The sequence below is a fragment of the Desulfosporosinus nitroreducens genome (assembly GCF_023897015.1).
Taxonomy (GTDB): domain Bacteria; phylum Bacillota; class Desulfitobacteriia; order Desulfitobacteriales; family Desulfitobacteriaceae; genus Desulfosporosinus; species Desulfosporosinus nitroreducens.
In genome coordinates this window covers 1-57,671 of record NZ_JAMHFY010000026.1, presented here as the reverse complement: position 1 = coordinate 57,671, position 57,671 = coordinate 1, and the positions used below count along the sequence as shown (strand labels likewise).

At 42.2% G+C, this 57,671-nt stretch carries 54 protein-coding genes; 9 read left to right on the top strand and 45 right to left on the bottom strand.

All coding sequences use genetic code 11. From position 1 onward, the window contains the following. The first annotated feature begins 345 nt into the window (after positions 1-345). A complete protein-coding gene (locus M8E35_RS21330; RefSeq protein ID WP_252472267.1) occupies positions 346-822 on the top strand; it encodes a YsnF/AvaK domain-containing protein in 477 nt (158 codons plus the stop codon). A gap of 63 nt (positions 823-885) precedes the next feature. Beyond that, the gene (locus tag M8E35_RS21325) at positions 886-1,323 is read left to right on the top strand and encodes a YsnF/AvaK domain-containing protein (RefSeq protein ID WP_252472266.1); all 438 of its coding nucleotides are present in this window, start codon (positions 886-888) and stop codon (positions 1,321-1,323) included. Positions 1,324-1,473: 150 nt separating this feature from the next. Here M8E35_RS21325 and M8E35_RS21320 read toward each other — a convergent pair whose 3' ends face one another. The 4 genes from M8E35_RS21320 to M8E35_RS21305 form a co-directional block, all read right to left on the bottom strand. Beyond that, positions 1,474-2,412: a DMT family transporter gene (locus tag M8E35_RS21320; RefSeq protein WP_252472265.1), complete on the bottom strand. Its 939-nt coding sequence runs from the start codon at positions 2,410-2,412 to the stop codon at positions 1,474-1,476. An 81-nt stretch (positions 2,413-2,493) separates the two neighbouring features. Further along, positions 2,494-3,291, bottom strand: a complete 798-nt coding sequence (locus M8E35_RS21315) for an AraC family transcriptional regulator (protein ID WP_252472263.1) — start codon at positions 3,289-3,291, stop codon at positions 2,494-2,496. A gap of 406 nt (positions 3,292-3,697) precedes the next feature. Beyond that, positions 3,698-5,050 (bottom strand): APC family permease, encoded by a 1,353-nt coding sequence (locus tag M8E35_RS21310; RefSeq protein ID WP_252472261.1) that lies wholly within the window; start codon positions 5,048-5,050, stop codon positions 3,698-3,700. 293 nt (positions 5,051-5,343) lie between these two features. After that, complete coding sequence (locus M8E35_RS21305; protein ID WP_252472259.1) at positions 5,344-6,162, bottom strand: TIM barrel protein; 819 nt, start codon at positions 6,160-6,162, stop codon at positions 5,344-5,346. 302 nt (positions 6,163-6,464) lie between these two features. Between M8E35_RS21305 and M8E35_RS21300 the strand changes: the two genes are divergently transcribed. Continuing rightward, the gene (locus M8E35_RS21300) at positions 6,465-6,680 is read left to right on the top strand and encodes a helix-turn-helix transcriptional regulator (RefSeq protein WP_073033139.1); all 216 of its coding nucleotides are present in this window, start codon (positions 6,465-6,467) and stop codon (positions 6,678-6,680) included. Next, positions 6,667-7,125 carry a hypothetical protein gene (locus M8E35_RS21295; protein ID WP_252472257.1) on the top strand — a complete coding sequence of 153 codons (459 nt, stop codon included), beginning with the start codon at positions 6,667-6,669 and terminating at the stop codon, positions 7,123-7,125. Before M8E35_RS21300 ends, M8E35_RS21295 begins: the two co-directional genes overlap by 14 nt. 256 nt (positions 7,126-7,381) lie before the next feature. Here M8E35_RS21295 and glmS read toward each other — a convergent pair whose 3' ends face one another. From glmS to M8E35_RS21255, 8 genes are all read right to left on the bottom strand, one after another. Then, positions 7,382-9,205 (bottom strand): glutamine--fructose-6-phosphate transaminase (isomerizing), encoded by a 1,824-nt coding sequence (gene glmS / locus M8E35_RS21290; protein ID WP_252472255.1) that lies wholly within the window; start codon positions 9,203-9,205, stop codon positions 7,382-7,384. A 634-nt stretch (positions 9,206-9,839) separates the two neighbouring features. Continuing rightward, entirely contained in the window at positions 9,840-11,177 is a 1,338-nt protein-coding gene (glmM, locus tag M8E35_RS21285; protein ID WP_252472253.1) for a phosphoglucosamine mutase, read from the bottom strand. Positions 11,178-11,276: 99 nt separating this feature from the next. Next, positions 11,277-12,878 (bottom strand): NAD(P)/FAD-dependent oxidoreductase, encoded by a 1,602-nt coding sequence (locus tag M8E35_RS21280; RefSeq protein WP_252472283.1) that lies wholly within the window; start codon positions 12,876-12,878, stop codon positions 11,277-11,279. Positions 12,879-12,966: 88 nt separating this feature from the next. After that, a complete protein-coding gene (locus tag M8E35_RS21275; RefSeq protein ID WP_252472251.1) occupies positions 12,967-14,208 on the bottom strand; it encodes a CdaR family protein in 1,242 nt (413 codons plus the stop codon). A gap of 2 nt (positions 14,209-14,210) precedes the next feature. Further along, positions 14,211-15,023, bottom strand: coding sequence for a diadenylate cyclase CdaA (gene cdaA / locus M8E35_RS21270; RefSeq protein ID WP_073033147.1), 813 nt, complete (start codon positions 15,021-15,023; stop codon positions 14,211-14,213). Between the two features lie 105 nt (positions 15,024-15,128). Then, complete coding sequence (locus M8E35_RS21265; protein WP_252472249.1) at positions 15,129-16,154, bottom strand: DUF1786 domain-containing protein; 1,026 nt, start codon at positions 16,152-16,154, stop codon at positions 15,129-15,131. Between the two features lie 79 nt (positions 16,155-16,233). Continuing rightward, complete coding sequence (locus M8E35_RS21260) at positions 16,234-17,382, bottom strand: DUF362 domain-containing protein (protein WP_252472247.1); 1,149 nt, start codon at positions 17,380-17,382, stop codon at positions 16,234-16,236. After that, positions 17,383-18,114, bottom strand: coding sequence for a PIG-L deacetylase family protein (locus M8E35_RS21255; protein ID WP_252472236.1), 732 nt, complete (start codon positions 18,112-18,114; stop codon positions 17,383-17,385). It abuts the gene before it with no gap. 250 nt (positions 18,115-18,364) lie between these two features. Between M8E35_RS21255 and M8E35_RS21250 the strand changes: the two genes are divergently transcribed. Beyond that, positions 18,365-19,141 (top strand): CAP domain-containing protein, encoded by a 777-nt coding sequence (locus M8E35_RS21250; protein ID WP_252472234.1) that lies wholly within the window; start codon positions 18,365-18,367, stop codon positions 19,139-19,141. 131 nt (positions 19,142-19,272) lie between these two features. Here M8E35_RS21250 and M8E35_RS21245 read toward each other — a convergent pair whose 3' ends face one another. The 7 genes from M8E35_RS21245 to M8E35_RS21215 form a co-directional block, all read right to left on the bottom strand. Next, complete coding sequence (locus M8E35_RS21245; RefSeq protein ID WP_252472232.1) at positions 19,273-19,503, bottom strand: aspartyl-phosphate phosphatase Spo0E family protein; 231 nt, start codon at positions 19,501-19,503, stop codon at positions 19,273-19,275. 268 nt (positions 19,504-19,771) lie between these two features. Beyond that, the gene (locus tag M8E35_RS21240; protein ID WP_252472230.1) at positions 19,772-20,113 is read right to left on the bottom strand and encodes a hypothetical protein; all 342 of its coding nucleotides are present in this window, start codon (positions 20,111-20,113) and stop codon (positions 19,772-19,774) included. 73 nt (positions 20,114-20,186) lie between these two features. Further along, a complete protein-coding gene (locus M8E35_RS21235) occupies positions 20,187-23,462 on the bottom strand; it encodes a PAS domain S-box protein (protein WP_252472228.1) in 3,276 nt (1,091 codons plus the stop codon). Between the two features lie 205 nt (positions 23,463-23,667). Then, positions 23,668-24,537: a YncE family protein gene (locus M8E35_RS21230; protein ID WP_252472227.1), complete on the bottom strand. Its 870-nt coding sequence runs from the start codon at positions 24,535-24,537 to the stop codon at positions 23,668-23,670. Positions 24,538-24,856: 319 nt separating this feature from the next. Continuing rightward, the gene (locus M8E35_RS21225) at positions 24,857-25,561 is read right to left on the bottom strand and encodes a glycosyltransferase (RefSeq protein ID WP_252472225.1); all 705 of its coding nucleotides are present in this window, start codon (positions 25,559-25,561) and stop codon (positions 24,857-24,859) included. 180 nt (positions 25,562-25,741) lie between these two features. Continuing rightward, a complete protein-coding gene (locus tag M8E35_RS21220) occupies positions 25,742-26,668 on the bottom strand; it encodes an NAD-dependent epimerase/dehydratase family protein (RefSeq protein ID WP_252472223.1) in 927 nt (308 codons plus the stop codon). A gap of 78 nt (positions 26,669-26,746) precedes the next feature. After that, on the bottom strand, positions 26,747-27,811 hold the full coding sequence (locus M8E35_RS21215; protein WP_252472221.1) for an NAD-binding protein: 1,065 nt from the start codon (positions 27,809-27,811) through the stop codon (positions 26,747-26,749). Positions 27,812-27,996: 185 nt separating this feature from the next. On the opposite strand from M8E35_RS21215, the gene M8E35_RS21210 reads away from it, so the two are divergent. Next, on the top strand, positions 27,997-28,992 hold the full coding sequence (locus M8E35_RS21210) for a glycosyltransferase family 4 protein (RefSeq protein ID WP_252472219.1): 996 nt from the start codon (positions 27,997-27,999) through the stop codon (positions 28,990-28,992). 76 nt (positions 28,993-29,068) lie between these two features. Here M8E35_RS21210 and M8E35_RS21205 read toward each other — a convergent pair whose 3' ends face one another. Then, positions 29,069-29,644 carry a class I SAM-dependent methyltransferase gene (locus tag M8E35_RS21205; RefSeq protein WP_252472217.1) on the bottom strand — a complete coding sequence of 192 codons (576 nt, stop codon included), beginning with the start codon at positions 29,642-29,644 and terminating at the stop codon, positions 29,069-29,071. Between the two features lie 136 nt (positions 29,645-29,780). Here M8E35_RS21205 and M8E35_RS21200 point away from each other — a divergent pair, with 136 nt between their 5' ends. From M8E35_RS21200 to hepT, 3 genes are all read left to right on the top strand, one after another. After that, positions 29,781-30,770, top strand: coding sequence for a glycosyltransferase family 4 protein (locus tag M8E35_RS21200; RefSeq protein ID WP_252472215.1), 990 nt, complete (start codon positions 29,781-29,783; stop codon positions 30,768-30,770). Between the two features lie 191 nt (positions 30,771-30,961). Next, positions 30,962-31,372: a type VII toxin-antitoxin system MntA family adenylyltransferase antitoxin gene (mntA, locus tag M8E35_RS21195; RefSeq protein ID WP_252472213.1), complete on the top strand. Its 411-nt coding sequence runs from the start codon at positions 30,962-30,964 to the stop codon at positions 31,370-31,372. Next, complete coding sequence (gene hepT, locus M8E35_RS21190) at positions 31,362-31,769, top strand: type VII toxin-antitoxin system HepT family RNase toxin (RefSeq protein ID WP_252472211.1); 408 nt, start codon at positions 31,362-31,364, stop codon at positions 31,767-31,769. Before mntA ends, hepT begins: the two co-directional genes overlap by 11 nt. A gap of 11 nt (positions 31,770-31,780) precedes the next feature. Here hepT and M8E35_RS21185 read toward each other — a convergent pair whose 3' ends face one another. The 25 genes from M8E35_RS21185 to M8E35_RS21065 form a co-directional block, all read right to left on the bottom strand. Continuing rightward, entirely contained in the window at positions 31,781-31,957 is a 177-nt protein-coding gene (locus M8E35_RS21185; protein ID WP_252472281.1) for an N-acetylneuraminate synthase family protein, read from the bottom strand. 155 nt (positions 31,958-32,112) lie between these two features. Continuing rightward, on the bottom strand, positions 32,113-33,354 hold the full coding sequence (locus tag M8E35_RS21180) for a glycosyltransferase family 2 protein (protein ID WP_252472209.1): 1,242 nt from the start codon (positions 33,352-33,354) through the stop codon (positions 32,113-32,115). Next, the gene (gene rfbH / locus M8E35_RS21175) at positions 33,351-34,679 is read right to left on the bottom strand and encodes a lipopolysaccharide biosynthesis protein RfbH (RefSeq protein WP_252472207.1); all 1,329 of its coding nucleotides are present in this window, start codon (positions 34,677-34,679) and stop codon (positions 33,351-33,353) included. The genes M8E35_RS21180 and rfbH overlap by 4 nt, the downstream gene beginning before the upstream one ends. A gap of 17 nt (positions 34,680-34,696) precedes the next feature. Next, entirely contained in the window at positions 34,697-35,806 is a 1,110-nt protein-coding gene (locus M8E35_RS21170; RefSeq protein WP_252472205.1) for a DegT/DnrJ/EryC1/StrS family aminotransferase, read from the bottom strand. Beyond that, entirely contained in the window at positions 35,803-36,963 is a 1,161-nt protein-coding gene (locus M8E35_RS21165) for a pyridoxal phosphate-dependent aminotransferase (RefSeq protein ID WP_252472203.1), read from the bottom strand. The genes M8E35_RS21170 and M8E35_RS21165 overlap by 4 nt, the downstream gene beginning before the upstream one ends. Then, positions 36,960-37,640, bottom strand: coding sequence for a GNAT family N-acetyltransferase (locus tag M8E35_RS21160; protein ID WP_252472201.1), 681 nt, complete (start codon positions 37,638-37,640; stop codon positions 36,960-36,962). Before M8E35_RS21160 ends, M8E35_RS21165 begins: the two co-directional genes overlap by 4 nt. A 2-nt stretch (positions 37,641-37,642) precedes the next feature. Beyond that, positions 37,643-39,388, bottom strand: a complete 1,746-nt coding sequence (locus M8E35_RS21155) for a thiamine pyrophosphate-binding protein (protein ID WP_252472199.1) — start codon at positions 39,386-39,388, stop codon at positions 37,643-37,645. Beyond that, on the bottom strand, positions 39,385-40,452 hold the full coding sequence (gene rfbG / locus M8E35_RS21150; RefSeq protein WP_289710961.1) for a CDP-glucose 4,6-dehydratase: 1,068 nt from the start codon (positions 40,450-40,452) through the stop codon (positions 39,385-39,387). The genes M8E35_RS21155 and rfbG overlap by 4 nt, the downstream gene beginning before the upstream one ends. A gap of 63 nt (positions 40,453-40,515) precedes the next feature. Further along, positions 40,516-41,286 carry a glucose-1-phosphate cytidylyltransferase gene (gene rfbF, locus M8E35_RS21145; RefSeq protein ID WP_252472197.1) on the bottom strand — a complete coding sequence of 257 codons (771 nt, stop codon included), beginning with the start codon at positions 41,284-41,286 and terminating at the stop codon, positions 40,516-40,518. A 333-nt stretch (positions 41,287-41,619) separates the two neighbouring features. Next, positions 41,620-42,669 carry a pseudaminic acid synthase gene (pseI, locus tag M8E35_RS21140; protein ID WP_252472186.1) on the bottom strand — a complete coding sequence of 350 codons (1,050 nt, stop codon included), beginning with the start codon at positions 42,667-42,669 and terminating at the stop codon, positions 41,620-41,622. A gap of 64 nt (positions 42,670-42,733) precedes the next feature. Beyond that, a complete protein-coding gene (pseH, locus tag M8E35_RS21135; RefSeq protein ID WP_252472184.1) occupies positions 42,734-43,285 on the bottom strand; it encodes a UDP-4-amino-4,6-dideoxy-N-acetyl-beta-L-altrosamine N-acetyltransferase in 552 nt (183 codons plus the stop codon). A 59-nt stretch (positions 43,286-43,344) separates the two neighbouring features. After that, positions 43,345-44,454: a UDP-2,4-diacetamido-2,4,6-trideoxy-beta-L-altropyranose hydrolase gene (gene pseG / locus M8E35_RS21130; RefSeq protein WP_252472182.1), complete on the bottom strand. Its 1,110-nt coding sequence runs from the start codon at positions 44,452-44,454 to the stop codon at positions 43,345-43,347. Positions 44,455-44,483: 29 nt separating this feature from the next. Further along, complete coding sequence (locus M8E35_RS21125; protein ID WP_252472180.1) at positions 44,484-45,218, bottom strand: cytidylyltransferase domain-containing protein; 735 nt, start codon at positions 45,216-45,218, stop codon at positions 44,484-44,486. Between the two features lie 158 nt (positions 45,219-45,376). Further along, a complete protein-coding gene (locus M8E35_RS21120; RefSeq protein WP_252472178.1) occupies positions 45,377-46,000 on the bottom strand; it encodes a pseudaminic acid biosynthesis-associated methylase in 624 nt (207 codons plus the stop codon). A gap of 37 nt (positions 46,001-46,037) precedes the next feature. Further along, the gene (gene pseC, locus M8E35_RS21115) at positions 46,038-47,201 is read right to left on the bottom strand and encodes a UDP-4-amino-4,6-dideoxy-N-acetyl-beta-L-altrosamine transaminase (RefSeq protein WP_252472176.1); all 1,164 of its coding nucleotides are present in this window, start codon (positions 47,199-47,201) and stop codon (positions 46,038-46,040) included. Next, on the bottom strand, positions 47,198-48,190 hold the full coding sequence (pseB, locus tag M8E35_RS21110) for a UDP-N-acetylglucosamine 4,6-dehydratase (inverting) (RefSeq protein ID WP_252472165.1): 993 nt from the start codon (positions 48,188-48,190) through the stop codon (positions 47,198-47,200). The genes pseC and pseB overlap by 4 nt, the downstream gene beginning before the upstream one ends. Positions 48,191-48,609: 419 nt before the next feature. Then, complete coding sequence (locus M8E35_RS21105; protein WP_252472155.1) at positions 48,610-49,347, bottom strand: cytidylyltransferase domain-containing protein; 738 nt, start codon at positions 49,345-49,347, stop codon at positions 48,610-48,612. Beyond that, positions 49,337-50,341, bottom strand: a complete 1,005-nt coding sequence (locus M8E35_RS21100) for a hypothetical protein (protein ID WP_252472144.1) — start codon at positions 50,339-50,341, stop codon at positions 49,337-49,339. Before M8E35_RS21100 ends, M8E35_RS21105 begins: the two co-directional genes overlap by 11 nt. Further along, a complete protein-coding gene (locus M8E35_RS21095) occupies positions 50,313-51,611 on the bottom strand; it encodes a DegT/DnrJ/EryC1/StrS family aminotransferase (RefSeq protein ID WP_252472142.1) in 1,299 nt (432 codons plus the stop codon). Before M8E35_RS21095 ends, M8E35_RS21100 begins: the two co-directional genes overlap by 29 nt. Further along, positions 51,608-52,621, bottom strand: coding sequence for a Gfo/Idh/MocA family protein (locus M8E35_RS21090; RefSeq protein ID WP_252472140.1), 1,014 nt, complete (start codon positions 52,619-52,621; stop codon positions 51,608-51,610). Before M8E35_RS21090 ends, M8E35_RS21095 begins: the two co-directional genes overlap by 4 nt. Next, positions 52,608-53,171, bottom strand: a complete 564-nt coding sequence (locus tag M8E35_RS21085) for a GNAT family N-acetyltransferase (protein WP_252472139.1) — start codon at positions 53,169-53,171, stop codon at positions 52,608-52,610. Before M8E35_RS21085 ends, M8E35_RS21090 begins: the two co-directional genes overlap by 14 nt. Before the next feature lie 226 nt (positions 53,172-53,397). Beyond that, positions 53,398-54,687, bottom strand: coding sequence for a tetratricopeptide repeat protein (locus M8E35_RS21080; protein ID WP_252472137.1), 1,290 nt, complete (start codon positions 54,685-54,687; stop codon positions 53,398-53,400). After that, positions 54,684-55,802: a tetratricopeptide repeat-containing glycosyltransferase family 2 protein gene (locus M8E35_RS21075; RefSeq protein ID WP_252472135.1), complete on the bottom strand. Its 1,119-nt coding sequence runs from the start codon at positions 55,800-55,802 to the stop codon at positions 54,684-54,686. Before M8E35_RS21075 ends, M8E35_RS21080 begins: the two co-directional genes overlap by 4 nt. A gap of 139 nt (positions 55,803-55,941) precedes the next feature. After that, positions 55,942-57,042, bottom strand: a complete 1,101-nt coding sequence (locus M8E35_RS21070; protein WP_252472133.1) for a glycosyltransferase family 2 protein — start codon at positions 57,040-57,042, stop codon at positions 55,942-55,944. 260 nt (positions 57,043-57,302) lie between these two features. Continuing rightward, positions 57,303-57,671, bottom strand: a 369-nt coding sequence (locus M8E35_RS21065; protein ID WP_252472131.1) for a hypothetical protein, incomplete at its 5' end; no start/stop codon positions are given.

The window sequence follows — 57,671 nt, the reverse complement described above, 5'->3', positions numbered from 1 at the left end:
TCATTCATCCTCCAATGATCCGATGACCAGTTCCCTTATATGATACATGGTAATCCAACCTAAACGATCAACGTAATATTTTCCCCTAACTCTAGCGATACTCCTTTTCCGTTACATATACAAACGATATCATTCTCCTATTTGTACATCTCGATAAACCAAGCGGGACGGATATTTGTTTGTTCTATTATAAGGCATGGATATCTCATTATGCTGTAATTTTCTTTTTTAACCTCATTGATCTAAAACAAATGCAAGTATAGCAACTGATTCCACATTACTCGGATAATAGACTTTTCTGAAGGGTATTATATAAATGGATAGAAAGAAGGAGGTATTTAACAAATGGGTATATTGGACGATATTTTTGGAAACGACGATGCGAAAGATCTGAAAAACGAAGTTAATGAGAACGAAACAAGGACTGAGGAAGCAAAGCTTCTTCTCCGTCAAGAGGAGCTTGATATTAGCAAAAGTAGAGTGCAAACAGGTGAAGTAGAGTTTGGTAAAGAAATTATTGAGGAACAAAAAATCGTGGATGTACCTGTATTACGTGAAGAAATAGTGATTGAAAGAAGAACCTTAAACAATGAACAGAGTGATTCACCTATAACCGCCGAAGAAACCATTCGAATTCCTGTCAGTCAAGAGAAAGTTGATGTAGGTAAACGTACTGTAATAACAGGGGAAGTCATAGCGCATAAACATGATATCGAAGAGACAAAGCATATAGATGAGACCCTTAAACGAGAGGAAGCTCGGATCAAAGAATTTGGCAACCCCGATGTCGTTGATAATGTATCCGATCAACAATACCATTAATCATTAAAATAAAGTTGAAAACACCTCACCAATTCTCATCCGTGATTGGTGAGGTGTTTCTCAATGATTGGAGAGAAAGATATGGCAATGAATATACCAGTTGATAGAGAAAGCCCCACTATCGATGTGACGCTGCAGCTTAAAGAAGAACAGCTTGTTCTAGCAAAAAAGTGGCTGCAAACAGGAGAAGTCAAGATTTATAGGGAATCCTTGACCGAGGAAAAAATCTTTACTTTGACTGTAGAATACGAGGAGCTCGTAATAGAGAAGAAACTCCCTGTTTCGGCTGCCCCTGAACAAAATGAACCTCCGGATGTTATCCGCATTCGTCTTAGTGAAGAACAGGTTGAATTTACTAAACGCATGGTTTCTTTAGAGGATGTCTCTATCTATAAGCAACAGATAGAGGAAATACAACATATTGAAGAGACCCTGAAGAGGGAGGAGTCTGCCATTAGAATTTTTGGTTCCCCAAAAGTCAGAGACGATTATCAAAATTAGCATATTTGTCCGTTTCGATATTCCATACAGAACTTCCGTGAGTACACCAGTCAGATGTATCTGTTCCGCTAACATTATATCAACAAAATTGCTGTTCCTGATAATAGGCTGACCGACTGAATTCCATTTTCTAGATCTGCTTCCCCCATTTTACTGAGATTGCTTTGATAGATCATCTGTTTTTTTCACCACAAGCTTATGTAACCATTCTGCTTTAAAACCGTGTTCAGATATGTATACACCGGTGAGAATCAAGAAACCACCCGCCACTGCCAAATTTGTAACCTTTTCATTTAATACGAGAATCGAAGTGACCATTGAGATCAGAGGAACTAGATAGATATAATTACTGGCCTTTATTGTACCAATTATCTCAACAGCTCTGTTCCAGGTAACAAAACATAGCGCTGATGCGATCAGGCCGAGGAATCCAATGTTTAAACCAAACTGAAGGGAAACTATTTTCTCCGGCATAAAATTCGCATCTTGAAAAATCATGATTGGAATCACTGTTAGAAGTCCATAAAAAAACGTCTTTCTGGTTACGAAAATAGGATTATAACAATGGTCTACTTTCTTTAACAAAATTGAATAGAAAGCCCAAGCTAATGGTGCCATCAGTGCCAGGAAATCTCCCAAGGGATTTAAATTCAATATAACCTGAGCGTTAAAAATTACCATGGCCGTTCCAGCGAAGGCCACTAAGAAACCCCAAACGAGCTTTCTGCTGAACCTTTCATCAGTTGTAAAAAAATGCGACACAATTGCCGTTAGAATAGGTACTGTCCCTGATAGAAGCCCTACATTGGCAGCTAGTGTGAATTGCAAAGCTGTGTTTTCTAATAGAAAATATAATGAAACTCCTGATAGTCCCAATCCAAAAAACAATAGTTCTTCTTTCAGTCCTTTTGTCTTGTGGGTCCTCGGGTAAAGCAAAAATAGTGCGCAATACCCTATTAGAAATCGATAGAATAGTATTTCAACTGGGGTTGAATCATCTAGTAAAATTTTTGTAAAAACAAAGGTTGTTCCCCAGATAGATACTGTAAGCAACGCAATCAGGTGCCCGTACAACGTCCTTCCGCTCATCTGCTGTCCTCCTAGCCGTTTTGTCATATTTTACGGCCTGTAAAAGAAAAAATATAGGAAAAAATTGTTCCAAGGTTATACTTAAGCTCTTCTATAATAATCCGGTGTAATACCTAAGTATTGTTTGAATGTTTTAGAAAAATGGCTCTGATCATAAAATCCTGCTTTAGCCGCTACTTCAGCAATAGAAATGTTTTTATGCAACTCCTTTTTGGCGTGATTAATTCGCAACATCGTTAAATATCCATGTGGAGAGATACCACATATTTTGTTGAACAGTCTTATAAGATGATATTTACTTAGTCCAGAGACGTTGGCCAAGTTGTCCAGAGTGATTCTGTCTAAATAATTGTCTTCCATATACTCACGGGAGAGTTTAAGCGCCCTAATGTTGTGATTATCGAAGGATTCTTGGTCCCCTTCAAGGAGAAATCCAAAACTAAGCAGTCTGGGCAACTCACGAATTAGACAACTTTCTTTCTGTATCGTTGGCAACTTACTTAGTAATATTCGAAACAGATTTGTAGTTTGCTTCAAATTATTCTTATCCAACAGTTTTACCGTTGAGATATAATCTATGGTCTGTAAGCCGAACGCTGCCTTTAGCCATGAGGGACGTATGTATAACATCTTAAATTGCCAACACCCATAACTCCGAGGTGAACACTTATGAATGACTTCCGGAGGAATTATAATCAGATAACCCGGACTTACTTCAAACATTTGGCCCTGGTACTCATTTACGCTAATCCCTTTTTCAACCAAACCTATTGAAAGCTCCTCATGAGCATGTTTTTTAGAAGAATGAACTGAATTACTACAAGATTTTATTTCTATATCAGGAAATTCACTATCCCGAAAATACCAAACACCAGTCATGAATACCTCCAACAATCATTTTCTTTCGACCGCATTGTCTGCTTTTTACTGTATTGAAATTCACAAACCTTGCCTTAATGCAAACGTGCAAACAGTTTCTACATTGCCATTTTCCCTTCTACTTGTAAATCTATACAAATATCAGGGAGATTTCAAGTGCTGCTTCTATAAAGACCTGTGACTTTGAAAGAACCCCCAGCCCTCTTCCTTTCCCCGCCTAGGGAAAGAAACGTTTTTCTTCAAACAAAAAGTTTCCTCAGAACATACCGTCCAAGGAAACATAAAAGACACTATACCGTACTAAAAATATTACTGTGTTATCTCCTCCATATTCAATCCCTTGAAATGAAGGCGATAACATTCACGATTGTAACATCTGGAAAGAAACTCTTTAGATGTTACAACTTTATTTCTTTTTAGGGTTTATAATCATCCCAATAGCCATAATAACGATGAAAATAATAAGGTAGAACCACACTGCCTTGCTATGAGCATAGAATGCAGCAATCACCATGAAGACACAGGCGCAGATCGCAAATGACGGCATGAGGAAACGTTTAAAAAAGTTGAGAGACTTTTCTTTAACCATCATCATAATGAAAATGGGAATATACATGGCATAGATGGTAACAATGGGCAGTTCAGAACTATCAAAACTAAACGGGCCAAACCAAGGAACAGGTGTCAGATTTGAACCGAAGAAGTACAACAGCCAAACGCCGCTTAGCAGAAGCCCTAAAATTGAGGAGTTAGTCGGCATATTGGTGTTTACGTCGATGCATTTAAAAACTTTTGGTTCAGGACCCATATCTCTAGCCGCCAAAGAGTAGAAACCGCGGGTGCAGCCCATCATCAAACCATTCAAAGTTCCTAAGCAAGAAATTACAACAAATACGAAGAGAACTGTACCTCCTATGTTAGAGAATACAGTGGAAAATGCCAGCTTTGCTCCCGCTTCGCCACCTTGCATCATAACGCTGTTACTAACAGCCCCGGCAAGTCCTGTGTAATACAGGATGTAAATCAAAGCCACGAACATTGTCCCAAAGGTAAGTGCCCGAGGGAGATTTTTCTTTGCATCCTTTAATTCAGCATTAATACTAGTTGCAATAATCCAGCCTTCATATGCGAAAGCGGTAGCAACAACAGCAGTAAACAGCGGGTAGTCGCTAGTCACATTAGCAATGACACCACTAGTGAAGTTACTAACCAAAATGCCGTTTCCGAGACCTACGATTATCCCTACAACTGCCATCAGTGCAAGAGGTACAATCTTAATCATGGTAGTGGATACCTGGAACTTACCAGCAAGCTTTGGAGAAAGAGCATTTAATGCAAAGCTTCCAACCAGATAAAAGCCAGAAATGGCCATCGCTTCAGCCCCTACTATATCCCATCCTAGCAAAACACACGTGTATCTGGCAGAGACCCATGCAAGTACAGAGGTTAGAGTTGGGTAATAGATAGCTGCCATGAACCAACCAATAAAATAAGCGTACTTACCGCCAAGAGCAGCTTCAGCGTAGTCAACAACACCATTCACTTTCTCATATCTAGTGGCCAGGGTTGCAAAAACATAGGCACAGACAATCATTATTATTCCGCCGATGATCCAGGCCAAGATACCCTGTGGAAGATTGCCACCGGTAGCGGTTAGAACCTTCTCTGCTTTAAAAAATACACCGCTGCCGATTACAATACCAATGACCATCGCTATAGCAGTCATAAGGCCGTACTTTTTTTCTAGTCCGTTTTCCATAATTAATCTCCTCATCACCAAATATTTTGTAGGAAAAAATTATATTTGCAATTTAATTACTGTAACATAAAGTCTCAAAAAAATAAATGCTAGTCTTGAATCATTTATATCGAAAGCGTCTTTCATAACCAAACTAGTTTCAAACATTCTTAGAATTCCCAGTCATTCTCAGCGACAAATCCGCAAACCCTTCGATCTCTACACTCAATTGTATATTCTGCGCAAAAGTGCGACCCCCTAAACAAAAAGTTTCCTCAGAACATTCGTCCACCAACGTGCGACGGAACCAACAATCAAAGCCTTTCGAAGGTTTCTTTTAGTAACAGTGCATCTTTTTCCACCATAGGACCTTCAGCTATTATGCAACCTTCTACGTTAAAGTACTTTATAGCCTTCAGGCAATCCACATAATTGAAGTCACTTTCTAACAACGGTAGATGGTTCCGCTCACCTTTTTCATTGTAATTTACGCCTCCCATATGAATATGCAAGTCTTCCAAAGCCGATTTTCCAAGTTCATCAAAAACATACTGAAGTATTATCGCAAAATCATTAAACCCTTTTAGTTTGCCGTTGTATCTAGCGTGTATGTGTGAAAAATCAATACATAGTTTACACGAGCTAATTTCTTTACACAAAGACACTAGTTCCTCAAGTGTGCCGAATTGCGTTCCCTTTCCAGTTGTCTCTAATCTATAATCTACCCCGGTTAGGGGAAGGCGTAATAAATTGTCTCTTATGGTATTATACGCATCCTCTTTGGAGTCTCCCAAGTAAAAGCCTGGATGAAAGATTAGACTCCTCCCTCCAACTTTGGACAGACCTTCCAGAGCCTTTAAAATCCTTTCTATGGATTGTTCCTGTCTTACCGATTCATTGGCATTTAAATTTATGTAGTGGGAGCCATGTGCTGATAAATAAAAATTATTTTTTAACTTGGCTTGTAATATAAGGCCCTTATTGTTATCCGTAATATTAACGTTTCTGACAAAAAGGAGCTCCATTGCATCAAGCCCTATTGACTTAGCATAGTCTATCCCACTAGCATAACTAAATTTGGTGAAACCGTTTCCTAACGGAAGACCAGATATGCCAAATAAAAGTGTATCCATTATAATCATCCTTTTTGACCTCAAGGCGAATAAACTTAACATAATATACCATAAAAGAAAGTTGTAGACTAATACCTATGTTTACCCAGTTTGTCAAAGCTTATAATCTTAATATCCGGATTAATCTAGAGGAGCGGGACAATATTAGAACTCCATGCAAATATGTTAACCTTGGACCCAATTCAAAGATTTAATTAAGCTGGACAAGAGCAATTCTCTTGACAATATATTATGTTTACAATTATAATGCGAAGTGTACTTCACGTGAAACATACTTCATATTATAGAAAGTTGGTAAATCGTTGAAAAATAAAATTAAGGAGTTTCGAATTAGCAAAAATATGACACAACAACAATTGGCTGATTTGGTTTTCGTTTCAAATAGAACTATTATTTCACTTGAAAAAGAAAAGTACAATCCATCTATAATGTTGGCATATAAAATCGCTTTAGTTTTTAATACTACGATTGAAACATTATATAGCTTGGAGGAAAATCTAAAAAATGAAAATATATAATAAAAAAGGCTTTTGGAGTGGTGTATCCTTCCTGCTAATAGCAGTTGCTTATATTATACTTTTGATAAATGATCCGCATGATTTGAATACCGTAAGCAATGTTAAAAGTATCTTCTTCACTATTTTATGTGTACTATTCGGTGTCAGTCAGGTATATAGAGGTCTGGATAGTAAACGTACTAAAGAAGATGAGCAGAATGCCGATGAAAGAAGAAAATTTGTTACCCTCAAGGCTGAAAGCAGTGCTTTTAAAATCACCCTTAATTTATTTCTTGTACTGACTGCGTTATCGATGGTTGCCATAGGAGTCATAAAATATAATGGCTTAACGGATGCAACAATATATAATGGCTTACTAGGGATTTTTGTAGGAGTGGCAATTGTGCCTTCTATTATGGTTATTGCTTCTATAGGTGCTAATATTTATCATGATAAACGCACTTAACTATATATTGAGACGCTTACCCTTTAATTTAATCTTAAGGGGTAAGCGTCTTATTATATGACCTTATTACTTTATTAAACTATTCGACGTTTTTCTCAAACTTTTTGATTTCTCACATTCCAGGTGCATATTTATTCATAATTTTAGTTACAGTATTTATCATCCAGTTACAACATTTATTTTGTATACAGTATTTTTTTACTAGTACCAGTATTTTTTCGGACCATAACAACACCCAATATAACCCAACAAAACCCTACTCCACCGTCACGCTCTTCGCTAAATTTCTCGGCTTATCGACATCGCACCCTCTGGCAACGGATACATAGTACGATAAAAGTTGTAGGGGGATGACTGTGAGAATCGGCGAAAGCTCATCCATGGTCTCCGGAATATAGATCACATGATCAACAGATTTTGCCATGCTGGTGTTTCCTTCATAGGTTAGTCCGATCACTTTAGCATCCCGTGCTTTAACTTCTTTGACATTGGAAATGGTCTTTTCAAACACATCTCGTTGGGTCGCTAACGCAATAACGGGTGTATTCTCCGTGATCAAGGCTAATGTGCCGTGTTTCAACTCGCCTGCCGCATAAGCTTCGGCGTGGATATAGGAGATTTCCTTCAGTTTTAGAGATCCTTCCATGGCGACGGCCCAGTCTAATGAACGACCAATGAAGAAGGTATTTTCTACTTTAGCAAACGACTTAGCTAATTCTTCAATTAGACCAGCCTGATTCAAAAGCTCCTGAACCTGAGCTGGAATCTTCTTCAGAGCAGTGATAATCTCCCCGATCTTCTCAGAGGGCAACGTTCCTTTGACCTGAGCGAGATAGAGTCCAAGTAAAACCATTCCTTCCAACTGGGTTGTGTAGGCTTTCGTCGAAGCTACTGCGATCTCTGGACCGGCCCAAGTAAAGATCACATCATGAGCTTCACGGGATACTGTGCTGCCTACCACGTTCGTGACCGCAACTACACGTGCACCGCGGTTTTTAGCTTCACGCAGAGCCGCTAAGGTATCGGCTGTTTCTCCAGACTGGCTCACGACCACAACTAGGGTATGCTTATCTACAAGGGGGGAACGATAGCGAAATTCAGAAGCAATATCTACTTCAACAGGCAGATGTGCCCACCGTTCTATCAAGGTCTTACCAACCAATCCTGCATGCCAGGCTGTACCGCAAGCGACGATATAAACCTTATTAATTTGGGCTAATTCTTCAAGCGTTAAATCTACTTCCTGAAGAATAACCTTATCTTCTTCCAAGCGTCCTAACATCGTGTCTTTTAGGGCTTTAGGTTGTTCATGGATTTCCTTGAGCATGAAGTGCTCATATCCGCCCTTCTCAGCAGCCACTGCATCCCACTTTACGTCGTAGACTTCTTTCGTACGAGAGTTCCCTTCGAAGTCTGATACCGTAACACCATCTTCTGTAATAACTACCATTTCACCATCATCTAAAATATAGACTTTACGAGTATAGTTTAAAATCGCTGTGATATCGCTAGCTACAAAAAACTCTCCGTCTCCGAGCCCGACCACCATGGGACTGTCTTTGCGGGCAGCCACCAGCTTATCCGGGTCCTGGCGTCTTAAAACGACCATTGCATAGGACCCGCGGATCGTCTTTAGAACCTTGCGCACAGCTCCCTCAAAGTCTCCTTCATAGTAGTCTTCAAGTAAGTGGGCCAAAACCTCTGTATCAGTTTCCGAGGCAAAGATATGCCCTTTTTCAATGAGCATATCTTTTAATTCCAAGTAATTTTCGATAATTCCATTGTGCACTACCACAAAATCCTTATTGCAATCGCAATGAGGGTGAGCATTGACCTGGGAAGGTCGACCATGAGTCGCCCACCGAGTGTGTCCAATCCCAATGCAAGATTGGGAATAAACCTGTCCGAGTTCTTCTTCTAAGGCCACTAGCTTCCCTACACTTTTAGAAACGACGATTTTATCACAATCTAAGACGGCTACCCCTGCTGAATCATACCCTCTATACTCTAATTTCTTCAAACCGTCCACTAAAATGGGAATAGCAACCTGATTTCCAATATATCCGACGATACCACACATATGTGTTTACCCCTCTCAATCTAAATATTAGTACCTAATATCTTTGTCCTCTTTATGTGCAAAATTTAAGATTTTTCTTTTAAAACGCTTCTTTTACATAAAGCTCTAAAAACAAAACATTTACCCTGCAACGTTACTCATAATTTAACCTGAAACTTAGGAATCTTCCCTTTGCTCTAAAAAATAATAAAAGCCGGCCAAAGTGGACGGCTTTGTTGATTCAGATTCTAGACAACACAAGCAAGGGGGATCAAATTGAACACATCTTCCCCTTGTCTTGTCAGCTTAGCCTTTGTCCCGAAAATTACTCTTCGGTTTTAAGCAAGCTTTACGGTGACAAGCCACCGAGAGGGATCCGCCGAATCATTCGATAACCCTCTTCCTCGTCGACCTTAAATAAATAACCGCTAAGGTCCTGGCGCTTATATTATTGCCTGACTGATTCAACTGTCCATCCAAAAAGCATCCTTACTATCTATTACGTATAGCATCACCTTCTTTCCTATTAATCGTTCGGCCTGAGATAATATTGAGAACTGGTTAGTTCATGTGCCTCCCATTAAGCTAATAATGCTTAACTAAAAAAGGCACATGAATAATTATAAGCTAAATCCAAAAGTTATCTACTGGTATTTTATTCATCACATTGCATAATAGTGTCAATAACCTCTTGGGCTAATTCTTTTAACTTTTGTTGGTCCGGACCTTCAACCATTACTCGAATAAGAGACTCTGTTCCAGAGGGGCGAACTAATACTCTGCCTTGACCGTTGAGTATTTCTTCAGCCTCATGTACTTTGGCAAGCACTCTGGCATCTTTCATCAAACGTTCCTTATGTTGAACTCTAGCATTGAGGAGAACCTGAGGTAAGCGTTGCATTTGAGAAGCGAGCATGGATAGCGGAAGTTGTCGTTCCTTGATCACAGATAACAACTGAAGGGCAGTCAATAATCCATCCCCGGTCGTGTTGCTGTCGAGGAAAATTATATGACCAGACTGCTCTCCGCCGAGCTGGGCACCGGTTCTGATTAATTCTTCCATGACATAGCGGTCACCCACTTGTGTCTCATAGATTTGGATTCCTGCCCCTTTTAGGGCAAGATGTAAGCCTAAGTTGCTCATGACGGTAACAACGACTGCATTCTGAGCTAATTTCCCCTTCGATTTTTGGGCTAAGGCACAAATTAGTATGATGAAATCCCCGTCTAAGATAGTTCCTTGTTCATCTACCACAATGAGGCGGTCGGCATCTCCATCCATTGCTAATCCAAGATCTGCACTGTGTTCCAGAACTGCCTTTTGTAACCTTTCCGGATGTGTTGAACCACAATCTGCATTAATATTTACTCCATCGGGTGTATTACAAATAGAGATTACCTCAACCCCAACCTCTTGTAATACTTTGGGACCGACAAACGATGCTGCTCCATTGGCACAATCTAAAACAACTTTAATCCCATCCAGACGCCCGACAGTCGACTTAAGAAAATCTTTATAACGCGATTCGGCATCGGTTACATCAATGACCCGTCCGATCTCCCCACCAATCGGGGTCTGCCAAGGCTTTTCTGTACTTACTACGATTCTTTCAATCTCATCTTCGACAGCATCTGGCAATTTATACCCTGTTGAATCAAAAAACTTAATTCCGTTATCTTGTACAGGATTATGGGACGCCGAAATTACGACGCCGGCACTAACATCAAGAGTACGCGTTAAGAGGGCGATTCCAGGCGTTGGTAATACCCCTACCCGCAAAACATCCGCTCCAACAGAGCAAATTCCAGAGATAAGTGCCGCTTCCAGCATATCTCCAGAGATCCGGGTATCTTTACCGATTATGATTCGGGGGTGTGGATGCTCCTTGCTAAGTACATAAGCGCCGGCTTGACCAAGCCGAAAAGCGAGATCGGGGGTCAGCTGGCTGTTCGCCACACCACGCACCCCATCAGTTCCAAAGAGTCGATCCAAATCGTTCCCTCCCTTCCTATCTAGTGTATTACTATTCTTGCAAAATGTTCTTAATCTTCAACATCGTTATTCTTAATGATCAAAGTCAACTACATTAGTTTACTCTATAGGAGCAAATTGCGCCATAAGAAATTCGGCGATTCTTATCCCATCTACGGCAGCACTTGTAATTCCCCCGGCATATCCCGCTCCTTCACCTGCTGGATATAGCCCTGCTAGGTTTAAGGATTCCCCCTGAGCATTTCTTACAATTCGGATGGGAGAGCTGGTTCTTGTCTCGGTCCCGGTTAGAGTCGCCTTCTCTCCAGTAAATCCTTTTATTTGCCCATTGAAAACTCGAAGCGCTCGTTCTAACACATCTCCGACAGCATCCGGCAGCACTTCATGTAGATTATACGATACAACGCCTGGTGAATAAGTAGGTATCAAATCAAAACTATTTGTGATACGCCGATCCAAAAAGTCTATAACTCGTTGAGCTGGAGCCATGTAACTTGACCCGCCTGCAATAAACGCCTTATGTTCCCATGATCTTTGGAATTCCAGACCAGCTAGCGGATGTGCAGTGGGTAAATCATCCGCTCCAACAGTTACAACTATGGCACTGTTGGCAATCTTCGTATCCCGAGCATAGTCGCTCATACCGTTCGTAACAACCCCTCCCTCTTCAGAAGCAGCTGCCACAACCTTTCCTCCTGGGCACATACAAAAAGCATAAGCCCCTCGGCCTGTTCGCACATCCTTATACGTCAGCTGATAGTCTGCTGGTCCAAGATGCGGGTGTTCCTCAACTCCATACTGGGACAGATTTATAAGCGACTGCGGGTGTTCAACCCGCAAACCAATAGCAAATGATTTCTTTTCCAAAGTAAGGTTCATGTCGAATAAGTATTTGTAAACATCCCTGGCACTGTGCCCAATAGCAAGTATGACCGCTTCGGCAGGAATTTCCTCTTCTCCGTTGACGATAATCTTTCTTAGACGGCCTAACGAGGTCTGTAATCCAGTTACTTTAGCCCGAAAACGAACCTCTCCACCCAAAGACACAATTTCCTGCCGAAGTCTTTTGACCACATCTTTAAGTATGTCTGTCCCAACGTGCGGCTTGGCTAAATATAGAATCTCGGAAGGGGCTCCATGCTTGACGAAGGTCTCTAAAACATCCGAAATCCGTCGATCTTGAATTCGTGTTGTGAGCTTTCCATCCGAGAATGTCCCGGCCCCGCCTTCCCCGAACTGTACATTGCTCTCCGTATCTAACTTCCCTGTCTCCCAAAATTCCCTAACTTTGAGTGTTCGTTCCTCGACTGAGTCACCCCGTTCCAGTACAAGCGGAGCATATCCCCTCCGAGCTAAGGTTAAGGCAGCAAAATATCCTGCCGGTCCAGCGCCAATCACTACAGGACGATGAATTAGACTATTAGTGGGCCTAGTCCATATAACGGGAACCTCAATAGGCGCTTCCTTTAATCCTGTAACCCGCGCTAAAATTCGATTCCCCTCAGTTCTAGGTACCTCAAGCGAGAATTGAATCGTATAGACGAAAACAAGATGAGGCTTTTTACGAGCATCCAAGGAACGCCGCAGGAAACGAAGACCGCTTATACTATGCTCTGGTACTTTTAGCTTGCGAGCCATCATAGTCGTTAAGAAGACATCCTCTTCTACAGGGATTCTCAAATTCGACCACACTAAATCCACGTATTTGTCCACTCCCAAGACTCCCACCATAGGAAGGAGTTCCTTACTCTGCATACTCTGCTTCCAACATCAGCTTTAGCTGAACAATTCACTCTGGCTCTTTTTCCAAAACAGCTTTAAGGTTATAGTTCACTTGCGGTGTGGTGGGCATTGTTACTCCCGGAGGGAGCTGCCAGAAAACTTTAACCTCTTTATAACTGCCGGCTGCCTGACCAGAGGCATCTACCCAAAGCTGGATCTGGTCTGCTTTTACATCTTTTACGCTCTCAGAAAGGCCTTCAATAACAATATCAACAGGAGGAATAGGCTGTTCTAGCTCTAGTCCTTCTCCTATATTATGAATTTTAACCGCAACCTGCGAAATACTCTTTCGAATGGGTCCGGGGCTAATCTGAGCAATAACACTCAAGGTTGTCCCGCTCAAAAAGGAAACTCCCGCCGGTAACGTTACTTGCTCGATTGGAATCTGAAATGTTTTATTTTCTGCTAGATTAGTAATGTTTACCGGCCCAATATTCACTGAGTCAAATTCTTTTAAAGCTTGAGGAGTACCTAAAACTTGTACACTGGCCGGAGAAGGGACTAACTCCCGAAGTTCCATTCCTGGGGCCGGTGTCCCAGTGCTGGTAACTTTCAACGGAATCATCTTTGAAGAAAGTTCCCTCGCTATGATTGGAGCAATCACATCCACACTGCTCGGATAGGCACTTAAAATATCCAAGCCCGGGTTCGGTCCAAAAATTGGCTTACCCTCTTTATCTCGAAAACTTACTGGTCGAGAAACCTGAACCGTCTCATTAGCTCCTGTTACACTTACTTCCACAATCACTTTGTCTAGAGTACCCACCATAGAACTGGGTCCGCGTACATTGACTGCCGAAGGTTTAATAATCAGGTTGCCCACTTGATAATCAGTCGCAGGGGTACCGGAAATAATGGCTTGAACTGGAACCGTCTTCTCTTGGACAGAATCTAGCTTTAATTTAATACTGGCTGGTTGAAGGTCAACGACATTAGTTCCTTGGGGCGCATTTACTTTAATGCCATAAGTACTTTCCCCAGGTACTCCGTCGGAAAGATCAACCACCGCATAGATATTTTTAATATTAGCACTGGGATTAATCCCTTGAAAACGAACAAGAACTAAAGGAAGCTGGGTCATAACAACCATATCTTGATTCAATCCGCTGACTACAAGCGGAATAGTCAGAGTCTGCTCAGGGAGTAGCTTATCAGGTGTTTCTTGGTTAAGCACAAATAACCAAAATATGATTGCAAATAAGAACGAAACCACCTTGACGCCGAGGTTTCGCCGAAATATCTCCAGCATGGCTACCACCTCCAAAATGGAATGACTGATGATGAGATAGTTTTTACATCGAGTTCCCTCAGCAATAATTCCTGCAATGTTTTTTCATCTGTGAAACGAGTCAAGGCACCATCTATCCCAATCGATATAGCCCCGGTTTCCTCCGAGACAACGAGAGCCAAGGAGTCCGTAATTTCTGTCAACCCCAATGCCGCTCTGTGACGTGTTCCCAATTCCTTGTTGATATTGGGATTTTCAGATAATGGGAGAAAACACCCCGCAGCGGCCACACGATCCCGCCGAATAATCACTGCCCCATCATGGAGCGGAGTGTTCGGAATGAAGATATTAACTAAAAACTCAGATGATACCATGCCATCAATCTTAATTCCCGTTTCAACAAAATCTTGAACTCCTGTTTGACGTTCAAGCACAATCAAAGCCCCAATCCGATTCTTGGAAAGGACTTGTGTACAACGCACTAATTCCTCTACGACTTGTTCTAAGGTATCCACGCCAGGTGCTGAGGGATGACGAGTAAAAAATCTTCCTCGTCCCAATTGCTCTAAAGCCTTTCTTAGTTCGGGCTGAAAAACGACAGGAATGGCTATGACAAACATCTGAATGAGTTTATCTAACAACCAAGTGATGCTTGTTAGCTGAAAAAATTTCGCCAGCAAGAACACGACTAAAAGGACCATTACTCCCTTAACCAACTGAACAGCACGCGTGCGTTTAATGAGCATATAAAACTGGTAGAAGACCACTGCCACAACAATGATATCAATAGCGCTACGCAGTCCAAAATTACGAAATTGTGATAAGAATTCGGCCATGGTCCTCCCCCGTTTCTAATGTCTCAAATCTGCGAAAGAGAGTGTTTACTCTCTCTGTTAAATTCTCCATTTGTGTAAAAAGTCCTTGCCCTTTTAAAATTTTTTTTACTCAGTGATTCCCATGCCAGCTAGAATTCCAAAACACCCCGTTAACATCATATCCCCATAGGGTGCCGCTTCATACCAGTGAAGGGATTTTGCCATACTTCTTCTGGGGCCGGTAACCACAACAAAATCCCAGCCTGGGCTCATTTCAGGATGAATGGTCGCCCCATGCCCTCCTTGCTCATAGATCTCAGCATTGGTTAATTCAGTTAATTGAAATTGTCTAATGAGATGAGCAAGAGATTCTGGATTGAGCATACTAGTGTGTTGTTCGAATATTCCATACACCCGTTCACCTCGAATAGCGGCGGCAAGAGTATGTGAATTTCCTATATTAACAGCTAAGATTCCTTGATCCAAGTGAGGTTTCACATAGTGATCAGCCATGATTCCCAAGAGCGCCGCTGTCCCGGTATCTGTCAGGACTGCCTCCGGGATAATCTCTCGAACTGCACGCATTCTGGTATATACCTCTGGAATATCCTGAGTGAAAACTAGCTTTCGCAAGTCTCCCCCCTGCATAACGAACTCTTCCCAAAGTCGAAACCGAAGAGTTCGATTACTCTCGGATATGCTAAATCCATGATCTTGGACTGCAACCGCTGCCTTTAATGGATAGTTAAGACTGAATGCTTCAAGCGCTTGTCGCAAAGAGGATGTGTCAACATCTCCCAGCCAAATAGGAGTTGCCGATTCTGGCGCTTCTTCGCAAAGCACGATTCCCATTCCCTCCGCTATAGCCAGATTGTCATTAAAGGTCACTGCCGCCTGAGCAGTTGCATAAGCCTTGAGACCTGCACCTACATGCTTTTTCAGTGCCGCAGAGCTTGCCCCTCCACCCATCAAATGCCCATGCAGAAAGATTCCCTCTCCTCGATCCGTAGCTTTGCGAATCTGGGCTGCTACAATTTGGGTCCGACTGGGAACAATAAACTTCGGACAGTTTTCCAGATTCTTCCCCGGCTGATAGATAAGAATATCCTGGGTGCCTGATCCCACATCAATTACTAGAGCACTTTCTGCCATTTATTAACACCCTCCGCCCAAATACATACTTCTTAATCTAATTCAAGTTCGATAATCTAGTATTAGCATACCCCGGCATTTACTTTAGAAGTTTTCTCCCCAGCCAGGGTTTAAAGAGCTTTACTGCATGATGTGGACAAAGTTCCTGACAGCAAAAACAGCGTATGCAAGCTTGTAAATCAACCACAGGCCGCTGATTCTCATTCATTTTCAATGCTTTCGGCGGACAATTATTGACACAGTCTCTGCACCCTGCACACTTATCGTGCTCAAACATCGGAAGAGGGCGTACACGGTTAATTGCAAAAGTCTTTACACTTTGCGGCAGAGGGACCATATCCAGAAAATTAGTGGATACTGCTTTAGGGATTAGAAAATTTTCAATTCGCCAAAGAGAACGCGGATCCCCTTTCAATTCCAATTCATTGAGTCGGCTTGTAAAACCTCGTGCACGTGCTACCATCAGCGTGGGAACCTTTTCAGGCTTTAAGCCAATTAGATCTGAAGCTACAACATCTAAGGCGAAAGGGTCAGTACTCATAATCAGCGCTCCGATATTTCGTGGTTTACCTGATGATGGTCCATCCCCTTCCATCCCCACAATCCCATCCATAATACTTAAGGCCGGATTTACCCAAGTAGCAATGTCTGCCAGGAGATCTGCAAAATCTGTGATTTTAAACATCTTTAGATGATATTCAGCTTTTAAAAGTCCAGGTATTACTCCGAACAGAACTTTAACTGCACCTGTGAAGGTCATCATGGCATGTGTTTTAAGCTTTGAGACAGGGATAACTACATCCGCATTTAAGACGCAGTTTGTAACAGTTAAGCTTTTAATGATTTTTCCTTCTGGATATTGGATCGTTGTTTGCCCAATATCTTCGTTTAGAATTGCGCCAGTCCGCTCTGCAACCTCACGCAGCCCCGATTTTGCATAGATCGTTTGCAGTGCATTTACTGTATAGGGTCCGCCTGGGCTATCCCCTATAATAGGTATCCCACCCGCCTCCTGAACAAGGCGAACCACGGCTTCAACAACGCTGGGGTTGGTTGTGACTGCTTCCTCTGGCCGTTTTTTCATGAGAAGATTTACTTTAAGCAAAACTCTTTGCCCAGGCTTCACAAAGGTAGACATTCCGCCCAATTCCGTTAATCCTTCCCTCAAACTCTTTTCTACATCCGCTGTATAGTCTGGGCAAAATTTTAGTACTACCTTTTCTTTCACTTAAGAATCCACCCTCTCCAAATCTGCAAGGATATCCTCACCACGTCCAGGAAAGACACTTAATTTAAAATCACATCGAAAATACTCTCTGCTATAATAATTTTGCTTTATTCGTTCATCCATTGCCTCAAATTTCTGTTGAGAGAACAGTTGAGTTCGATGCTCAATGATTGCTTTCTTTTTCTTCTCAGCCCATTGTTCGATCGAGATAATATAGTCAATTTCCTGTAATACATCCTCCGAAAGCCTCCATCCGGACTGAACATAGCAAAGTCGAGGCAAAATATACGGGGTTCCCCATTCCGGCTCTATGAGTTCTTTGGCCAGTCGAATGGCAGCCTTCGTAAAGTAATGAATCGCCCGATGGTCGCGGTGTCCCGAGGCACCGTCTGCTCCAAAGGTAATCACAACATGGGGACGAATTTTACGTATAACTCGAACAAGCTTCTCTACTATTTCCAGGGGCGGAGAGAGTGGAACTTCTTTATCTTTATATCCTAGAAAGATGACCTCAGCGATCCCCAAGACCTCTGCAGCACGCCGAAGTTCCTGCTCTCGAACTAATCCGAGTTCTTCCGGTTTACAAATCCCTGCCGCTTTACCGGCCTCTCCTTTGGTCGCAACCACTAGGGTAATCCTTATCCCTTGTTCGGCGTATTTAGCAATCGTTCCGCCTAAGGCAAAGGATTCATCGTCAGGATGAGCAAAGATGAGTAGCATCTCATTTGCCATACTTATACTTCACCCTTTCTTTTCCTTTATTCCAGTAACCTTGAACGGGAGTTTAACTTATGTAAATCAATTACGTAAATAATTAATTACTAATTAGTATCTGTTTTATTATAGCGCTTTTTATTGCTCGAGGGAAATTAATAGAGTTTAAAAGGTCTGGTGCCCCTTCTATAATATACCAGTTCCAGGAGGCAACTTGACATGGTATACTGCAGTTGTCTCGAATATACAAGCACAAGGAGGTACATAATTGAAAAAAACAGCAAAAGTATTAATGGGAATTCAAATTGGTGTGCTGATGACGACGGTAGCTTTACCGGTTCAAGCCGCTCTGATTATTGGCGCTCCTCGTCAATTATCAGGCTCCGTTATTACGCTGAAATCTTCTGCGCCTTTAACTACTCCGGTTCCGGTTCCGGCTCCGGCTCCAACTCCAGCTCCGGCTCCAGCTCCGACTCCAACTGTTTCATCCCCAACGCATGTCAATATTGGAACGTTACAATCCAACCAGAGTGGAAATGTTATTTCCTTAAAAAATTATCAACAAATAAGCCCCGTTCCAGTTACTCCCACTCCTACTCCTGCTCCCGCACCTGTTCCTCCAACTAATCAAACAGGCAACTCAATCCCTCCTGTCTCAGCATTAACGGCTGACGAGCAACTCATGGTGGACATGATCAATCAGGAACGGATTGCCGCCGGTTTAAATCCGGTAATTGCAGACCTACGCTTAACAGCTGTGGGGAGAGCTAAGGCAAACGATATGAAAGTTAACAACTACTTTAGTCATACCTCTCCAACCTACGGCAGCCCCTGGGCCATGATGCAGCAAGCAGGCATTACAGTACGTTGGGCTGGAGAAAACATTTCCGGCAATAAATCCGTGCCAAGTTCAATGGCCGCACTTATGCAAAGCCCGGGTCATAAAGCTAATATCCTAGATCCCCGCTTTACACATGTGGGCGTTGGAATAGCTTACGGAAGCGCTTATGGAAACCTTTACGTTCAGGAATTTTTACAACAGTAATTTATAAAGGGAGTGTCGTAAAACTACTTTTCTAGTAGTCAGCGGCACTCCCTACTATTTTTGTTTCAGGCTTACATATTATGTTCTTACTAAACTAATGCCTGGCTAGAACTTCCCGGAATCTTTATCGCTCAATACAATTTTTCGTCTACGGGCATTTCAGCCATGTCCACATTTCCTTCTTGATCAAATGCTGTTATCTTATGTTTATCCTGTTTTACTAGTTTTTGGGCTGCTAAAGAGCTTTTCATATATTTTACGATTTCCACATCAAGCTCCTGACTAGCTTTTAGTATCTCTTGAGAAGCACCTTTCTCCCAGGCTAAATAAAGCTTATACCTTAATGCTTCAATGCTTGACATGTTATCACCAACCCTCTCTCAAATTTCGTTTAGCTCTAGCTTTATTACTTTATTCTAGCTGAGACTAAAGCACCTCTACAGTACCATAGGTCATTGAATAAAATGCTAAAGGCATAATAATTCTTCTAAAAGCAGATCAAAAATCATATTAGTTTTCATAAAATAACGGCTTCTTAAGATAACCTTTCGGGTTATTTTAAGAAGCCGTTATAATTATTTTTATTTACTTAATTTTATAAGAATATATTACGTCTTAACCAAAGCTGTTTTACTTAAAATAGGAGACAATTTCCCTAACTGCTTCATCTATTCCTTCATTCAGTTCTGATACATAAATGTTAATGTTTTCAAAGTCCTGGTGCTTTAACTTAACATCCAAGTTCCTTGCACTCTCGAAGACATTCAGGGTGCGATAACTGCTGGCGATACCTTTTATATTGTGTACAGCTTTTCTAAGTTCTCCAACTTCTTCATCTCTTAAATGTTTATTAACTGCTTCTTTCTCCTTTTTTATCTCATCTGCGAAAATCATATACAATTCCTTAAGCGTCTCAAAATCCAGACCGAGGTCTTCTTTAAACCCGGCTATATCCACTATTCTCTGCCTCATTAATTGAATACCCCTTTTGTTCATCTCTATTTATACAGCCCTAATGTCAAATGCCTATTAAGTGCCAACAGCACTAATCTCCTAGCCATTTTTTTAGCATTTTATCAAGTTTATTCATACTTATTGGTTTGCTAAAATAATCATCCATCCCTGAATTAATGCATTTATCACGATCACCCTCCATTGCATGAGCAGTCATGGCAATAATTACAGTTTCTCTATTCAACCCTTCATTTTTCTTTATTATGGAAGATGCTTCATAACCATCCATTAATGGCATTTGGCAATCCATCAAAATTATATTGTATTTTTTAATATTACACATCTCAACTGCCTTCTGCCCATTCTCAGCCAGATCAGCATTATAGCCCAATTGCCTTAACATAACAGTTGCCAACTTTTGATTTGCTAGAGTATCCTCTACCAGTAAAACATTGTATTGTTCTTTTGATGCCGATTTATTGGTCATATCTTTAGTATACTTTTCGTCTAAACAGTCTTCGAAAGATCGTGCCTGCGAACCAGAACCACTGAAAGCAGTTTCAAGCAACTCCCTTCTTATCATTTGCATATTGTCCAAATTGAGTATGCCCCGTGGATTATATCTTTTTAAATCTAGTTCTATATAAAAAGTTGAACCCTTTCCAAGAACACTATCTACATTTATTTTTCCATTCATTAAATTAATAATTCGATGGGAAATTGCTAACCCCAGACCTGTACCTCCATATTTCCTGGTTGTTGAGGCATCAGCCTGGGAAAATATAGTGAAAAGTCTTGGCAATACTTCTTTATCTATTCCTATCCCGGTATCACTAATTTGAAATTGGATCTTAACATTTTGTGCATTATCCTCTACAAGGATAAGCTCGACATTTACTTCCCCTTCTTCTGTAAATTTAAGACCATTACCTATTAAATTATTCAAAACTTGTCTCAATCTTCCCGGATCTCCGTATAGTACCTTCGGGACATCTGAAGCGATGAACAGATTGATTCGGATACCTTTATCATTTGCTCTAGGTACAAAAAGGTTCACTGATCCTTCTACTAGAGAATGAATATCAAACAGGATATTTTCCAGTTCCAGCTTATCAGCTTCAATCTTAGAATAATCTAATATGTCATTGATAAGCAGGAGCAGTGCGTCAGAAGCTGATTTTATTTGCCCGAGGAATCCCCATTGTTCTCTTGTTAAATCCGTCCTGAATAGAAGTTCAATAAAACCAATAATTCCATTCATAGGGGTTCTGATTTCATGGGACATATTCGCAAGAAACTGGCCTTTTAGAATACTGGCTGTCTCTGCAGCCTTTTTCGACTTCTCCAACTCTTCATTTATTATGCTTCTCTCGACAGCTCTTTCCAAAGAATTTGCAAAAGCTCTTAATACAGAAAATTCAGCCTCCGACCAATTTCTTTCATATGTGCAATCATCAAAACCCACAAATCCCCAGAAATCCCCTCTAACAAAAATAGGAATTACTGCTATCGATAAAATGCCCTTGGCCGCAAGAACTTCTCGGGTTCTGTCATTCTTAAGTTCTCTTACGATTCCAAAATAGGCTTCTCCATTTATAAGTGGTTCTATAAAGCCATCTATCTTGGCAAATGGAATCCCTTGCAGGTCCCAATTGTTAAGCAGGGGCTCACACAGGCTTGAATGCCATTCAACTTTTTGATTTGTGTACTGATTCCCTGCCAGATCAAATGTATTTTGAAACAGATTAATTCTATCTACCTGTGTAGCAGAACCGAGCAATTCAAAGGAATTCTTTACGGCAACCAGATAATCACTACAGTCCAAAAACTCCTTGATAGACATTGCAACAGCAGAGAGTATTTTTTCTTTTTTATTTAACTCCTCTTCGACATGCTTTCTTTCAGTAATATCAATAAATACAGCAAGAACAGCCGACTCATTTTCATACGTTATAGCCGATGTTTTAACGATTAGATTGGTAACTGCACCTGTTTTATTGATAAATTCTATCTCGAAATCTCCAATTGTTTCTCCTTGTATCCTTCGCTTCATGTTAGCTAAAATCAGCTCGTTAGAATTTTTCGATATGAATTTCTCAACATTATGTCCTATTACTTCATTTTTTTCGTAGCCTGAAGCACTCAAGCCTGCATCATTTACAAAGACGATCGTTCCCATTTTGAATATTGCCACTATCTCGGGAGCACAGTTCACGATTGCAGAATATCTTTCCTCACTTTCGCGAAGCTGTTCCTCTATTTGTATCCTATCAGTGATATCATCAAAACACTCAATCCCGCCTGTGACTTCCCCTGTCTCATCTCTTAAAAGAGCCGCATTTTTAGAAATATATCTCGTTTCCCCATTTTTATTTCTAATTGTGCATACCTTCCCAATTGTTGGTTCCTTCAAGTATAATCCGCATTGTTCATTACAAGGGGTATTAGCAAACAAGCTACAGCCTTTTCCAACGACTTCACCCTGTGAATAACCGGTTAAATGTTCAGCCCATTTATTCCAACTTAATACCTTTTTATTGTTATCAACTGAAAAGACCGCACTTGGAACAGTATTTAAAAGCATTTCTGCATATTCCGTTTGCACCTTCAATTGCTTTTCTACGCTTTTTCTTACTGTAATATCTCGAGCAATGCCTATAAGCCCTGCCACTTTGCCGCTTTCATTATAAAAAGGTGTTTTTACTGTTTCAACATCAGCAAAAGTACCATCCGCCATGGATATTCTCTCTTCGTAAATCCTCATTTCTCCAGTTTCACACACTTCTTTATCTCTCTGATGGAAAAGTTCAACAAGTCTTTTATCTTTAATAAAATCCATATCAGTTTTGCCTATAATTTCTTCTTTACTCAATCCGATACATTTATCGGAAAAAGCATCATTGCATCCCAAGAACACACTTTTAGTATCTTTAAAAAATACCAGATCTGGAGTTGCATCAATCATAGAACTTAGAAAGCGCCGTTGGTTTTTCAAACTGGAAATATCCTTGCAGATTCCAAAAGCTACGTTTTTGCCAAGCCATCTTCCAATGAATATGCGGGTTTCTACGAAAATATATTTGCCCTCTTTTGTGAAAAGAGGGATCGTATTTTTGTATAGCCTTCCTTCCATCATTTCTTTAACTGCTTTAAAAGCCTCCTCATGTCGCTCGGGAGGATAAATGAGCAAAATGTTTGCCCCACGTAATTCTTCAACAGAGTATCCTAATTTTTGCGTTGCAGATTTATTTACCTCAATAATTTCTCCAAACTCGCCCACAATAAACACATAGTCTTCAATTATATTAAAGAGAGTTCTTAAGGTATCCATTGTTTCATTCATCATTTCTTGGTGATCAGACTCCAATGTTAATGCACCTCCATAATTGATGCAGATAATGACAAGGAAACAAAGTTATATATGGTTAGATATTTCGATATTCTTCGTCTAAATACCTTTAATTCTTTAATCGTATTTCATGAATCATTATTTTTCGCTCATTTTCGCTTGGATCTAACTCCTCAATAGACGAAACAAGTTTTTCTTGCCCTTTACTATGCAAATCCTCAGTTTAGATCCCAAGATTTACGATAGTTTTGACCACATTATTGCTTCCGTCGATGACTGAAACATTGTTGCTACCATGGTTTGTGATATAGATTAGGTTCGTTGCTAAATTCACATTCACCCCTTCTGGAGATGCACCTACCATAATGGTTGAAATAACAACATGGGTCAATCCATCAATAACTGAGACACTGTTACTACCCCAATTCGTTACATATATCCTATTGGTGGCAGGATTTACACCCAGACCTACCGGATTAGAACCCACAGTAACGGTGGTTATGACCCTATTAGAGTTCCCGTCAATGACTGAGACATTATTGCTGCCAAAGTTTGCCACGTAAATTCGGTTCGTTACAGGATTAACACCTACACCGAAGGGCCCTGAACCAATTATTACATTACCCATGAAGGCATTGGAGATTCCGTCAATAACTGAGATACTGTTGTTGCTAGAGTTTAGAATGTAAACTCGGTTAAGGGCGGTGGGAATCGTCATTTTCGACTCTTCCGTTGCTATTCCTTCCATACCTATTGGAAAAAGTTGGGCTGGCAACGTATTATAAACTACGGTCAAGCCTCCAGCATCATTCTTCCCTCGAACTGAGATTTCCACATAATCAGAGTTAGAGATAAATTGGAATTCAAAAATATCAAATTTTGCGTAAAAGTTATTAATTGCAACTTCTCCGGGCGCCACAGTTATTAAATCTAAAACGTACTCTTTCTTATCCGTTCCAGTCCAATAATAACCACTTATTCGAACAGTAGCGCTTACTAGGCTGGTATTAGAAATTGTCACTATGAGCGTCGTACAGGGTCGCACACCGGAAACTCCAATATTCTCAATCAATCCGGTTGTTAACGAAACCATTATATGCCTCCTTACTATGGTAACTGAGGATACTAGTTTTAAAGCGGATTATCCTCTTCAGTTACTGCCTGGATACTTATACGTTCTGAAGTTCTTTAACACTATCATTTCGATAAATAATCAAATAGATGATCTTCAAGTTATATAGTGTATGTTTAAAGTACATGTAAGGGAACGTATTTTGGGCAGTCTCACTGATGTACTTACCTGTCCCCTTTTTTGTTCTTAATATCATTATTGCTTTATGTAAATCTGTGGACTAAAGAAGAATGATGGGAAGCGAATCATACCGATCCCCATCATTCCACTGCCAATGATATTAAGTTAACCACTCTGAGAATAACCTTTTGGCTCTATTTTGAACAATTATAGAACATGCTTCATTAGGATGCAGGCTCATATTTTCACCGTGCCAGCGGTAAGCCAAAAGAGGTTCCGCCAGAAATCCACAAGTGTAATGACGAAGGAATCGATACCACAAATCATAATCATGGGCTTGGGGCAGGCCTTCGTCAAAATTCCCTACAGTCTTTAACGCAGCGCTGCTCATCATTACGGAAGATCCATTAATAAAGCAGCCCTCCATAAGCTTCGTCACCATTTCCTGTTTATTGGGATAAAAAGCTGAATTCACATCATATTGTTTTGTACCATTAGCATCGATGACTATAAAGCTCGTGTAGCTAAAGCCTAATCCTGGATCACTTTCCATCAGTCTAACTTGTTTAGAAATTTTGTCCCCTATAAAGCCGTCGTCGGCACTTAACCAGCAAATATACTTGCCAGTTGCCACCGATAAACCGAAATTTAAAGCGCTGGGCGTTCCTCCATTTGCCTTATAAATATAGTTGATTCTTGAGCGATAAGGCTTCAATACTTCAGATGTCCCATCTGTGGATCCATCGTCTATCACTATCACTTCAAGATTTTTATAACTCTGATAAATGACACTTTCTAAAGCATAGGGAAGATATCGGGCGTGATTGTACGTGGGGATAACGACACTAACTTTTGGCGTTAGCATTAGCAGATTCCCTCCCTTATTATGGAAAACTTACTTTGGATGGAGTTTCCTGCTCCATCCAAAGTTTAGTGAACTATCTAGTGGCGGTTAGCCATCGGATATAGGAAACTTACTTTATTTTAAGTTTAGTTGAACTTATCCAGGGGCTTAACGCCACTTAACGATCCGCTTGCGGGAGTCTTAGCGGCGGTTAGCCATCGGATATATCTTCTTCATCCACTCTACGGTTTTGGGTAATCCTTCTTCTAGGAGCACTTTAGGGCCATGTGCCAGATCCTCTTTAGCTTTGCTGATATCTGGCCGCTTACTGACCGTATTGTGCTTATCTTCAGGGAGATATTTAACCAATTTTGGGTCACCCTTCGTATATTTGAGTACTAAATCACTTAAATCTTTGACACTACGATATTCCGTCCCCCCAACGTTATAAACCTCACCAGGTTTAAAGTTATGAGCTACATTAGCTATGGTCGGAATTAGATCATCCACATACATAAAGACACGGTAGTAACCTTCATAAACATCATATGGGATTGCCTGTAATGCTCGATAAATAAAGAGACAAACAACACTGCGGTAGGAATGATAATATTCCCCAGGACCATAGGCATTGAATAACCGCAGTCTAACAATAGGGGATTCGTACTTCTTTTCAAAGTTGATCACTTGCACTTCGTTTGCCCACTTGGTTAACGCATAATCATTATGCTGAATGATTGTCTTTTTTAGTGGCAAATCTTCTGTTAATAAGGGCTCCATTGCTTCCCCGTAGATTTCTGAAGAACTTGTAAAAATTAATTTAAAGCCCTTCTTCAATTGCCATTCTAGAATGTTGCGTGTTCCAATCACATTCGTTTTCCATAGTGTGTCATAATAATGCTCTCCATTAATACGGCCAAATTCAGCAGCCAAATGGAAAACATAATCATAGTTTTGATCAAATACCCGTTCCAACTGGCGATACTCAGAGATGTCCGCCCTAATATATTTCTCCCCAATATGATGTTGCAAATCGACTTCCCAAACATCGTGTCCCCGATATTGGAGTACTTCTACTAATCTTGTACCTAACGTTCCTTTACTGCCCGTCACCAAAATTTTAGCCATGTCATTGCTCCTTTTTCCACTTTTTTACAGACGCAAGAATCATAATGCTTACAGGTCTTCCGGATCCTGTGACCCCTATTATTTAATCTCTAAAGCCTTTTGCCGATCCAATATTAACCTGGCTGGTAGGTGATCCTCTTTTTGGTTTTCATGATTGGCCTCTAACTCATTAATGGGATTAAAGCCTGCTGCACTCAGCTCATCCGACGAAAATAAGGGATCTTCCACCCTGACAGTATTACCGGACGCTTCCAAAGCTCTGACCAGGTCAACCCCCCTGCTATGCGCAAGATCCTTGACTCCTGTTTTATAGCTCAAACCTCGGACCCAGACTTCTTTGCCAGTGCCCACCTGTTTAATGATTCGCTCCCGATAGTCCTGATCCGCTTGTTCTGCCCCTTCCAACAACGCTGAAGGACACACCGTTCTTAAGAAACTCATATCTTTAGGCAGGCACTCTCCTCCAATTCCCCAGTCAGTAGTTAGAAGTTCGACGTTGTTCTTACTATTGACAGCCATTCTTAGATCGTCAAAACTCATTCCATTCGAAACGCAATATCCATATATATCTTGGGCGAAAGCTACATCAACATAGCGTTTTACATTCTCAACCACTTTAGATAATTCCACCACTCTAACATCCGAAACTTCAATCAGAAGGGGAACCAATGGGTTATAAAACTCACGCCCCTTTTCAAGGCATGTTCTGGTAAAGGCCCCCATAACTCTTGGAGTATCACAAACGGTTTTGTCTACTCCAAACATTACCCGGTGAGGAACATGAATCAAAAAAAGATCTGTTCCTAATTTAAATCCTCTTTTCTCCAAGAATTCTCTAATGCGCATCATGGTACCTGGAGGTAATGTCGATTCAATGGAGATCAAAGAACCCGGACAGATGATCATATGCTCTAAGGCAGAAAACAAATTTTGGCCTTGATTACCAGTGGAAGGAGCCATTAACCAAACATCAATCCCTGTTAAAGCCCTATAATCAGTGGTCACCCTATGACCCTTACGTCTTAATTCGTTAACCCTACTCTCATTCACATCTACCCCGATGACCTCTCCAGAGAATTTTTGGTCTAGATAGGTGAACAGATTAAACCCGATATTACCCAACCCTACGACACAAATTTTCATTATTGGATCCATCCTCCCCCAATATCATCACTATAAGTTATGGCAGTCCACTCCTTGTTGACACAACAGAGGATGTATCTCACAGAAATAATCCCTGTAATATTCGATTTAGATATCAAATTTTGCAACCTTGCTGCTGGGTGTGACATACACTAAAAAGACAATAAATTTATGGAGGACAAATTATGAAACTAGTTATTCCAGTTGTAAGTTTGGAAACAGGAGGGACACGCTTTATTTATCAGTTAGCAAATGAAATGGTTGATAAAGGGCACAGCGTAGAAATTGTGCTTCCTGAGAATGCCTCTGTCTCTTGGCCCCTGCGAGCACAGGTTACCCGTGTTAAAGAACTTACTCCTGATAGAATACCGCCTGCAGATTTCATACTTCCAAATTTTTATCCCACTGTTTTTCCTGCGTGGGCATCAAAAAAAGGCCGAGTCGTTCGACTGAGCCTTGGATATGAGCCTTTATGGGTGCCAGAAAAGGAAAAAGCCTTAGCTTCTTACCATATAGATGTTCCGATCATTTCTATATCTGAATGGCATCGGCAATTAATTTTACAAGAAACTGGGAAAAACAGCACCATTATTCCTGGAGGGGTTGACCACTCTGTTTTTTGTCCCAGTCCCAAAAAGTCTCTCTCTACTGGACGTTTGTCAATAGCTTATATCCTTCGTTCTAAGGAACATGGCTATACTTGGAAAGGTACCGAAGATTTTTGGGAGGCCTGCCAGCGCTTAACTCAGTTGGTTCCTGCCTTTGACATTCAGGTTGTAGCTCCGGAAGGGGCAAATTACCCAGCGCCCCTGCCCTATGAGATAGTGAATGCCCAATCGGACAGTGAGATGGCCCGATTCTATGCTCAGGCAGATATTTTTGTTTCGACCTCCTACTTTGAAGCCTTTTCTATGCCCCCTTTAGAGGCGATGGCCTGTGGGACTGCAGTCGTAACTACGGATAATGGGGGTAACCGAGATTATACAAAAAATGGAGAGAACTGTTTACTTGTTCCCCCCAGCGATACTCAACAACTAACCCTTATACTAGCTCATCTCTTAACTCAGGAAACAATACGGAATCAACTTGCCCATACCGGCTTACACTACGTCCAGTCTTGGACATGGCGACGCGCTGCCGATAAATTAGAAGCCTTACTTTTTCAGCTAGCGCGCGTCTAGAACACATTTAGATAACCAGAAGCCATATGCTCTCGGTCTTTTCTCGAACCTCATGCCTCTGATCTCTAACCTCTGTTTAAAAATCCTTCCAAGCTAAGAGGGCATCGACAGGCTCAGCGTTTTTACCATATACCTCCACAAACGCTTTGTTACTCTGATCATGGAACTTACTAAAAATTACAATATTATAGCCAAGCTTCTGAAAATCCTCAACCTCCCATCCTGATCGATGCCTCTGAAAGCTTTCTCCCCCTAAACCATAATGATCTACGTCAAGCTGTTTGAAGAAACCCCTTGGGGTAAAAATAATAACCCTTTTAGTAGCAATCTCTTCAGCTTGGCGCAAGACATCCCAAGCAACCGCTTTCTCGAAATGCTCGATGACATCAATCAACGTTACACTATCTAGCGACTTAGGCAGAAATAATTCACTAATGCGCTCTGCCGTAAAATTTATTTTTAAGAACTGTTCACTCAAATCAGCATTCTCTAGGTAGGGCCGATGAGCGTCAACTCCGATTTTGATCGGGCAACGAAATTTCCCTAGGGTCTCACCTATTCCGCAACCAACGTCTAGGACCGTATTAGAATCCGACAGAAGTTCATTAATTGTATCAAGGAAATCCTTATGATTTACGACATTGACTGTCACAGGCTTAACATCCTTTCATCTTAATTTCTGTTTTCTATTATGGTATTCAAAATTTTCCTTAAAGTACCATCCGACACACAAATCACCTACTCAATCGCATAATATGTAGTACCGTATAGTAAAGGGAGGACAAACTATGAAGATCGTGTTTCCTGTTCTTAGTTTAGAAATGGGCGGCGGGGCGCGTTTCATTTATCACCTGGCTAATGCCCTTGTTGATAAAGGACATGATATTGAAGTCGTTATTCCCGAAAAGGGCCTCCAAGTCTGGCCCTTGCGTGCCAAACTGAGACGAGTAAAAGAACTTACCCCTTCCTCCATCCCTTCAGCTGATTTCATAATCCCAAATTTCTATTTAACTGTTAAGCCTGCATTCGAGTCTCGTAAAGGCCGGGTAGTACGCTTAAGTCTGGGATATGAGCCTCTTTGGGTTCCCGAATCGGAAATAGCAAAACAGACTTATTTAATCGGCGCTCCAATCATGTCGATATCGGAGTGGCACCGCCAGCTTCTATTCCAACAAACCGGTCTGCAAAGCACGGTTATCTCTGGTGGAGTAGATACTTCGACATTCCGTCCTTATCCTAAACCGTCTGAGCAAACGGGTATCAAGAAGATTTTTTACATCATGCGTGACCCTACTTTAGGGTATACGTGGAAAGGCGGCTCAGACTTTTTAAAAGCTGTCACCCGTTTAAAGGAACAGATTAATTTCGAGTTAACCGTATCCATTCCAGAGGGTGCCCAATTTTCCAGCCCAGTGCCTTGTCGGGTTAAACCCTCGACAACAGACCACGAGCTAGCCCAGCTCTATGCAGAGGCAGACGTCTTCGTTTATACCTCTTACTTTGAAGCATTTGGCTTGCCACCCCTTGAAGCAATGGCTTGCGGTACAGCTGTAGTGACCACAGATTGTGGCGGAAATCGCGATTACGTTAGCAACGGTGAAAACTGTTTGTTAGTTCCCCCAAGTGACATTGATCAGCTAAACTCAGCAATCTATTATCTATTGACACAGGATACTGAACGTCAGCGGTTAGCCGCCTCAGGCCATATTTTCGCCCAAGCTTGGTCTTGGCAACGCACTGCAGATCAAGTAGAAGCTTTCTTGATGAGTGTTAAGTAGATAAAACTTAAAAATTAGCAGTTAAAGACTTACTTGTAAGTTTTTAACTGCTTTAAAACTGGAGGAGCATTGTTCAAGCATGTTCTGCCTACTTAAGGTGGAAGATCGCTCATTTTTATGATATAATTAAATTGAAAATTTTGGAATAAATCAGACCGTAAACCCATCGACAAATTCAGGGAGGGGCTAGGTTGAATATCGATGATAACACGTTAAATAAAGTTAAAGACTATCTTGTTAAGGAATTAAAGCCCCATACTTTAATTCTTTTTGGTTCATCCGTAAAGGGTTATTTTCGGGAAGATAGCGATATTGACATTGCCTTTATTAACGCCAAAGAAGTTAAGTCATATGATCTTTATCTCTTAGCTCAGGCTCTAGTTATAGAGGTAGGCCGGGAAGTTGATTTAGTCGATTTAAGGCAAGCATCCACTGTCTTCAAGGCACAAATTCTTGGCTCAGGTCAAGTGATCTATTCTAACGACCCAACGAAACTGGCCGAATTTCAAATACGGGCTCTCAAAGAATATGCCTTACTTAACGAAGAAAGAGCCGAAATCCTTAAGAATATTTCTGCCAGGAGGAGTGTTTATGGTAGATGATGTTGCCTTCAATAAAGTCGCGATTATCGAACGTTGTCTTCGTCGCATTCATGAAGAGTACCAGGGGAATTTTTTGAACCTAGAGAATTATACGAAGCAAGATTCCATCATACTCAATATCCAACGATCTTGTGAAGCAGGCATTGATCTTGCAATGCATCTGGTGGCTTCGGAGGGTCTAGGTATTCCCCAGTCAAGTCGGGAGGCCTTTGATTTATTACAGCAAGCTGGAATTGTTGACGAACATCTCGCTCAGAATCTCAAAGCAATGGTTGGATTCCGTAATATCGCTGTCCACAATTATCAGGCAGTTAACTTAGGAATTGTACAGGGAATTATCGAGAAGAACCTAGCGGATCTCCTGAAATTTGGGCAGCTTATCCTTTCAATCAAGTGAAAGACAAAATATTAAAGAAACGGGGTTGAGATTAGTGCTCGGCCCGTTTTTTTAATAATATTTGAAAATATGAGTTTCTTCGTTGTAAGGAGATTAGAGGTTCTTGTACACTTAAATAAAATGACATCCGGACACCCACTCTCCCTCGCCACTCTAACCGTTTCATCCAGCTCGGCCACTGTTGCCATGCCCAAAATAATCATAGGTTTCCCTGTAGACACCAGCTTGTATCAGGGGGAGATCCGTGTTCTCAAAGGATGTGATCTTATAACAAGGTACCTCCAGCGGTCTTCATTGTTCAGTTATCTCTTTTCTCTAATGTTTTTCTTTTGTATTACGCCAATTACCCGACCTTCACGAAGGAATGATAGTAATTGTTAATATTTCTGATTTCTCTGATCTTATCAGGTTGAACCGCGTTGGAAATTTGTTGATATAGTTGCTCATTGTACGCCGTAAAAATCATCTGTCCATTGGTTTTTAAGCGACTCATCAGGTACTTATAATACATCTCTATGTCGATATAGCGAGAATCGCTCTCGACAATAACATAGTCAAAGCTTTTATCAGCATAGATCTCCGTCAGAGGTTGATTTCTACCGGATGCACAACCTGCGCAGATTGTTTTTAAGTCCGCCAGATTGTACGAACCCTCTGAAATATACCAAAGGTTGGTATCCAACACACCTTTTTTTCTCAGAAGGTTTTTGAGCTGGAGCAAGGTTGCTCCACAAGAGAATCCTATCCCCAAGATGTCTACGCTTTCCGTTGGATCTTTTAGATCCAATGAGGCCAAGTTTAAAATATTAAAATCGATAAAGCAAACACTCCAGACATCAACTCCAAATTTATCGTTAAAAAGTTTTCTGTTTTTTACATAAATATTATTTTTAGCATATTCCTCCTGAAAGGTGACCGAACCAAAGTGATGGACAAAGGTATCCATGGCCAGAATGAGCTTATACCCGGCCCTTCTTGCCTTAAAGCAAAGGGCGTCATCATCAAAACCGCCCGGATTAAAATCTTCATCAAAACCGCCAAATTCTTTTTGCAGATCTGTCCTGATTAAGCAGGTATAGGTAATCAGACGCAGTCTCTCCTCCCACTTTAGCGGGGAACTCACGTTGTGCGCCTTGGCCATCTCCTGCATTTCAGCCAAATTCTTATACCCCAAGTCCAGCTGCTGACAGTTGGAGGAATAACTGCTGGCCGGGACAACCATCCCTATTTTTTCGTCGGATTCTGCACAGGTCAGCAAATTATCCAGCCAGTTGGTGGTTAACACTAAATCATTGCTTACATTGACAGTATATTTGCCCTCAGCCATTCTAAAGCCATGGTTGATGGCTTTGTCGACGCCAATATTTTCGGCGAAACTGATTTTCTTTTGATGGGGAAGGGCCTCGAAATACTCTTTGGTTTGGTCTGTGGATCCATTATTAATGGTGATCAGTTCGAAGTCGATATGGGAGGTGTAGCGATACAAGCTCTCAATGCACAGCTTGGTATAGTCCAGATGGTTATAGGCCAGCACAACAATACTAACCAACGGAGAATTCTTTGTTAATGGCTCATTCACTGTCATGAGAAAAAACCTCCCAACGTACGTTTGATATAATCCAGCTTCTCATCATTTAGTCCTGGGTACACCCCGATAAAAAATGTACGCTGGATCACTTGCTCAGTGTTGATCAGTTCCCCAGCAATGCGGCAGGGTATATTCTTATAGGCCGGATGCCTTAAGATATTGCCGGAAAAAAGCATTCGTGTCTCAATATTTCGGGATTCCAAATAGGTTACAATTTCCTTGCGGGTAAAACCGGCGTTTTCCTTGACTGTGATGGGCAGGGCGAACCAGGACGGCTCTGCCTTAGGCAAAGTGCGGGGCAGGATAAAATAGTCGGCGTATTGCTGAAACCCCTCATAAAGAACCTTAAAGTTTTCTCTCCTCTTGCTTGTAAATTCCGGCAACTTTTTTAGCTGCTCGATGCCAATGGCACACTGGACATCCAGCGGCTTCAGATTGTAACCGATATTGCTGTAGATATATTTATGGTCATACCCGTCGGGCAATCCTGCAAATTTTTGCTCAAAGCGGTGTCCGCAGGCCCCATTAGGATTGTCTTCTCCCGTTCGACAAAAGCATGCCCTGCCCCAATCCCGAATGGATAAAGCCTGTCTGTATAAGGACAGGTTATTGGTGAGCAGTGCGCCGCCTTCCCCCATGGTAATGTGATGGGCAGCATAAAAGCTATAGGTGGAGATATCGCCGAATGTTCCGCACAACTGCCCCCCATACCTTGAATCCAGCGCGTCGCAGGTATCCTCAACCACGAACAGCCCGTTTTTGCGGGCAATGTCCATGATCACATCCATTTGGGCCGGATTGCCCAAGGTGTGAGCAAACATCAGCGCCCGGGTTTTCGGGGAGATGGCTGCTTCGATTTTCGAGACGTCTATATTATAGGTGTCTGCCTCAATGTCGATAAATACCGGAATCAGGGAATTTTGCAGGATCGGATTGACCGTCGTTGGGAAAGCAGAAGCCGTGGTAATCACTTCATCACCCTTTTGCAGCCTGCCTTCAAAAGCCGGTGAGCACAAGGCACTGAGGGCAATGAGATTGGCCGAGGATCCAGAATTGGTCACCAATCCATAGCGGAGGTCATGAAAATCACAAAAATCCTCGACAAACTCGGTTCCTTTAGCCCCCAGCGTCAACCAAAAGTCCAGCATGCTGCCCACGGCCGCCTGCATTTCTTTTTCATCAAACACCCTGCCCGCATAGTTTACTTTGCTCGTACCGGGGATGAATTTTTTTTCCGCTTCCCGCAGGGCATAGATTTCAGCAACTCCTGCCAGAATTTCCTTTCTGACAACTTCTTCTCTGCTCATCTCCGCTTCGCTCATTGAACCTCCCCCCCCCTTTACAATAATTCTTGGATACTTCGGCATACGTAATCAATATCCGACTCCTCCAGATTAGCGGCCGAAGGCAGGGATATTCCCCGCTTTTCCACCAGGGCAGCCACAGGGTTTTCAAATCTTGCCTCACATACCGGAAAGCGGCTCATTCTGGGAAATCCGGGACGGCTGTGAATATTCCGTTTCTTCAGCTCACTGACCACCTGATCCCGGTCTGCTAAAATACTCGCCTCCAATAAAACTGAGGGGTAGCAGTAAGTGCTTTTGCAATCTGGCTTCTCGGTAATAATTTTAAGACCTTGGACAGTGATCAGACGTTGGGCGTACCAGCTAAATATTTTTCTCTTTTTTGCCAATAGCTCTTCTACTCTTTCCATTTGCGCCAAAGCCAGGGCGGCAGTTAGGTTGCCCATGGTGTACTGGTACCCCAACATATCCGACCAAAAAGTCCCCTGGGAATCCGTACGGCCCATGGAGGCCAGCAGCTTGGCCTTGTTGTAAATGCCCTCATTATTAGTGACAAGGATACCCCCCTCGCCGCTGACCGTCATTTTGGCGCCTTGAAAGCTAAAGCAACCCACATCTCCCAGAGTCCCGACCTTCCGACCCTTGTACTCCGCCCCAACCGCCGGCGCGGCGTCCTCAATGACCAGAAGTTCATATTCCCTGGCAATCTCCCTGATTTCGTCCATGGCCGCCGGGTGCCCAAAGGTGTGTACGAGCATGATCGCCTTGGTTTTCGGTGTAATTGCCGCTCGAATACAGGCGGGATCAATGGTCCAGGTGTCAGGGTCAATATCCACAAAAACACACTTGGCCCCTGTATAGAAAATGCAATAGGCTGTTGCCACCCAGCTAAAATCCGTTACAATCACCTCATCGCCCTGTTTTAAGCCTATGGCCGCGCAGGCCAGGTGCAGGGCCTGGGTGCAGCAGTGGGTAGCAATAGCGTATTTGGCGCCCACATATTGGGCAAAAGTTTCTTCTAACCTTTGCGTATGCCTGTCATAATTTTCATACCAGCCGTTTTTCACCGCATCAGTGACATAGTCGATCTCTTTTTGCGTAATGGACGGCCCGGCGAAACTGATTTTTTTCTTCGTTTCCGTCATAGTTTTAACCCCCTTAATCTCTCACAGGCTTCATCCAGAACATCATCGCTTTTGGCGAAACAAAAGCGCATCAGGTTCTCTCCCCCGCCGTCGTGATAAAAGGCATTGCCTGGCACAGCGGCCACACCTGTCTTAGCCAGAACATACATCGCCTTTTCCTTACTCGTTCGTCCGGGAACCAAACTGCAATCAGCCAGGGTATAATACGCACCCTGAGGCAGATAGGATTTTAACTTCGCCTCCTCCAGCGCAGCACATAGCTTCGTCCTTTTAAGGCTATATCCCTGGCCGAGATCTTTGTAAAAACTGCCAGGCAAAGCCCTGATGGCCTCTGCCGTCCCTGCCTGCAAAGGAGCCGGAGCGCATACGTAGACCAGATCACTGGCACAACCGATCAGATTGCTTAACCCCTCCTCACACACACTGTAGCCAATTCTCCAGCCTGTAATGCTAAAGGTTTTTGAATACCCTGAAATCGTAATCACCCGATCGGCAATCTCCTGCAGCGAGCCGGGACTGATATGCTCTAAACCGTCATAAACGATATATTCGTAGATTTCATCCGTCAGGATGAAAAGGTCGTGTCGCAGACAAAAATCCGCCAGTAAATCCAACTCACTCCTGGAAAACACCTTGCCCGACGGATTGGCCGGTGTATTAATCAGCAGGCCTTTTGTTCTCTTGGTCACCACTTGTTCTAATTTTTCCATATCCACCTTCCAAGCAGGCGGCTCTAACCTTACGTAAACCGGGGCAATATCTAAAGCCGCCAGAGTATACTCATGGTATCCATAAAACGGCTCGAACAAAATCACCTCATCCCCCGGATTAAACAAGGCCAGGCAGGTGGCATAGAGAGCCCCGGTCGCACCGCAGGTCACAATAATGTTTTTCTCCGGATCGGCCTGTATTTTATTATATTGCCAAAGTTTGGCGGCGATGGCCTGCCTTAAGCCGGGCAAGCCATCATAACGGGTGTAATGATTGATCCCGTCTTCCATGGCTTTTTGGGCACTTTGACATAAAGCCGGAGCCAGTGGTAGGTCGCATATTCCCTGCGAGAGGTTGATGCCCCCCATCTTGTCACATTCGATGGACATAATACGGATTTCCGACTTCATCAGGTTTTTTAGTCGGTTGCTGGCTGTAATCTTCATAAAACTCCCATTCCTTTATAGATCATCTCGGTATAATATCTCTCCGCGACTATCCCCTGTAACTGAGAACGGATTTCCCATTTTTCCTCACTGGGTAGTGCCACTTTAACCAGGGGAATTAATTGCACGACCTGAAAACCGCATCTTTGATAAAACTGAATGGCATGGGTATTATCAGCGAACACCTTGAGGGTTATTTTCTCAAGCTGCAAATCATTATGTCCCCAGCAAATCAAAGAATTCAGAGCATAGCCCATCAGGCCTGGCTGAATGTCTTTTACCCCACGAAGTACGGCATCCACTTCACAAGCCTTTTCCTGATAGTCAAAGCTGGAGAAACCGATATGCCCCAGGAACTGCCCATCAAGTGCTACAATCAAAAAAAGAATTCTGTCATCCCGGCCAATGATGTGCTCATCCAGCCATTTTTCCGTCCGCTCGCGCGTAACCTGAAACGTCCCGGTGGCAATACCCGGATTCTCTTCTCGCCATTTTCCCAGCAGGGCGCTGCATCCCGGCAAAGTAATTCTGTAATCCTCGGTGATGGGTCTTAAATAACCACAGATGACAGTTTGGTCATTATAAACAGGAAGGTTTTTTAAAGGCTCATGTTTGTATTTGCCTTTATAGCGGTCCAAAGTTTCTTTAATAAACAGGGCATAATCTTCCATTTTCATTTTCATTTCTCCTCTAAGGGCGCTATGAGCATGTTGCTATAGAATTCTTCCCGGGCCAAGAGCGGTTCCTGGTCTTCAATCGGTTTGCCCACCTCCAGCTTAGGATAGACAAACGTAGTTTGGGGCAGATGAATACAGAGAAGCAAAGGCTGATCCGAATTTAATGCCTTCTCAATTTTCCGAAGATCCCCATTCTTTTCAATCTCCATACTCTCGATGCCATAGCCTCGGGCAACGGCGCCAAAGTCCGGGGCCTCGTAGCCGATGATTGTTCCTCCATACCTACCCTCAAAATACATCTCCTGAAAATGCCGGATCATGCCCAAGCAGTTGTTATTCATAATTATGATTTTAATGGGTAACTGGTTCCTTTTAATGAGCTGCAATTCCTGAATATTCATTTGAAAGCCTCCGTCACCGGCAATGGCTATGATATTCCGGTCGGGACTCGCATAGTAGGCGCCGATGGCCACCGGCAGAGAAAACCCCATGGCTCCCATGCCCCCTGACAAGAGGAGACGCTGACCTTCTTTTAATTCGAGCGACTGCGCTGCCCACATCTGGTTTTGTCCCACATCTAAACAGATAATGTCGCCCTCTTTCGTTGCCTCAGAAATCTTTTTCATAATGTTGTTGGGATCTGTCCGGTCATCTTTGGTATAGGAAGGGTACTTTTTCTGATAGCCCTTTAATATGGAGTGCCATGAGGAGAGGTCCGGCGGGGAAATACGGTCCGTTTCTTTATTTACACTGCTCAAAAAATCCGCTATATCCATCTTGAAGGAAAGCTCATCGTTTTTAATCCGTCTTTGCAGTTCATGTTCATCAATATCGATTCTGATGAGTTTGGCTTCCCGAGCGAATGTGCTTAGATTGGTTCCCGTCTGACGGGTATCCAGCCTGGAGCCCAAAGCTAAGATGAGATCACTGTTGGCCAGCGCATAGTTGGCGCACCGGTTCCCATAGGCTCCAATCAGTCCGTAGAAATTATCGTCATAACCAACATCCAGCCCCATGAGCGAGCAGACAACAGGGATATTGGTTTTTTGAGCGAATTCTCCCAAAAGCTCTGCCGCCCCTGCCGTCCTTACCCCGCCTCCTGCCAGAATGACCGGACGCCGGGAATGATTCAGGGTTGTGATAACTTCGTTAAGCCATTCTCCATCCCCATGTTCTTCTTGAACAAGTTCACTTTTTTCTTCCTCATAGGCGCTTAGACTGCCTGGATCGATGTCCGCTCTCTGAATGTCCATAGGGATATCCAGCAATACCGGGCCTTTGCGTGAGCTATTGGCTATCGCGATAGCTTTTTGCAGCTCGTATTGAATACTTTTCGCCTCATTGACCCGCGCAGCATATTTAGTGATTGGGGCCACGATACTGACAATATCGGTTTCCTGAAACCCCATTTGCCGAACGCTGGAATCCCCCTTATATTCATAGGTGTTGACCTGACCTGTGATATAAAGACAGGGCACCGAGTCAAAGAATGCACTTCCAATCCCTGTAATCAGATTGGTGGCACCCGGTCCGCTGGTTGCCAGGGCAACTCCGATATCATTTTTAATTCTCGCATACCCTTCTGCAGCAAAAGCCGCCGCCTGTTCGTGGTAAACACTAATAAATTTCATATCCCTGCTCTGATAGATGGAGTCCAAAAGATGAGTGACCGCCCCGCCTGCGTAGCCAAAGATATGCCTTACCCCGTACTTCGCTAGATAATCTATTATAAAATCGGATACCTTCATCTTGACCTCAGCTCACTCTCGTAGCGCTCAATCTGATTTTCACACAGTTCATATTTATCTTCAGTCGACTGGTACCACTCTACCGTATAACCAATAGCTTCTTTCAGCTTCAGCTTCGGCTTCCAGCCGAGCAAGGTCTTGGCCTTCGTACAGTCCAGGCTTAGAAGACCGGCTTCATGGGGCGAATTTTCCTGCCCTGCGCTGCACCAGGTGCCGCTTCCCCAGGCCTCGATGACAGCTTCAACCACGTTTTTCACCGGACAAACCGAGTCGAAATCAGGACCGAAGTTCCAAGCACCACTGTAATCTTCCCCGTGGTCATACATTTTGGCCGCCAAGCTAAGATAGCCGCCCAGCGGCTCCAGTACGTGCTGCCAGGGACGAGTCGCCTCGGGATTCCTGACCTCGACCGGTCTGTGTTCTTTTAAGGCCCTGATGACATCAGGAATGATCCTGTCCAACGCCCAGTCCCCTCCACCGATCACATTACCGGCCCGGGCTGTGGCAATGGACTTGCCATGCCGAGAATATTCCTTGCTGTTCAGATAGGAATTTCGGTAGGAGGCTGTCAGAATTTCCGCACAGCCTTTGCTCGCACTGTAAGGATCATATCCTCCCAAAGCATCGTTTTCCCGGTAACCCCAAATCTGCTCTTTATTTTCGTAGCACTTATCCGTGGTAATCATCACTCCGACCCTGGTCACGTCAGAATGCCTGATGCACTCTAACACGTTCAAAGTTCCCATGACATTGGTGGCATAGGTCCCGACGGGATTTTCATAAGAATACCTGACCAGCGGCTGAGCAGCTAAGTGGAAGACAAATTCCGGACGGACTTCGGCAAAGGTTTTTTGTAAAGCCATAAGATCTCGCACATCGGCGCGAATATCTGTCATTTTATCTTTAAGTTCTGTAACGACAAAATTATCTTCCGTATGGGCAGGATCCAACGCATATCCGGTTACCTTTGCTCCCAACAGGATAAGCCAGATACAAAGCCATGAGCCTTTAAAGCCGGTATGACCCGTAACCAATACATTTTTTCCTCGAAAAACTTCCGCCAATATGCTGTCCCTTTCTATCCTGCTCACTCCTTTAGCCTGGACCCTGACCCCTTCTCCCTGTTTTTAATTCCATAGTTTCCAGGCAGACTCTTCTCTTTTCCAAAGCTGGTTTACTTTTTCCACATCTTTATAGGTGTCGACGGCCGTCCAAAAATCATTATGCCTGTATACGGCAAGCTCAGCATCGGCCGCCAGTCTTTTTAGGGGCTCCTGTTCAAAAGCGCAGTCTTCCTCCGGGATATAGTCAAATACCTTTTTATTCAAAACCATATAACCCCCGTTCACCATATCTTCAAGAACCGGTTTTTCTCTGAAGGAGGTCACGATTTCATTTTGGACATCCATCACACCGAAGGGGGATATGGGATGCACGCCGGTCAGCGTGGCTACTTTCCCTTTGGCTCTATGAAAGGCTAGAAGTTCATGGATATTGACATTACTCAGGCCATCGCCATAGGTCAGCATAAATTCCTCGCCATCCAAGTAGTTCTGGATCCTCTTAATCCTGCCGCCCGTCAGGGTGTCAAGACCGGTATCGACAATGGTTACTTTCCATTTTTCGTTGTTCTTGGTGTGGTATATTACGGGGTCTTCTCCGGAAGTACTGAGTGTAAAATCATTATTCCTCCAGTACATTTCCATAAAATACTGTTTGATCATGTGCCCTTTATACCCGACACACAAAATAAAATCATTACACCCATAATACGAATAGATTTTCATAATGTGCCAAATCATCGGTTTATCACCGACTTCCACCAAAGGTTTGGGACGAAATTCTGTCTCCTCCCGCATACGCGTACCCCGACCCCCACAGAGTATTACTGTTTTCATATCAACACTCCCATGCCTCTGAACTATCACGAGACAATGTCCTCATGCGAACTTTATCTGTGTTTGACTGATAACAATATATGTAGTGAAGTCAGTGGATGTACACGGTTTATTGCAGTTCTATAAAATTGAAAAGAATGCCTAGACAGAATTTCTTCATTGAATCGCCAAGCCAAGTCAAGATACTATCCCACATAAAAAATCATCCTGCCTAAGAAGACCCTAGGCGGGATGTAAAAATCATCTACCCACAATAATTACCATTGTCGAATACACGATGGTCGGAATCAACCCGACGTCCAGACCCCTTTTGGCAAGACTACATCCTCCACCTCAAACTATATCCCAGCTTGCAGGTGTCCCTTTTGAAACATCTTGATTCAGCTGCTTACCAATTAAAACATCAAGATACTTTGTAGGTAGGCCTAAACCCGGTCTTATCGCCTTTAAATTGTCATGAGTCAATGTGTCCCCAGCTTTCATGTCCTCCACAATATACAAGGATCGACGATATTTCAATGACGCTTTCTCTTTTTCAGTTGCTCCGTAAGCCACTCTACCTAGGGCCTGCCAGGCACGTTCAGTTTCCTTAACCAATTGGCCCATCTCGGCTGGTTCCATAGAGAAAGCGGAATCCACGCCTCCGTCGGCCCTAGAAAGGGTAAAATGCTTCTCAATTATCGTTGCACCCAGAGCAACACTCGCTACCGCGACGCCAAGCCCCATTGTGTGGTCCGATAATCCTACCTCACACTCAAACAGCTCCCGCATGTGGGGTATCGTTAAAATATTCGTATTATCCGAAGTAGCGGGATAGGTGCTTGTGCACTTTAATAAAATGACATCCCGACATCCACTCTCCCTCGCCGCTCTAACCGTTTCATCCAGCTCGGCCACTGTTGCCATGCCTGCCGAAATAATCATCGGGTTCCCGGTAGACGCCACCTTACGGATCAGGGGGAGATCCGTATTCTCAAAGGATGCGATCTTATAACAAGGTACATCCAGCGATTCCAGGAAATCAACAGCCGTCGCATCAAATGGAGTGCTAAAACCAATGACTCCTAGTTCTTTACACCGATCAAAAATTGGTTTATGCCATTCCCAAGGTGTATACGCCTGTTGATAAAGTTTGTAGAGAGAGTTGCCCTGCCAAAGGCTCTCAGGGTCCTCGATGTGGAACGCACCCTTGTCAATATCCAAAGTCATGGTATCTGCTGTATATGTTTGCAATTTTAAGGCATTGGCCCCTGCTTTAGCCGCAGCGTCAACAATTGCCAGAGCTCTCTCTAAATCCTGATTGTGGTTACCAGACATTTCAGCAATTATAAAGGGTTTGTATCCTTTTCCAATTCTTCTTCCAGCAGTCCCTATAGATAACATCAGAACACCTCCTCAGTTAATATTTCTCCCTAGCATTAAAACCAAGGCATTTCAGCTTTCAAATTCAGTTTATACTTCTTTCTATGTGTATCTTATCGTAGGCAATCTTTGTTCTGCGTTCCAACCACTCATCTCTTAATATCCCCATGACCACAACATCGTGATAAGTGTTACTTTTTTTTATATGCTGTCTCAATACTCCTTCAATTTGGGATCCGCATTTTTCTTTGATTTTAACGACTCTTTCGTTAAAATCCAGAACTTCACTCATTAGCTTATTTAGTCCCAATTCATTGAAGACAAAATCAAAGATGTTATACTCTAAAAGTTTTCCAAAACCCCGACCCCTGAATAGGGGGTCGATATAATATCCCCACGAACACCGACTATTTTGAAAATCAATATTTGTTAGATTTACAGTACCAATCTTAGTATTTTCCAGCTCAATGATCCAGTGTTTACAGGTTGGATCAGTATTAATTGCCTCAAACCATTTGCTTTGCATTTCCATAGTTAACTGGGGTTCGGTGAACATATATTTTGTTACCTCAGGTAGCATTCGCCAGTGCATCAGTGTTTCCAAATCTGATTTTTTAATTTCAACTAGTTTGATCATCTGTTCCAGCCTCCTTTACTTAAAAAAATATCCCCCTCAATAATTCAAATTCACCTTGCTTAATCCACTCTTCCCTGAAATATAAGCTCGACCAACTGCTCAATACCTGCGGAGCCTTTAACTTCCATTAACTTAAGAGCTCTTTCTTGCATGGCTACTATTTTCCTGGGTTCCATAAATAATCTCTTTGCAACTCTAGCTACCGAGGCAGTATTTACCTCCTCGTACCACCCAAGATTCCAGATCGCACCCAGATCAGACACTGCCTGAGTTGTTTCTATTTGGTTCACCGCAGTTACAGTTACAATGGAAGGCAGACCCAGAAAACACCTTTCCCACGTGGTAGAGCCCCCCGCTCCATAGGCTAAGTCCGCTTTGTTCATAAGTTCAGCTATATTTAAAACTTGACAATGGTAATATAGGTTCTGCCTTGAAGAGCAAATTTGCTTGATTCTTTCTTTGTTTGAATTAGACTGACCGGTTACCACATTAATCTCTAACTTTGAGCTGATGTAATCACTTAATCCTGTCAGACACTTTTCAGTCTCATTCGTGGTATCAGCTCCCCCATAAAACACGAGGATGTTGGAAACCTCGCCCGTCCTGATTCTCATGCCTTTCTGGGCTTTGTAAAATTCATCTCTTAACAAAAGATAGTGGGGGCCAAGAAATAAAGAGCAGTTCTTAGGAATCAATCCGTGATAACGATCCGCCGCATTGTGGTAGTAATTCTGATCCAACAAGACATCACAGTCATGATGCCGGTTGGCCAAATCATCAATCACCATAATTTGGCATACTGTCCCCCTCAAACACGACTGCCAATGATGATCAAAACCATAATGATCTACGATTAACCAATCAATCGTTCTACCATACTTCTTTAGAACTCCCATTGTCTGCTCTGCATCTGATTTCCACGCGGTTTCCAGCCATGCTTGCTCAGGTCTTTTCAATAATAGGTCACAGGCTTCATCACCGGGAAGAAGATGCACCTCATAACCCTGACTTCGAATATATTCGGACAGATTACCGGGGAGATCTTGGCAGACGAAACTTATTTCAGCACCCTGCACCCTCAATCGTGCTGCTAACGTCAGACAGCGCATAATATGTCCACTGCCGATAAATTGCGAGGCATCTGCACGGATAACTATTAACAACATCATCAGCTCTTTTTCTCATATGATGCTAGATTCTACCGTAACTTCTTCTGCTCAATTTGCGAATTGATCTCAAACCAGTTCGGATGGGCATTCATTAGAACCAAGATATCTTCTAATTCGAATAAGGGATTTATCGGATATAGTGTTTCTAAGATATGCTCTATAAGCCTAAAGTCCTCTAGAGTGTCTACAGTCCACCGTTGATGGCTTTCATCACATTGAAAATCAAGGTTCAATAGACGAAATCTCTGGCCATCTTCATAGATATACGGAGTGACGTGTTCACGGTATGTCTGCTCTTCTACTTCTAAATGAACCTTTTCTAGGAGACAGAACGGGAAGACCTCGGTATCCATACCTCTAGGAAACGTTCTATTCAGGCAATTTGAAACATAGTCACAGTTTTCCACGTTCTCTAAATATGCACCTATAACATCGTCAACTACCGCCGGATCAATAAGCGGACAATCTGAAGTGATACGCACAACGACATCTAAATCATTTTCCTTCGCCGCACCGAAGTACCGAGAGAGCACATCCTCTTCTGATCCTCGAAAGACCTTAGTACCCAACCTATCAGCTAAATCTACAATCGGCTGATCCTTGTCATTCGTCGTTGTCGCGACGATAATATCGTCCGCACGACGAACCCGCCGCAGCCTTTCTATCTGATACTCTAAAAGTGGTTTGCCCATCACAGGCAAAAGCACCTTTCCCGGTAAACGTGTTGAGGTCATCCGAGCCTGAACAATAATTCCAACCTTCATCTTCAAAAACTCCCCGTTTAATTTCGAATGTTTATCATTGAAAACATTGTGAATTTAAACACAAGCCGAAAGTTTTAACTCACATATTGAGGCAGAGTACGGGGGCCCACTCCCACTTGTAGAAGTGGGAGTCTTACGATTGGATAAACTATCATAATTTACTTTTTCTCCAATAGAAACCAAGTTATATCACCTTGAGGAAAAGAAGGGTCTCTATGATAGATAAAACCGTATTTTATTAAACGTAAATCCATAAATTTATCGAGCATTTCTCCGGCATAATCCCTTTTAAAAAGTTTTCCCTGATGTCCTCGATAAGAAACTTCTACTGGAACTGGGTTATAATATTCTGCAATACAAATATAGCGATTACTTGTCTGATAGAGTTTATCGTATACATCTTGAAGACAAGTTGGATCTAAATGAATTAAGACACCTTTAATTAAAACAAAATCCCGCTTATATTCAGGTATAAAATCTAGAATTGATTTATGATATATATTTATTATTTCCCCTAATTGTTGCAACTCTGATACTGCTTTTTGATTAATTTCAATAGCAGATAGTTCAATTTTTGGAAGAAGACTTTTTATAGCTTTCAAATTCAAACCGATATTAGCTCCAAATTCAATAACTGACTCAATATAATTAATACCATCTAGTATTTTAGAAAACATTGCTATATTACTAGCAATGAGTGTTTCATTGTCATTTCTCTTAATATACTCATCACCAAATTGACCAGTCCAAAATATTTCCTGCTCAGTTTTGTATTCTTTCATGAATACTCCTCCATAATTTATTCATAGCAAATAAGAATTAACTTACAACCTCTTTTAGCTTATTTATGGCATAATCCTGATCATCCTCAGTCAACCCATAATATAATGGCAGTGTTATCGCCCCTGCATAATACTTCTCAGCCTGTGGAAAGTCTCCTTCATTAAAGCCCAGCTTTTGATAGTAAGGTTGGGTGTGAACAGGAATATAGTGGACATTCACATTAATTCCCGCACTTCTTAATTCATCGAATACTGCTTTACGGGATTTAACCAGCACATCTAATTTAAGTTGAATAACATACAAATGGTAAGCAGAATAAACATTAGGGCTTAGCCAAGGTAAAAAGAGTGGTAAGTCTTTTAGTGCCTTATCATAACGCTCTGCTAACTTATTTCGTCTCTCCACAAATTTATTTAACCGCACCATTTGACTAACTCCCAATGTAGCTTGGATGTCAGTCATTCGATAATTATAGCCTAGTTCAATTTGCTGATAATGCCATGAGCCATCAGAATTCCCCTGCACAAGGTCGTAATCACGGGTAATTCCATGGGAACGCAATCGGACAAGCCTCTCATATAGCTCTCTTTGATTTGTAAGGATCATTCCACCTTCACCAGTCGTAATAATTTTAACGGGGTGAAAACTAAAAACTGTCATCTCTGAGTATTCACAGGAACCCACTTTGGTAGCTTTATAACTTCCTCCTAAGGCGTGAGAAGCATCCTCAATAATCTTAAAGCCATAAATCTTGGACAACTCAGCTATTCGTTCCATTTCGCACGACTGTCCACCAAAATGAACAGGAACTAATACCTTAGGTAGCTCTCCATTTCGCTTGGCAAACTCCAGCTTTTCTTCCAATGCAGTAACACTCATGTTATAAGTCAAAGGATCGATATCCACAAAATCCACGTTTGCTCCACAATAGCGCCCACAATTGGCAGAGGCCACAAACGTATTAGGTGTGGTCCACAGAACATCACTAAAACCCAAATCCAATGCTAAACAGCCAATGTGTAATGCTGCAGTAGCGCTTGTTACTGCAAGAGCGTACTTAGCCCCACAATAATCAGCAACTATTTTTTCAAACTGCTCAATAGCAGGTCCTTGGGTTAACCAATCGGAACTCAATACCTCTTGGACAGCTAATACATCCTCTTCACTAATATCTTGTCTTCCATAAGGGATTGTTTTCATGATCGTTGATTCATCTCCCTTAGCTGTTCGACGGTCAGGAAATCTAAGTTCGTTCCAGAATTGTATTCAAACCCTTGCTTGACGAGGATTCCCTTTTTTCCTGTAACATCGATCGAATAATCTACAGGATGAGCAAATCTGATGGCTGGCTTTATTACATAATGATTCTCAAATTCTAGTGTCAAATGAGAGTCATCTGCCGGAACCATAATCTCATGCAGCTTCTCTCCTGGTCTAATACCAATTACTTTGATAGGCATTCCTGGAGCAATGGCTTCGGCGAGGTCAGTAATTCTCATAGAAGGAATTTTGGGAACGAATACCTCCCCTCCATGCATTCTTTCGAAGTTGCTCAAAACAAAGTTAACTCCATCCTTTAGACTGATCCAGAACCTGGACATCCTCGGATCGGTAATTGGGATTTCCTTTGCACCTTCCGCTATTAATTTCTCAAAGAATGGAACTACTGAACCTCGCGAGCCTACAACGTTTCCATACCTAACAACAGAAAATCGCGTCACATGTCCTCCAGCCATATTGTTAGCCGCAACAAATAACTTGTCAGATACAAGTTTGGTAGCTCCATATAAATTGATGGGATTAGCTGCTTTATCTGTCGACAAGGCGATAACTTTCTCCACTTCATTTTCAATGGCCGCTTTAATAACATTTTGGGCTCCATGAATGTTTGTCTTTACACACTCCATCGGATTATATTCAGCCGCCGGGACTTGTTTCAGCGCAGCTGCATGGATAACGTAATCCACTCCCCGCATTGCTTGACTGAGTCGTTCCGCATCTCTGACATCCCCAATAAAATAACGCATTTCTGAAGCGTTAAACGTTTGTTGCATTTCGAATTGTTTAAGCTCATCTCGCGAGTATATGATGACCTTTTTGGGTTTAAAGCGTTCTAAAATTGTTTCTACATACTGTTTACCGAATGAACCTGTTCCACCAGTAATTAGTATTGATTTGTTACTAAACATCCGATCCCTCGCTTCCCTCTAAGAAGGCTGGAGTCCCCGCCGCAAGTGGGGATTATTATACGTTATGCATTCGTCTCTGCGTGTGTGCGTATAACAGAGGTCAGAAAACAGAAGCCGGAGGTCAGAATAAGACCTTCGATAATCCGAATTCTGTCATCTAATATCACACATGGGAGTGCAGCTCAGCTGTTGGAGAGCACCTGCCTTGCAAGCAGGAGGTCGGCGGTTCAATCCCACTTACCTCCACCAATAAATCTCTAAATTCTTCTCTTGCTAATAATGTTAATATTGTTAAACAGGCTTGGGCTCTCACATCAAGTTAGCTGCCAAAGGAACAGAGAACCGCAAGCATTAATTGAGCCCTAATCTGAAATTCCAGATTAGGGCTCAATTGACGCTTACAATTATAAACTGCCTGTCTATCTAGCTCTCTTTTGCTGTACATGCTGATTCATAGAACGCACCCCGGCATTTTGCTGCAAATAACGGATAATATCATACAAATCAAAAGAAGGCTTGACAGGATGCAGCGTCTCATAAATAGTTTTGATTAAATGATAGTCTTCCTCCGTATCAAGAGTTAAACGGTATTCTGGATGATGCAAAAAGTGCGAAGCCTCCACATTCGATAAATAGTATCTTTCCGGCTGCTCATAAAAATACAAGGAAACATGTTCGCGCACGACAGGGTCATTGATTGTCTGTTCCACCTGCCGCAAATCCTTCGTCCGGAAAACTTCCACACTAAAGCCGAGTGGAAATGTCCTGACCAATTGGTTTCCCACATAATCAAGGTAGGGATGTTCCAGCATACGCTCGATGACTCGGTCAATCGTTTGACTATCAATCAGCGGACAGTCACTGGTTATCTGGACAATAAAATCAGTGTCATTCGCTTCTGCTGCTTCTACGGTCCGTAACAAAACATCTTCTTCGCTGCCCCGGTAAGACAAAACCCCTTGAGATTGTGCCGTTTCCACTACTACATCATCAGTATGGTTTGTCGTTGTCGCAATTATGATTTGACTTATATAGTTTGATCTTTTTAAGCGTTCAATTAAGCGGACTAAAGCAGGCTTTCCTGCTAAATCCATGAGTACCTTGCCTGGTAATCGGGATGATGTCATACGTGTAGCTACTATAGCATTAATGTTCATCTAACAAGACCTCCTTGATACATCCCACGACTCGGTCTGTTGAATGTCCGTCCAACCAGATGAAGCTCTTCGGCAGGCAAATATTTTTACGATCTTCCCCTTTAGGAGTATTCAATAAAAATTCTAACTCTTGATATGACTTAATTAGTCTTGTGAAACCAAGTTTATTCGTAATACACAAATCCGGTTTCTGTAAATTAGGTTGATAGCTAATCGCCGGAATCCCCATCAGTACTGCATGCAACAATCCCATGGTATTCATACCAATTATGAGATCATATTCGGTCATAATATCTAACAATGCGCCATCTTCTGAGATATCCGTATAGCGACCTTTCCAATTAGGATCGTCTTTAGGGTGAAATTTTACACTTAGGGAATAATCGTCGTTTCCTTGTACCGCCAGTAGGCAATCTTCCAGAACTTGCTGCTCGGTATACCCTAATTCTTGGCCATACAAAGCAGATAAGGGCTGGGAAAGAAATAATAGTTTCTTTTTATTACCAAAGAACATTGTTTTTTTTCTTTGTAAGATGTATTTATCTAAGCCAGGATGCCCCAGAACTTTAAGAATATTTGATGGTACACCTTCCTGCCTTGCCTCTTGCGCAGCAAGTTCATCCATCACAATATAGGTATCCGGATAGATAAACTTGCCTAAATCATCTTTAAACCGTGCCTGATAATTGGACCAATAATCTAAAATAGAGATCGTCGGGATCTGGACTTCTTTACAGGCTGCGATAGCTTTTAATTCCAGCCTATTTCCCCAACTTGTCCCAGTGACTAGACCCGACATTTTCTTTTCCAGAAGCATCGATTGGATTTCCTGCACCACCCGTGATTCGGAAACAGCATTGCTAGGATTCAGTTTTGCCGCCGGCCCTATACAATAGAATTCCAACGGCACAGACTCCTGTTGCATTCTTTCTACAACCGAAAAAAGCGCATCATACCCACCTGGGTCATGAGCAAGTAAGATTATTTTTTTCATAGGCCCGCAATTCCTCTTTCCCTTGCCAAACCTTTTCAAGGGCTGTCAAAAAATCCTCAATATCCCCAGCCGTATAGGGCAGGCGACACACATCTGCCGTAATGAGTTTTTCTTCATACATTTCTTCTGCTACCGGACAAATTCCTTTTTGGTAACTTTGAACAGGCTGATCAATGAATGAAAATGGATAGTGAGTTTGATTGTATACTCTTTTATGCTGATATAGCTTCATTAAATAGATGGGTTTTACATATCCTTCACCTAACGGAAACCCCTCTGCTTTCATCGCTGCAGCAAAGACAGCTCGTTTTATCGTCCAAATATCTTGGTTAAATTGAATTGGATAGACATAGTAGGAATGCTCATACCCTTCAGACACGGTTACACCCTCTAGTCCTAAGAAACGCTTTAAGCCTCTGGATAATTGGTCCGCCAAAGCATGTCGTTTTATTAAAAACCCATCTAGTTTGTTGAGTTGTTCTATCCCGATAGCAGCATGTAATTCAGTCATCCGATAATTGGATCCCAAAACCACTGTATCGTCGTCATTGAGGTCGTCTAAAGCCACTTCACCATGGTTGCGAATTAATTGGCAACGATAGGCTAACTTGTCACTATCCGTTAATATAATCCCGCCTTCACCACTATGAATAACCTTGTGATAGTTCAGGCTGAATATACCCAGATCACCAAAAGTTCCTGCCTGCTTCCCATCAATCGTAGCGCCAGGCGACTGAGCATTGTCCTCAATCACATATAGGCCATGCTGTTTAGCAATTTTGATGATTTCAGGCAGATTAGCCGGCAAACCAAATAAATTTGTCACCATAATAGCTTTTGTTTGTGGGGTCAGCCATTTTTCGATCTCTTTAGGATTCAGATTATAAGTTTCTGAGCAAATATCTACAAATACCGGCACTGCATTATTCATTAAAATGGCGCTAGCCGTGGCAGACATTGAATAAGGAGTAACCAGCACTTCATCTCCAGGACCAACCTCACAGGCGGCCAGAGCCGTATGTAAGGCTGTCGTAGCCGAGTTGACTGATATGCTATGCTTTGCCCCAAATTTGCCAGCAAACATCTTCTCTATTTCTTTTATCCTGGGGCCGCCCAAAAATTGCTCCCCGGCCCGGCCCAAAAAGGCTGAGAGATTGCCAGATTCCATAACCTTCACAACGGCGGCTTTTTCCTCTTCGCCCATGGTACTCGCCCAGGGAATAGCTGATTTTCTAACAGGGATACCACCGCATAATGCCAATTTGTTCATTGTAATCTCACTCTCTCTTTAGAACCATGATTGTCAAATGACCGTTTTAAAGTTTCCGCCACATATAGAGGATAAACACCATGCTCTACCGTACATAGGGGATATTCCAGATCATCGAGGATATTAACTAGATGGTTAACAGCATTACCTAAATTTGATTCTGACAGAAGTTGGTTTTCAAAGTGCTCTAAATACAAACTTTTAAAACCAGTGTAAAGATGATGTTCACCTACTCGGTAATACAACACGTCATCACCACTATTACGTATTTCTATCTTGCCTTTGGAAAAATACAGATCTATTTCAAATAAATAGTATTGTTCATCATCAAAGGCTTCGGCAAATCCCAGGATGTTTTTATCGATTAGAAACGCAAACGTATAGGAAGGATCACCATCATAATCGGCAGAGGTTTTTATTTTTTTAAGAGCCTGAACTTCGCTAATTTGTCCACCCCACCAATGTAACAAATCAAAAATATGCGAGCCCGTATTCTTTATTCCCCTCGTATATTTGACGTGTATTTTTTGTAGCTCACCATATTGCCTATTTTCAATATGGGTTTTAACACGTTGCATCCCGCTATTCCAACGACGAGAAAGATTGGGAATCAGCAGGCAGTTCCCTTCCTTGAGTTGTTGTTTCAATAAATTTGCTTCATCAACACTACTAACTAAAGGTTTTTCACAAAAAATAATTTGGGTATCAGTATTCTGCATAATATATTGAATGGCCGACAAATGATGAGCAGGTGGCGTACATACACTGATAATATCTAGAGAATGATTTTTCAAAAGTTCCTCCATACTCTGGTAAAATGGTAATGTCGGTGCTATTTTGTGCAAAGCCTGGCCCTGATCAATTCGTATATCTGCCGCTGCAACCAGTTCAACCCACGGATTTAGATGATAAGCCGAAACATGCGCAGCAGGGCTTTCCCTTTTAGGGTCAAAATCATACGTTAAGCCTATTTGCCCTAATCCGACAACTGCCGCTTTATATTGACTCATGGGCTCTACCTGCCAGCCAATCACTATGCAATAAGCTTAAATTCACACAGTCATGATATTGCCCATCACAGAAATAAGCCTGGCGTAAAATACCTTCTTTCTTATAGCCCGTTTTTTCAAGCGCCCGTATTGAGCCAATATTTTCATCCACGACTCCCGCAGCTATGCGGTTCAAATTCAACCTTTTAAAACTATAGTCTGCTATTGCTGAGAAAGCCTCAGCTGCGTACCCTTTACCCCAGCAATCAGTCTCGCCAAGAATAATACCAATATCGGCAGAACGAAACACATAATTGATCGAATGCAGACCAATATTGCCAATATGCCTGTCCTGTTCTTTCAATACAATTGCTAGAACAATATCCGTCTTGCTTCCTGACAGATTCTCATAAAAAGCGTTCATTGACTCACAGCTATTGGGAAACACACCATGCCGCATCCATTTAGTAATCGTTTGATCATTGAGCCATTGAAAGTAATTACCTTCCAGATCTTCTTTTTCGAGTCTACGCATATAAATTCTGTTAGCAACTAAAAAAGGATTATGCAAAGACGTTCCCTCCTATCAAAACCTGCTCCAATATTTCCCGCGCCTATAATTAGCGCGTTATATTCCTCTCCATAATTCACCTCCCACATTTTCGTACTTTAAAAGGATCTTTTCTAGTGTATTCGTGAGAACTCTAGCTGGTTCCAAATTGAGAACCCGCACTTTTAAATGCGGGTTCTTTCATTGTATACATGTCTACAACGGACAATTTGGTTTTTGATGCCATTCACTTCTCTTGAACAATTTCTTTCTTTTCGGGAGATCCTATTCCCAACATACGCTCCAAATATTTCTTGTTGTGCAAAACCTGGCTATCTCCTGGACAAGCATTTCTAGCTATCTCATTGTGCTTATAGGCCAACTCAGGTTTGCCTAAGCGGTCATAGCAAACACACAACTGTATATTCAATATATAGGTCATCGAGTTACTTATAGGCTCTTCCAACTGAGTCGCTAATTTATACCAGAAAACCCCCTGTTCATATTGCTTGGCATTCAGGAAATAATAACCTAATTGACAACAATACTCCGCCCTTGGTATGGCATATTCAAAGGATTTTAAAATATATTGAAGTAGTTTGTCCTTTTCTCCTGAACTCTGAAAATAATTAACCAGTTTTCGACAAGTAGCAATTTTCTCTTCAACCTTACCCTGTCCTGTCTGCAAAAATTCTTGATATGCTTGAATCGCCCGATTATTGCTTTCTAACAACAATTGCCTTAGTTCTGGACCGGACAGACAATCATGGACGCCAAGTTCCTCTTCAACAAACTTCTTTTGCTCCTCACTAATGACTTGCGTAGGACCCTGGAACATTGCTGTAGCAAAAACACCCATTGGGTGATCTAAAATACTATATTTAGGGGGCATAGTTATATCTCCACTATTAAGCATATCAACTGGCTCCCCCAAGATGAAAAAGGGAATATTCATTTCTACGGCATAAAAAGAATATGAGCCGACTTGATTTGACGTTGCATATTTGTGAGTTCTAAGAATTTCATAAAATTTTTGTACAAATTCGAATCCTGGCACGTACTTTGGCCCGGCAGTTACTATATCAAACCCGTATTTTTTATATATTACATCCTTCTTTCTTGCTAAATCATCAGCATGTAAACATATCGTTATCGGATGAAACTCGCTCGGGAGACTTTTCAGCTGCTTACAATACTCATCTATATCGAATACTGCGTCCATTAGCTCAGTGGCATGTGTCGGAAAGGCTACTGTACCATTAGCATCTATATCCTTCTCAATTAGTCTTAATTTTCGATAGTGTACAAAAGGGGCACCAATAATAACTGCAGGAATACTACTTTTTTCTTTCCATCCTTGTAGACGTCTTCTGTTTAAAACTAACATTAGGGGTTCTTGAGTTAGCAAATCGCAAGTATTAGGTTCCGTAGCAGCCCCCCACCCGTGTTCACCGGCAAATAATAGACGTAGCCCCGGCGGGTAGTCAGCATATTCTCTTATAATTGCATTATATCCGTAGATTGAATTTCCGCTCATAATTCATTCCCCCTGACTTCCGTTTCAATTGACTTTATTCCAAACGTACGCTCCAAATATTTCTTGTTGTGAATCATCTGAGGATCTTCCGGACGAAACGTTCTAGCAATTTCATTATGCTTATAGGCTAACTCCTGCTTACCTAAGCGATCGTAGCAAACACACAACTGTAAATGGGGTAACCACGTCCAGCAAGCCTCAAGCATGGGCCCCCTAGTATCAGGTTTTTCTAATTTAGTAGCTAAACCATACCAAAAAGCTGCCTGTTCATATTGCTCAGCACGCAAGAAATAGAACCCTAAGCGACAGCAAAATTCAGCCCTTGGGTTGGCATATTCGAAGGATTTCAAATTCCATTCCAGCTCTTTGGCCTTGTCTCCTAACTGCTGAAAGCAATCGGTAAGCCTTGCACAAGCTGAAATTTTATCCTCGACCGACCCTTGTCCAGCGTTTAAAAATTCTTGGTAAACTTCAATCGCGCGATGATAAAACTGATGATGAAATAATTCATTACCATAATTATATAAATCTCGCGGAGAAAAGGGCATACCTTTAGCCTGATTCTTCTCAAATATTTTCAAGTTGCGGTCGCTGACTTTAAACGTACCCGTATGGGTTACACAGATATCCGACTTCAGAATCTGCCCATACACATTCATATATTCATGCACTGTTCCAATCCAGCGAAAGTTTTTACTCCGCTTGACCAGGCGATTTCTCCCAAAACTATACGTTACTACTCCGAACTCATCGCGCTTTAGAACATATGGCATATTTACAGCGTCAATGAGTGTGTCCAAGTTCCCCTTCAGATCGAGAAACTTCCGAGAATCCACTTCTAATAAAACATCATCAGCATCGAGCCATAGAATATAATCCATAGTTGCTTGATCAAAAGCAAAATTACGAGCAGCTGCAAAATCATCGATCCACTCAAAGTCATACATTTGCTCAGTGTAAAGACGTACAATCTCTTTCGTGTTGTCAGTCGAACCGGTATCAACGATTATAATTTCATCCGGGATTCCTTTCACCGAATCTAAACATCTGGCAATGGTGTTTTCCTCATTACGAACAATCATGCAAAGACTGATGGTTATAGGATTATCCTCCATCGTTTCAAATCACCTCAAAGTCTAAGTTTTAGCCATACTCTATCGTATTCAGCATGTTAGAATATGGAAACCCATTTACCTTTAAAATAAATAGCTGCCCTCGGGTTTTTGCCAAAAGACCTCTCCGCCTAAAACTGATTCACTCTCTAGATGATAATCCCAATACACCCTCCAAATACTTCTTGTTATGAAGAACCTGGGGGTCTTTGGGTCGATACTTCCTGGCTAGCTCATTATGCTCATAAGCCAGTTCATATTTTCCTAATTTATCGTAGCAAACACACAATTGTAAATGGGGTAACCAGGTCCAGCAGGCTTCAGTCATGGGACCCCAAGAATCAATAGGTTTTTCTAATTGAGTAGCCAGTTTATACCAAAATGCGCCCTGTTCATACTGCTCAGCACGCAGAAAATAATGTCCTAAGTGACAACAAAACTCAGCCCTCGGGTTAGCATATTCAAAAGATTTTAAAGTGGATTCTAGTTCTTTGTCTTTTTCGCCCAGCTTTTGAAAGCAATGCGCCAATTTTCCGCATGCTGAAATTTTATCCTCAACCCATCCCTGCCCTGTCATTAAAAATTTCTGATAATATTCGATCGCCTGATTATTGAGCTGGTGATCGAACAGTTCATTGGCGTAATAATATAAATCTCGTGGGGAAAATGCTTCCCCTTTAGCCTTACGCTTCTCATATATTTTAAGGTTGCGGTCAGAAACATCACCGCTCTTCCCCTTGTGTGTTACACAAATGTCAGAGTTTAAAACCTGTCCGTACACCTCCAAATACTCGTGAACCGCCCCAATCCAACGGAAGTTCTTACTTCGTTTAACCAAGCGATTTCTTCTTAAACTAAAAGTAACTGCCCCAAACTTGTCGAATGCTAAAAGATAGGGCATATTGACGACATCTATTAAGGGATCTAAACTTTTCTTCAGCTTCTGAAACTGCTCACGATCAGAATCTACGAAAACATCATCTGCATCCAGCCAAAGGATATAATCCGTGGTTGCTTTGCTAAAAGCAAAATTGCGGGCAGCCGCAAAATCATCGATCCAAGTAAAATCAAAGATTTTGTCAGTGTATTCTGTGACAATCTCTTTTGTACGATCTGAGGAACCTGTATCAACAATTACTATTTCATCAGGAATACCTTTGACGGAATCAAGACATCTTGCAATTGTATTCTCTTCGTTACGGACTATCATACATAGACTGATTCTTATTTCCTTATCCTCCATTTTTTCATCTCCTTTATAACAAGGATTACTTTAGATATTCCGAACTCAATCTCACTTCAAGTGACTTATCTACTCAACCGTAAGCGTAGGCTGATTGCGAATAATTACGATTAAACAAAGGGGAGGGTACCCCAACCAGTCTTTTGAGGCACCCTCAAAGAAATTAATACTATCCAAAGCTGCAAGTGTTAATATTGCTTGACCAGTTACTTGACTACTGGTGATCAACGCTGTAAGGGGGGTGGATGGATCTACTAGGGTTAACCCGGAGTTCCTTGGATACCTTGCGTTCCTTGGATACCTTGCGTTCCTTGGATACCCTGCGTTCCTTGGATACCCTGCGTTCCTTCGATACCTTGAGTTCCTTGGATACCTTGAGTTCCTTGGATGCCCTGCGTTCCTTCGATGCCCTGCGTTCCTTGGATACCCTGAGTTCCTTGGATGCCCTGCGTTCCTTCGATGCCCTGCGTTCCTTGGATACCCTGAGTTCCTTGGATGCCCTGCGTTCCTTCGATGCCCTGCGTTCCTTGGATACCCTGAGTTCCTTGGATGCCTTGCGTTCCTTCGATGCCCTGCGTTCCTTGGATACCCTGAGTTCCTTGGATACCTTGCGTTCCTTCGATGCCCTG

What these genes read in the sequence shown, in the direction of transcription:
- pseI (WP_252472186.1), bottom strand. Translation starts at nt 42,669, where the DNA reads ATGTTATCTATAGGGACTGCTGGAAGAAGAATTGGAAAAGGATACAAA.
- M8E35_RS21330 (WP_252472267.1), top strand. Translation starts at nt 346, where the DNA reads ATGGGTATATTGGACGATATTTTTGGAAACGACGATGCGAAAGATCTG.
- M8E35_RS21220 (WP_252472223.1), bottom strand. Translation starts at nt 26,668, where the DNA reads ATGGCTAAAATTTTGGTGACGGGCAGTAAAGGAACGTTAGGTACAAGA.
- M8E35_RS21295 (WP_252472257.1), top strand. Translation starts at nt 6,667, where the DNA reads ATGAAAATATATAATAAAAAAGGCTTTTGGAGTGGTGTATCCTTCCTG.
- glmS (WP_252472255.1), bottom strand. Translation starts at nt 9,205, where the DNA reads ATGTGTGGTATCGTCGGATATATTGGAAATCAGGTTGCTATTCCCATT.
- M8E35_RS21090 (WP_252472140.1), bottom strand. Translation starts at nt 52,621, where the DNA reads ATGAGTCAATATAAAGCGGCAGTTGTCGGATTAGGGCAAATAGGCTTA.
- M8E35_RS21225 (WP_252472225.1), bottom strand. Translation starts at nt 25,561, where the DNA reads ATGCTAACGCCAAAAGTTAGTGTCGTTATCCCCACGTACAATCACGCC.
- M8E35_RS21305 (WP_252472259.1), bottom strand. Translation starts at nt 6,162, where the DNA reads ATGGATACACTTTTATTTGGCATATCTGGTCTTCCGTTAGGAAACGGT.
- M8E35_RS21160 (WP_252472201.1), bottom strand. Translation starts at nt 37,640, where the DNA reads ATGAAAATGGAAGATTATGCCCTGTTTATTAAAGAAACTTTGGACCGC.
- M8E35_RS21325 (WP_252472266.1), top strand. Translation starts at nt 886, where the DNA reads ATGATTGGAGAGAAAGATATGGCAATGAATATACCAGTTGATAGAGAA.
- M8E35_RS21125 (WP_252472180.1), bottom strand. Translation starts at nt 45,218, where the DNA reads ATGAAGGTTGGAATTATTGTTCAGGCTCGGATGACCTCAACACGTTTA.
- M8E35_RS21265 (WP_252472249.1), bottom strand. Translation starts at nt 16,154, where the DNA reads ATGGCAGAAAGTGCTCTAGTAATTGATGTGGGATCAGGCACCCAGGAT.
- M8E35_RS21075 (WP_252472135.1), bottom strand. Translation starts at nt 55,802, where the DNA reads ATGGAGGATAATCCTATAACCATCAGTCTTTGCATGATTGTTCGTAAT.
- M8E35_RS21210 (WP_252472219.1), top strand. Translation starts at nt 27,997, where the DNA reads ATGAAACTAGTTATTCCAGTTGTAAGTTTGGAAACAGGAGGGACACGC.
- M8E35_RS21320 (WP_252472265.1), bottom strand. Translation starts at nt 2,412, where the DNA reads ATGAGCGGAAGGACGTTGTACGGGCACCTGATTGCGTTGCTTACAGTA.
- M8E35_RS21100 (WP_252472144.1), bottom strand. Translation starts at nt 50,341, where the DNA reads ATGAAAAAAATAATCTTACTTGCTCATGACCCAGGTGGGTATGATGCG.
- M8E35_RS21165 (WP_252472203.1), bottom strand. Translation starts at nt 36,963, where the DNA reads ATGAAGATTACAGCCAGCAACCGACTAAAAAACCTGATGAAGTCGGAA.
- M8E35_RS21315 (WP_252472263.1), bottom strand. Translation starts at nt 3,291, where the DNA reads ATGACTGGTGTTTGGTATTTTCGGGATAGTGAATTTCCTGATATAGAA.
- hepT (WP_252472211.1), top strand. Translation starts at nt 31,362, where the DNA reads ATGGTAGATGATGTTGCCTTCAATAAAGTCGCGATTATCGAACGTTGT.
- M8E35_RS21215 (WP_252472221.1), bottom strand. Translation starts at nt 27,811, where the DNA reads ATGAAAATTTGTGTCGTAGGGTTGGGTAATATCGGGTTTAATCTGTTC.
- M8E35_RS21200 (WP_252472215.1), top strand. Translation starts at nt 29,781, where the DNA reads ATGAAGATCGTGTTTCCTGTTCTTAGTTTAGAAATGGGCGGCGGGGCG.
- M8E35_RS21185 (WP_252472281.1), bottom strand. Translation starts at nt 31,957, where the DNA reads ATGGCAACAGTGGCCGAGCTGGATGAAACGGTTAGAGTGGCGAGGGAG.
- M8E35_RS21245 (WP_252472232.1), bottom strand. Translation starts at nt 19,503, where the DNA reads ATGTCAAGCATTGAAGCATTAAGGTATAAGCTTTATTTAGCCTGGGAG.
- M8E35_RS21105 (WP_252472155.1), bottom strand. Translation starts at nt 49,347, where the DNA reads ATGAACATTAATGCTATAGTAGCTACACGTATGACATCATCCCGATTA.
- M8E35_RS21310 (WP_252472261.1), bottom strand. Translation starts at nt 5,050, where the DNA reads ATGGAAAACGGACTAGAAAAAAAGTACGGCCTTATGACTGCTATAGCG.
- rfbF (WP_252472197.1), bottom strand. Translation starts at nt 41,286, where the DNA reads ATGAAAACAGTAATACTCTGTGGGGGTCGGGGTACGCGTATGCGGGAG.
- M8E35_RS21255 (WP_252472236.1), bottom strand. Translation starts at nt 18,114, where the DNA reads ATGGCAAATGAGATGCTACTCATCTTTGCTCATCCTGACGATGAATCC.
- M8E35_RS21120 (WP_252472178.1), bottom strand. Translation starts at nt 46,000, where the DNA reads ATGAAAGAATACAAAACTGAGCAGGAAATATTTTGGACTGGTCAATTT.
- pseC (WP_252472176.1), bottom strand. Translation starts at nt 47,201, where the DNA reads ATGAAAACAATCCCTTATGGAAGACAAGATATTAGTGAAGAGGATGTA.
- M8E35_RS21240 (WP_252472230.1), bottom strand. Translation starts at nt 20,113, where the DNA reads ATGAGGCAGAGAATAGTGGATATAGCCGGGTTTAAAGAAGACCTCGGT.
- M8E35_RS21180 (WP_252472209.1), bottom strand. Translation starts at nt 33,354, where the DNA reads ATGACAGTGAATGAGCCATTAACAAAGAATTCTCCGTTGGTTAGTATT.
- M8E35_RS21230 (WP_252472227.1), bottom strand. Translation starts at nt 24,537, where the DNA reads ATGGTTTCGTTAACAACCGGATTGATTGAGAATATTGGAGTTTCCGGT.
- M8E35_RS21275 (WP_252472251.1), bottom strand. Translation starts at nt 14,208, where the DNA reads ATGCTGGAGATATTTCGGCGAAACCTCGGCGTCAAGGTGGTTTCGTTC.
- pseG (WP_252472182.1), bottom strand. Translation starts at nt 44,454, where the DNA reads ATGATGTTGTTAATAGTTATCCGTGCAGATGCCTCGCAATTTATCGGC.
- rfbH (WP_252472207.1), bottom strand. Translation starts at nt 34,679, where the DNA reads ATGAGCGAAGCGGAGATGAGCAGAGAAGAAGTTGTCAGAAAGGAAATT.
- M8E35_RS21080 (WP_252472137.1), bottom strand. Translation starts at nt 54,687, where the DNA reads ATGAGCGGAAATTCAATCTACGGATATAATGCAATTATAAGAGAATAT.
- M8E35_RS21170 (WP_252472205.1), bottom strand. Translation starts at nt 35,806, where the DNA reads ATGACGGAAACGAAGAAAAAAATCAGTTTCGCCGGGCCGTCCATTACG.
- M8E35_RS21095 (WP_252472142.1), bottom strand. Translation starts at nt 51,611, where the DNA reads ATGAACAAATTGGCATTATGCGGTGGTATCCCTGTTAGAAAATCAGCT.
- pseB (WP_252472165.1), bottom strand. Translation starts at nt 48,190, where the DNA reads ATGTTTAGTAACAAATCAATACTAATTACTGGTGGAACAGGTTCATTC.
- pseH (WP_252472184.1), bottom strand. Translation starts at nt 43,285, where the DNA reads ATGATCAAACTAGTTGAAATTAAAAAATCAGATTTGGAAACACTGATG.
- cdaA (WP_073033147.1), bottom strand. Translation starts at nt 15,023, where the DNA reads ATGGCCGAATTCTTATCACAATTTCGTAATTTTGGACTGCGTAGCGCT.
- M8E35_RS21155 (WP_252472199.1), bottom strand. Translation starts at nt 39,388, where the DNA reads ATGAAGGTATCCGATTTTATAATAGATTATCTAGCGAAGTACGGGGTA.
- M8E35_RS21070 (WP_252472133.1), bottom strand. Translation starts at nt 57,042, where the DNA reads ATGGAGGATAAGGAAATAAGAATCAGTCTATGTATGATAGTCCGTAAC.